General features: G+C 64.7%; 51 protein-coding genes, 2 tRNA genes and 1 other RNA gene (1 of these 54 running past the window's edge). 36 read left to right on the forward strand and 18 right to left on the reverse strand.

The window, feature by feature from the left end; all coding sequences use genetic code 11:
• Window positions 1-412: 412 nt before the first annotated feature.
• Entirely contained in the window at window positions 413-1,687 is a 1,275-nt protein-coding gene (eno, locus tag ACFXP9_RS06120) for a phosphopyruvate hydratase (protein WP_397207423.1), read from the reverse strand.
• A 90-nt stretch (window positions 1,688-1,777) separates the two neighbouring features.
• Window positions 1,778-3,190 carry a protein adenylyltransferase SelO gene (locus ACFXP9_RS06125; RefSeq protein ID WP_397207421.1) on the reverse strand — a complete coding sequence of 471 codons (1,413 nt, stop codon included), beginning with the start codon at window positions 3,188-3,190 and terminating at the stop codon, window positions 1,778-1,780.
• A gap of 128 nt (window positions 3,191-3,318) precedes the next feature.
• Between ACFXP9_RS06125 and obgE the strand changes: the two genes are divergently transcribed.
• The 7 genes from obgE (at window position 3,319) to ACFXP9_RS06160 (ending at window position 13,388) form a co-directional block, all read left to right on the forward strand.
• Entirely contained in the window at window positions 3,319-4,359 is a 1,041-nt protein-coding gene (obgE, locus tag ACFXP9_RS06130; protein WP_397207419.1) for a GTPase ObgE, read from the forward strand.
• Window positions 4,356-5,462 (forward strand): glutamate 5-kinase, encoded by a 1,107-nt coding sequence (gene proB / locus ACFXP9_RS06135; protein ID WP_397207418.1) that lies wholly within the window; start codon window positions 4,356-4,358, stop codon window positions 5,460-5,462. The genes obgE and proB overlap by 4 nt, the downstream gene beginning before the upstream one ends.
• A gap of 149 nt (window positions 5,463-5,611) precedes the next feature.
• Window positions 5,612-6,841 (forward strand): putative DNA modification/repair radical SAM protein, encoded by a 1,230-nt coding sequence (locus ACFXP9_RS06140; protein WP_397207417.1) that lies wholly within the window; start codon window positions 5,612-5,614, stop codon window positions 6,839-6,841.
• A complete protein-coding gene (locus ACFXP9_RS06145; protein ID WP_397207415.1) occupies window positions 6,841-8,307 on the forward strand; it encodes a UdgX family uracil-DNA binding protein in 1,467 nt (488 codons plus the stop codon). The genes ACFXP9_RS06140 and ACFXP9_RS06145 overlap by 1 nt, the downstream gene beginning before the upstream one ends.
• A 311-nt stretch (window positions 8,308-8,618) precedes the next feature.
• Window positions 8,619-10,793 carry an AAA family ATPase gene (locus ACFXP9_RS06150; RefSeq protein WP_397210064.1) on the forward strand — a complete coding sequence of 725 codons (2,175 nt, stop codon included), beginning with the start codon at window positions 8,619-8,621 and terminating at the stop codon, window positions 10,791-10,793.
• A gap of 308 nt (window positions 10,794-11,101) precedes the next feature.
• Entirely contained in the window at window positions 11,102-11,620 is a 519-nt protein-coding gene (locus ACFXP9_RS06155; protein WP_397210067.1) for a hypothetical protein, read from the forward strand.
• Window positions 11,610-13,388: a phage terminase large subunit family protein gene (locus ACFXP9_RS06160; protein WP_397210069.1), complete on the forward strand. Its 1,779-nt coding sequence runs from the start codon at window positions 11,610-11,612 to the stop codon at window positions 13,386-13,388. The genes ACFXP9_RS06155 and ACFXP9_RS06160 overlap by 11 nt, the downstream gene beginning before the upstream one ends.
• 2 nt (window positions 13,389-13,390) lie before the next feature.
• Here the strand turns inward: ACFXP9_RS06160 and ACFXP9_RS06165 are convergent, their stop codons facing one another.
• The 3 genes from ACFXP9_RS06165 to ACFXP9_RS06175 all read right to left on the reverse strand — a co-directional run bounded on the left by ACFXP9_RS06165 (window position 13,391) and on the right by ACFXP9_RS06175 (window position 14,298).
• Entirely contained in the window at window positions 13,391-13,696 is a 306-nt protein-coding gene (locus ACFXP9_RS06165) for a 4-fold beta flower protein (protein WP_397210071.1), read from the reverse strand.
• Window positions 13,697-13,820: 124 nt separating this feature from the next.
• Window positions 13,821-13,997: a hypothetical protein gene (locus tag ACFXP9_RS06170; protein ID WP_397210073.1), complete on the reverse strand. Its 177-nt coding sequence runs from the start codon at window positions 13,995-13,997 to the stop codon at window positions 13,821-13,823.
• A 124-nt stretch (window positions 13,998-14,121) separates the two neighbouring features.
• Window positions 14,122-14,298: a hypothetical protein gene (locus ACFXP9_RS06175; protein WP_397210076.1), complete on the reverse strand. Its 177-nt coding sequence runs from the start codon at window positions 14,296-14,298 to the stop codon at window positions 14,122-14,124.
• A gap of 294 nt (window positions 14,299-14,592) precedes the next feature.
• Here ACFXP9_RS06175 and ACFXP9_RS06180 point away from each other — a divergent pair, with 294 nt between their 5' ends.
• The 7 genes from ACFXP9_RS06180 to ACFXP9_RS06210 all read left to right on the forward strand — a co-directional run bounded on the left by ACFXP9_RS06180 (window position 14,593) and on the right by ACFXP9_RS06210 (window position 20,310).
• Complete coding sequence (locus ACFXP9_RS06180; protein WP_397210078.1) at window positions 14,593-15,219, forward strand: hypothetical protein; 627 nt, start codon at window positions 14,593-14,595, stop codon at window positions 15,217-15,219.
• A gap of 4 nt (window positions 15,220-15,223) precedes the next feature.
• On the forward strand, window positions 15,224-16,567 hold the full coding sequence (locus tag ACFXP9_RS06185; RefSeq protein ID WP_397210080.1) for a phage portal protein: 1,344 nt from the start codon (window positions 15,224-15,226) through the stop codon (window positions 16,565-16,567).
• A gap of 102 nt (window positions 16,568-16,669) precedes the next feature.
• Window positions 16,670-18,409, forward strand: a complete 1,740-nt coding sequence (locus ACFXP9_RS06190) for a prohead protease/major capsid protein fusion protein (protein ID WP_397210082.1) — start codon at window positions 16,670-16,672, stop codon at window positions 18,407-18,409.
• Window positions 18,409-18,630 carry a phage head-tail joining protein gene (locus ACFXP9_RS06195; protein ID WP_397210083.1) on the forward strand — a complete coding sequence of 74 codons (222 nt, stop codon included), beginning with the start codon at window positions 18,409-18,411 and terminating at the stop codon, window positions 18,628-18,630. The genes ACFXP9_RS06190 and ACFXP9_RS06195 overlap by 1 nt, the downstream gene beginning before the upstream one ends.
• A gap of 3 nt (window positions 18,631-18,633) precedes the next feature.
• Complete coding sequence (locus ACFXP9_RS06200) at window positions 18,634-18,969, forward strand: DUF2190 family protein (protein ID WP_397210085.1); 336 nt, start codon at window positions 18,634-18,636, stop codon at window positions 18,967-18,969.
• A gap of 7 nt (window positions 18,970-18,976) precedes the next feature.
• On the forward strand, window positions 18,977-19,243 hold the full coding sequence (locus ACFXP9_RS06205; RefSeq protein WP_397210087.1) for a helix-turn-helix transcriptional regulator: 267 nt from the start codon (window positions 18,977-18,979) through the stop codon (window positions 19,241-19,243).
• The gene (locus tag ACFXP9_RS06210; RefSeq protein ID WP_397210089.1) at window positions 19,240-20,310 is read left to right on the forward strand and encodes a tyrosine-type recombinase/integrase; all 1,071 of its coding nucleotides are present in this window, start codon (window positions 19,240-19,242) and stop codon (window positions 20,308-20,310) included. The genes ACFXP9_RS06205 and ACFXP9_RS06210 overlap by 4 nt, the downstream gene beginning before the upstream one ends.
• A gap of 47 nt (window positions 20,311-20,357) precedes the next feature.
• Here the strand turns inward: ACFXP9_RS06210 and ACFXP9_RS06215 are convergent.
• A tRNA-Ile gene (locus ACFXP9_RS06215) sits at window positions 20,358-20,433 on the reverse strand.
• Window positions 20,434-20,496: 63 nt separating this feature from the next.
• Complete coding sequence (locus ACFXP9_RS06220) at window positions 20,497-21,042, reverse strand: carboxymuconolactone decarboxylase family protein (protein ID WP_397207413.1); 546 nt, start codon at window positions 21,040-21,042, stop codon at window positions 20,497-20,499.
• A gap of 48 nt (window positions 21,043-21,090) precedes the next feature.
• Between ACFXP9_RS06220 and ACFXP9_RS06225 the strand changes: the two genes are divergently transcribed.
• The 5 genes from ACFXP9_RS06225 to ACFXP9_RS06245 all read left to right on the forward strand — a co-directional run bounded on the left by ACFXP9_RS06225 (window position 21,091) and on the right by ACFXP9_RS06245 (window position 27,108).
• The gene (locus ACFXP9_RS06225) at window positions 21,091-22,446 is read left to right on the forward strand and encodes an aspartate aminotransferase family protein (protein WP_397207411.1); all 1,356 of its coding nucleotides are present in this window, start codon (window positions 21,091-21,093) and stop codon (window positions 22,444-22,446) included.
• A 146-nt stretch (window positions 22,447-22,592) separates the two neighbouring features.
• Window positions 22,593-23,564 carry a TAXI family TRAP transporter solute-binding subunit gene (locus ACFXP9_RS06230; RefSeq protein WP_397207410.1) on the forward strand — a complete coding sequence of 324 codons (972 nt, stop codon included), beginning with the start codon at window positions 22,593-22,595 and terminating at the stop codon, window positions 23,562-23,564.
• Between the two features lie 146 nt (window positions 23,565-23,710).
• Window positions 23,711-26,545: a TRAP transporter permease gene (locus ACFXP9_RS06235; RefSeq protein WP_397207408.1), complete on the forward strand. Its 2,835-nt coding sequence runs from the start codon at window positions 23,711-23,713 to the stop codon at window positions 26,543-26,545.
• 11 nt (window positions 26,546-26,556) lie between these two features.
• Window positions 26,557-26,982: a universal stress protein gene (locus ACFXP9_RS06240; RefSeq protein WP_397207406.1), complete on the forward strand. Its 426-nt coding sequence runs from the start codon at window positions 26,557-26,559 to the stop codon at window positions 26,980-26,982.
• Between the two features lie 50 nt (window positions 26,983-27,032).
• Window positions 27,033-27,108, forward strand: a tRNA-Val gene (locus tag ACFXP9_RS06245).
• Between the two features lie 100 nt (window positions 27,109-27,208).
• Here the strand turns inward: ACFXP9_RS06245 and ACFXP9_RS06250 are convergent.
• The 3 genes from ACFXP9_RS06250 to ACFXP9_RS06260 all read right to left on the reverse strand — a co-directional run bounded on the left by ACFXP9_RS06250 (window position 27,209) and on the right by ACFXP9_RS06260 (window position 29,187).
• Window positions 27,209-27,571, reverse strand: coding sequence for an MliC family protein (locus tag ACFXP9_RS06250; protein WP_397210090.1), 363 nt, complete (start codon window positions 27,569-27,571; stop codon window positions 27,209-27,211).
• Window positions 27,572-27,652: 81 nt separating this feature from the next.
• Window positions 27,653-28,597 carry an adenosylcobinamide-phosphate synthase CbiB gene (cbiB, locus tag ACFXP9_RS06255; protein ID WP_397207403.1) on the reverse strand — a complete coding sequence of 315 codons (945 nt, stop codon included), beginning with the start codon at window positions 28,595-28,597 and terminating at the stop codon, window positions 27,653-27,655.
• Window positions 28,594-29,187 (reverse strand): histidine phosphatase family protein, encoded by a 594-nt coding sequence (locus tag ACFXP9_RS06260; RefSeq protein WP_397207401.1) that lies wholly within the window; start codon window positions 29,185-29,187, stop codon window positions 28,594-28,596. Before ACFXP9_RS06260 ends, cbiB begins: the two co-directional genes overlap by 4 nt.
• 115 nt (window positions 29,188-29,302) lie before the next feature.
• On the opposite strand from ACFXP9_RS06260, the gene ACFXP9_RS06265 reads away from it, so the two are divergent.
• Window positions 29,303-30,463, forward strand: coding sequence for an isovaleryl-CoA dehydrogenase (locus tag ACFXP9_RS06265; RefSeq protein WP_397207399.1), 1,161 nt, complete (start codon window positions 29,303-29,305; stop codon window positions 30,461-30,463).
• A 115-nt stretch (window positions 30,464-30,578) separates the two neighbouring features.
• Here the strand turns inward: ACFXP9_RS06265 and ACFXP9_RS06270 are convergent, their stop codons facing one another.
• On the reverse strand, window positions 30,579-31,193 hold the full coding sequence (locus ACFXP9_RS06270) for an OmpW/AlkL family protein (protein WP_397207397.1): 615 nt from the start codon (window positions 31,191-31,193) through the stop codon (window positions 30,579-30,581).
• A 148-nt stretch (window positions 31,194-31,341) separates the two neighbouring features.
• Here ACFXP9_RS06270 and ACFXP9_RS06275 point away from each other — a divergent pair, with 148 nt between their 5' ends.
• The 8 genes from ACFXP9_RS06275 (at window position 31,342) to recR (ending at window position 40,003) form a co-directional block, all read left to right on the forward strand.
• Window positions 31,342-32,946 (forward strand): carboxyl transferase domain-containing protein, encoded by a 1,605-nt coding sequence (locus ACFXP9_RS06275; RefSeq protein WP_397207395.1) that lies wholly within the window; start codon window positions 31,342-31,344, stop codon window positions 32,944-32,946.
• Window positions 32,947-32,961: 15 nt separating this feature from the next.
• Entirely contained in the window at window positions 32,962-33,513 is a 552-nt protein-coding gene (locus tag ACFXP9_RS06280) for an ASCH domain-containing protein (protein WP_397207393.1), read from the forward strand.
• Complete coding sequence (locus tag ACFXP9_RS06285) at window positions 33,495-35,420, forward strand: ATP-binding protein (protein ID WP_397207392.1); 1,926 nt, start codon at window positions 33,495-33,497, stop codon at window positions 35,418-35,420. The genes ACFXP9_RS06280 and ACFXP9_RS06285 overlap by 19 nt, the downstream gene beginning before the upstream one ends.
• 43 nt (window positions 35,421-35,463) lie before the next feature.
• Window positions 35,464-36,327 carry a hydroxymethylglutaryl-CoA lyase gene (locus ACFXP9_RS06290; RefSeq protein WP_397207390.1) on the forward strand — a complete coding sequence of 288 codons (864 nt, stop codon included), beginning with the start codon at window positions 35,464-35,466 and terminating at the stop codon, window positions 36,325-36,327.
• Window positions 36,320-37,102 (forward strand): crotonase/enoyl-CoA hydratase family protein, encoded by a 783-nt coding sequence (locus ACFXP9_RS06295; protein WP_397207388.1) that lies wholly within the window; start codon window positions 36,320-36,322, stop codon window positions 37,100-37,102. The genes ACFXP9_RS06290 and ACFXP9_RS06295 overlap by 8 nt, the downstream gene beginning before the upstream one ends.
• A 159-nt stretch (window positions 37,103-37,261) precedes the next feature.
• On the forward strand, window positions 37,262-39,043 hold the full coding sequence (locus tag ACFXP9_RS06300; RefSeq protein WP_397207386.1) for a DNA polymerase III subunit gamma/tau: 1,782 nt from the start codon (window positions 37,262-37,264) through the stop codon (window positions 39,041-39,043).
• Between the two features lie 12 nt (window positions 39,044-39,055).
• Entirely contained in the window at window positions 39,056-39,400 is a 345-nt protein-coding gene (locus tag ACFXP9_RS06305; RefSeq protein WP_397207384.1) for a YbaB/EbfC family nucleoid-associated protein, read from the forward strand.
• 3 nt (window positions 39,401-39,403) lie between these two features.
• Window positions 39,404-40,003, forward strand: a complete 600-nt coding sequence (recR, locus tag ACFXP9_RS06310; protein ID WP_397207382.1) for a recombination mediator RecR — start codon at window positions 39,404-39,406, stop codon at window positions 40,001-40,003.
• A gap of 8 nt (window positions 40,004-40,011) precedes the next feature.
• On the opposite strand, the gene ACFXP9_RS06315 is transcribed toward recR, so the two are convergent.
• From ACFXP9_RS06315 to ACFXP9_RS06325, 3 genes are all read right to left on the reverse strand, one after another.
• Window positions 40,012-40,821, reverse strand: a complete 810-nt coding sequence (locus ACFXP9_RS06315) for an SDR family oxidoreductase (RefSeq protein ID WP_397207380.1) — start codon at window positions 40,819-40,821, stop codon at window positions 40,012-40,014.
• 230 nt (window positions 40,822-41,051) lie between these two features.
• Window positions 41,052-41,504, reverse strand: a complete 453-nt coding sequence (locus tag ACFXP9_RS06320; RefSeq protein ID WP_397207378.1) for an Hsp20 family protein — start codon at window positions 41,502-41,504, stop codon at window positions 41,052-41,054.
• A gap of 442 nt (window positions 41,505-41,946) precedes the next feature.
• Window positions 41,947-42,189: a YdcH family protein gene (locus ACFXP9_RS06325; protein ID WP_397207377.1), complete on the reverse strand. Its 243-nt coding sequence runs from the start codon at window positions 42,187-42,189 to the stop codon at window positions 41,947-41,949.
• 158 nt (window positions 42,190-42,347) lie between these two features.
• Between ACFXP9_RS06325 and ACFXP9_RS06330 the strand changes: the two genes are divergently transcribed.
• A complete protein-coding gene (locus ACFXP9_RS06330; protein WP_397207375.1) occupies window positions 42,348-43,085 on the forward strand; it encodes a DUF599 domain-containing protein in 738 nt (245 codons plus the stop codon).
• A 133-nt stretch (window positions 43,086-43,218) separates the two neighbouring features.
• On the opposite strand, the gene ffs is transcribed toward ACFXP9_RS06330, so the two are convergent.
• Together ffs and ACFXP9_RS06340 are read right to left on the reverse strand one after the other, a co-directional pair.
• Window positions 43,219-43,315, reverse strand: an RNA gene (gene ffs / locus ACFXP9_RS06335) — signal recognition particle sRNA small type.
• A gap of 65 nt (window positions 43,316-43,380) precedes the next feature.
• Complete coding sequence (locus ACFXP9_RS06340) at window positions 43,381-45,342, reverse strand: 5'-nucleotidase C-terminal domain-containing protein (RefSeq protein ID WP_397207372.1); 1,962 nt, start codon at window positions 45,340-45,342, stop codon at window positions 43,381-43,383.
• Window positions 45,343-45,549: 207 nt separating this feature from the next.
• Between ACFXP9_RS06340 and ACFXP9_RS06345 the strand changes: the two genes are divergently transcribed.
• A complete protein-coding gene (locus ACFXP9_RS06345) occupies window positions 45,550-46,002 on the forward strand; it encodes a hypothetical protein (protein WP_397207369.1) in 453 nt (150 codons plus the stop codon).
• 154 nt (window positions 46,003-46,156) lie between these two features.
• On the opposite strand, the gene ACFXP9_RS06350 is transcribed toward ACFXP9_RS06345, so the two are convergent.
• Window positions 46,157-47,032 (reverse strand): prephenate dehydratase, encoded by an 876-nt coding sequence (locus ACFXP9_RS06350; RefSeq protein WP_397207367.1) that lies wholly within the window; start codon window positions 47,030-47,032, stop codon window positions 46,157-46,159.
• A 146-nt stretch (window positions 47,033-47,178) separates the two neighbouring features.
• Here ACFXP9_RS06350 and ACFXP9_RS06355 point away from each other — a divergent pair, with 146 nt between their 5' ends.
• From ACFXP9_RS06355 to ACFXP9_RS06380, 6 genes are all read left to right on the forward strand, one after another.
• On the forward strand, window positions 47,179-47,721 hold the full coding sequence (locus tag ACFXP9_RS06355) for a c-type cytochrome (RefSeq protein ID WP_397207365.1): 543 nt from the start codon (window positions 47,179-47,181) through the stop codon (window positions 47,719-47,721).
• Between the two features lie 206 nt (window positions 47,722-47,927).
• A complete protein-coding gene (locus ACFXP9_RS06360) occupies window positions 47,928-49,811 on the forward strand; it encodes an extracellular solute-binding protein (protein ID WP_397207362.1) in 1,884 nt (627 codons plus the stop codon).
• 36 nt (window positions 49,812-49,847) lie between these two features.
• Window positions 49,848-50,927, forward strand: coding sequence for a microcin C ABC transporter permease YejB (locus tag ACFXP9_RS06365; RefSeq protein WP_397207359.1), 1,080 nt, complete (start codon window positions 49,848-49,850; stop codon window positions 50,925-50,927).
• Window positions 50,927-52,030: an ABC transporter permease gene (locus ACFXP9_RS06370; RefSeq protein ID WP_397207357.1), complete on the forward strand. Its 1,104-nt coding sequence runs from the start codon at window positions 50,927-50,929 to the stop codon at window positions 52,028-52,030. The genes ACFXP9_RS06365 and ACFXP9_RS06370 overlap by 1 nt, the downstream gene beginning before the upstream one ends.
• Complete coding sequence (locus tag ACFXP9_RS06375; RefSeq protein ID WP_397207354.1) at window positions 52,027-53,661, forward strand: ABC transporter ATP-binding protein; 1,635 nt, start codon at window positions 52,027-52,029, stop codon at window positions 53,659-53,661. The genes ACFXP9_RS06370 and ACFXP9_RS06375 overlap by 4 nt, the downstream gene beginning before the upstream one ends.
• Window positions 53,658-54,896, forward strand: a complete 1,239-nt coding sequence (locus tag ACFXP9_RS06380) for a glycosyltransferase (protein WP_397207353.1) — start codon at window positions 53,658-53,660, stop codon at window positions 54,894-54,896. The genes ACFXP9_RS06375 and ACFXP9_RS06380 overlap by 4 nt, the downstream gene beginning before the upstream one ends.
• Window positions 54,897-55,064: 168 nt before the next feature.
• Here the strand turns inward: ACFXP9_RS06380 and ACFXP9_RS06385 are convergent, their stop codons facing one another.
• On the reverse strand, window positions 55,065-55,658 hold the final stretch of the coding sequence (locus ACFXP9_RS06385) for a sensor histidine kinase (RefSeq protein ID WP_397207351.1). It continues 717 nt past the right edge of the window; only the last 594 of its 1,311 coding nucleotides appear in the window; the start codon falls outside the window, past its right edge; its stop codon occupies window positions 55,065-55,067.

The raw sequence follows: 55,658 nt of genomic DNA on the forward strand, positions 1-55,658 counted from the left end.
TGCCGCCTTGCCGCCTTGCCGCCTTGCCGCCTTGCCGCCTTGCCGCCTTGCCGCCTTGCCGCCTTGCCGCCTTGCCGCCTTGCCGATGCAACGCCCACCTGTCAGCGGACGGAAAAAACTGCGCCATGTGCTGGTGATCGGACGGGGCACATACCGGCAGGGCAGAACAGCAACCGGCTGTTTTAGCGGCTCTGGCTTCAGACCATTCCAAAAAGGAACCGGCTGGCCTGAAAGGGGCTGCCCGACACAGCGGGCTGTGCCGGATGGCGGAACCGGGCGGTGGAATCGGGGCGCTGTGGCGGTGGCTTGCCCGGTTTGTGGTCTCGGCGGGCGCGCTTTGGAATGCGGGCGGCAACAGAAAACCGCGCGGCCATGGACCGCGCGGCGCGATTGTCAGTGATGGAAAGGCAGATCAGCGCAGAATGCTGCGACCGGCATATTCGGCGGTGGCCCCCAGCATTTCCTCGATACGGATCAGCTGGTTATATTTGGCCAGCCGGTCAGACCGCGCCAGCGAGCCGGTCTTGATCTGGCCGCAATTCGTGGCCACCGCCAGATCAGCGATGGTGGCGTCCTCGGTCTCGCCCGAGCGATGCGACATCACGCTAGTGTAACCCGCGCGGTCGGCCATGCGCACCGCGTCCAGCGTTTCCGACAGGGTGCCGATCTGGTTGACCTTGACCAGCAGGCTGTTGCCACAGCCGCGCGCGATGCCGTCGGCCAGACGGGCCGGGTTGGTCACGAACAGATCGTCGCCCACCAGCTGGACCTTGCCCCCCAGCTTTTCGGTCAACAACTTCCAGCCGTCCCAGTCATCCTCGGCGCAGCCATCCTCGATCGACAGGATGGGGTAATCGGCGCACAGCGCGGCCAGATAGTCCACATTCTCGGCCGGGGTCAGCGATTTGCCCTCGCCGGCCAGTTCATATTTGCCGCCCTTGAAATATTCGGTCGAGGCACAGTCCAACGCCAGCATGATGTCGTCGCCGGGCTTGTAGCCGGCCTTTTCGATCGAACGCAGCACGAAATCCAGCGCGTCACGGGTGCTGGACAGGTTGGGGGCAAAGCCGCCCTCGTCACCCACGCCGGTCGCCAGACCCGCCGCCGACAATTCCTTCTTCAGGGTGTGAAACACTTCGGCGCCCATGCGCACGGCATCGCGGATATTGTCCGCGCTGACCGGCATGATCATGAATTCCTGAATGTCGATGGGGTTATCGGCATGTTCGCCGCCATTGATGATATTCATCATCGGCACCGGCAACAGCCGCGCCCCGGTGCCCCCGACATAGCGATACAGCGGCTGGCCCGTGGCCTCGGCCGCGGCTTTGGCAACGGCCAGCGACACGCCCAGAATCGCGTTCGCCCCAAGGCGCCCCTTGTTTTCGGTCCCGTCCAGTTCGCACATCATCTGGTCGATGGCCAGTTGTTCGGTCGCGTCCTCACCGATCAGGTTCTCGGCCAGTTCGCCATTCACCGCCGCGACGGCCTCCAGCACGCCCTTGCCCAGATAGCGCGCCTTGTCGCCATCGCGCTTTTCCACGGCCTCATGCGCCCCGGTCGAGGCACCCGAGGGCACCGCCGCGCGGCCCATGGTGCCGTCTTCCAGCGTCACATCGACCTCGACGGTCGGGTTGCCGCGGCTGTCGAGGATCTCGCGGGCGAAAATGTCGATAATGGCGGTCATGTCGGCATCCTTTTTGCGATGGGGGCCAGTTTCGCGGCCTGCATACCCTGCCACGCGACGGGGGGAAACCCTGATGGCGCAAACGCCCGGTCAGGTGCCGCAAAAGGTGCGCCGGACCTCTTCTTCGGGGCGGGGCGGACGGGCCAGATCAGCCCAGTCATCGCGGTCGCGATGCGGTTCGGTGCAGGCGGCCAGCAGGCGCTGGAACGGGGCCATATCGCCGGCCAGCGCCGCGGTGATGGCCTGTTCAACCCGGTGGTTGCGCGGGATGCGGCGCGGATTGGCGCGTGCCATGACCGCCGCTGCGTCGGGCAGGTCACGGATGCGCGCCTGCCAGTCGGCCCGCCAGTGATCAAAGGCGGCCGTGTCGGTGAAATGGCTGCGGGCATTGTCCCCCAGGTCAGCAAATGTGGCGGTGAAATCGGCGCGGTTCTGCGCCATCAGCGTCAGCAGCCGCTCGATCAGGGCGCGGTCATCGTCGCGCGGCGCGGCGATCCCCAGCTTGGCGGCGAAATGGCGCAGCCACGCGGCCTGATACAGGTCGGGAAAGCCATGAACGATGGCGGTGGCACCCTCGATCGCGGGGTCCAGATCGGGCATCAGCGGGACCAGACAACTGGCCAGTTGCGCCAGATTCCAGACCGCGACCTGCGGCTGTTCGGCCCAGGCATAGCGCCCGTGCCGGTCGATCGAGGAAAACACCGTATCGGGGTGATAGCGGTCCATGAACGCACAGGGACCATAGTCGATGGTTTCCCCCGAAATCGTCATGTTGTCGGTATTCATCACCCCGTGAATGAACCCCAGCGCCATCCAGCGCGCGACGGTGTCGGCCTGCGCCGCGACCACCCCGGCCAGCAGGTCCAGCGGGGTTTCGGCCTGCGGATAATGGCGGGCGATGGCGTGATCGGTCAGCGCGCGCAGGGTGGCGCAGTCGTCGCGCACGGCAAAATACTGGAAGGTGCCGACGCGGATATGGCTGGCGGCAATGCGGGTCAGCACAGCGCCGGGGCGGGCGGTGTCACGCATCACCGGCTGGCCGGTTGCCACAGCGGCCAGCGCGCGCGTGGTCGGCACCCCCATCGCGGCCATGAATTCCGATACCAGATATTCGCGCAGGACCGGTCCCAGCCACGCCCGGCCATCGCCGCCGCGTGAAAACACCGTCGGGCCGGACCCTTTCAGCTGAATATCGAAACGCGCGCCATCGGGGGCGATGATTTCCCCGATCAGCATCGCGCGGCCATCGCCAAGCTGGGGCACAAAGCCGCCGAACTGGTGCCCGGCATAGGCCTGCGCCAGTGGCTCGGCCCCTGCGGGCAGGACATTGCCCGCCAGCATCGCCAGCCCGTCCTTGCTGGTCAGCCAGTCCGCATCCAGCCCCAGCCGCGCCGCCAGTGGCCCGTTCAGCGCCAGCAGCCGCGGCTGCGGCACCGGCTGGGGCGTCAGCCGCGCAAAGGCGTTTTGCGGCAGGCGGGCATAGGAATTGTCAAAGCGGATCATGCGAAACCTCGTGCTGATGCCCTTGATCTAGGTATCCCGGCGCCCCGCGCAAAGGGGCGGGGGCCGGCGTCGGCTTGCGCCCGCGCGGGCCGGGCTGTATCGCAGGACCAAAGGAAAAGAGGTTTACGATGAAGTTTCTCGATCTGGCCAAGGTCTATATCCGCTCGGGCGCGGGCGGTGCCGGTGCGGTCAGCTTCCGGCGCGAAAAATTCATCGAATATGGCGGTCCCGATGGCGGCGATGGCGGGCGCGGCGGCGATGTCGTGGCCGAGGCCGTGGACGGTCTGAACACGCTGATTGATTTTCGCTATCAGCAGCATTTCTTTGCCAAAACCGGCCAGCATGGCATGGGCAGCCAGCGCACCGGTGCCAGCGGTGACGATATTGTGCTGCGCGTGCCCGTCGGGACCGAGATTCTGGACGAAGATCAGGAAACCCTGATCGCGGATATGACCACGCCCGGACAGCGCGTGGTGCTGGCGCGCGGTGGCAATGGCGGCTTTGGGAATTTGCATTTCAAATCCTCGACCAACCGGGCACCGCGCAATGCCAATCCCGGTCAGCCGGGGGTGGAACGCACGATCTGGCTGCGGCTTAAGCTGATTGCCGATGCGGGTCTGGTGGGGCTGCCCAATGCGGGTAAATCGACGCTGTTGTCGACGGTGTCGAATGCGCGGCCCAAGATCGCGGATTACCCCTTTACCACGCTGCACCCCAATCTGGGGGTGGTCGGCGTCGATGGGCGCGAATTCGTCATGGCCGATATTCCCGGCCTGATCGAGGGCGCGTCCGAGGGCCGGGGCCTTGGCGACCAGTTTCTGGGCCATGTCGAGCGCTGCCACGTTCTGCTGCACCTGATCGACGGCACCGCGCTGGACCCGGTCGCGGATGCGCAGGTCATCCTGCACGAGCTGGAACAATATTCCCCCATTCTGGCCGCCAAGCCACGGGTGACGGCGCTGAACAAGATCGACGCGCTGGACGCGGAAATGCGCGCCGGGCTGAAAGACCAGATCGACGCCGCGCTTGGCACCGATGTGATGCTGATGTCCGGCGTCTCGGGCGAGGGGGTCGAGGCGGTGATGCGCGCCCTGATGGCGACCATCCTGTCGGCCCGCGCCGCCGACGCCCCGCCCCCCGAAGCCGGGGACGAGGGCTGGCAGCCATGACCGCGCCGCGTCTTGCAAAGGCGCGCCGCATCGTGGTCAAGGTCGGATCGGCGCTGCTGGTCGGGCCTGACGGCCTGCGACAGGACTGGCTGCGGGCGCTGATCGACGATGTGGCGACATGGCGTCAGGGCGGTGCCGATGTGGTGCTGGTCTCGTCCGGGTCCATCGCGCTGGGGCGGCAGATCCTTGAACTGCCCCACGGGCCGCTGACGCTGGAACAAAGTCAGGCGGCGGCGGCGGTGGGTCAGATCCGTCTTGCCCGCAGTTATGAAGAGGCGCTGGCCCCGCATGGCATCCGCGCGGGGCAGGTGCTGCTGACGCTTGAGGACAGCCAGAACCGCCGCCGCTATCTGAACGCGCGGGCGACGCTGCGCAGCCTGCTGGCCATGGGCGTAGTGCCGATTGTCAACGAAAACGACACCGTCGCCACGGACGAGATCCGCTTTGGCGACAATGACCGGCTGGCCGCACAGATCGCCGTGACGGTCGAGGCCGATCAGCTGGTGCTGCTGTCGGATGTCGACGGGTTGTATACCGCCAACCCCAAAACCGACCCCGCCGCGCGGCACCTGCCCATCGTCAGCGATATCACCCCCGAGATCGAGGGTATGGGCGGCGATCCCGTTTCCGGCCTGTCCAGGGGCGGGATGAAAACCAAGCTGCTGGCGGCGCGCACCGCCATGGCCGGGGGCTGTGCGATGGTGATTGCCGAAGGTTCGGTGCTGCGGCCGCTGTCGGCCATTCGCGACGGCGCGCGGGTGACGTGGTTCACCCCCAAGGCCGACCCGCAGACCGCGCGCAAGAACTGGATCACCGCGATGAAGCCGCAGGGCTGGCTGCATGTCGATGACGGCGCGGCGCGGGCTTTGGCGGCGGGTGGGTCGCTGTTGCCGGTGGGCGTGCGCCGGGTCGAGGGCGATTTCCACCGCGGCGATGCCGTGGCGGTGCTGGACGGGGCGGGCCACGCGGTGGCCTATGGTCTGGTGCGCTATGCGGCGGATGAAGCCGCGCGCATCGCCGGTCACCGCAGCGAGGATATTCCCGCCATCCTTGGCTATGCCGGGCGCGGGCCGATGGTGCATCGCGACGATATGGGGCTGTAACGGCCAGCGCGCACAGGGCCGGAGGATTGGGGCCAGAAAGATTGGGGCCGGAAAGGACTGGGGCGCAAGCCCGTGCCCCGACCTTCGACTGATCAAGATTAACCCGTGCGCCCTTGCCGGTTCACTGTATTTGTTCTATTTTTGTTCGCATGGCAAAGACCCTGCAACAGAAACTGGCGATTCTGGCGGATGCGGCGAAATACGACGCGTCCTGCGCCTCGTCCGGGACCACCCGGCGCGATGCCCGCGCGGGCGGTCTGGGCAGCGCCGGCGGCAGCGGCATCTGCCACGCCTATACCCCCGACGGGCGCTGCATCAGCCTGCTGAAGATCCTGATGACCAATTTCTGCATTTTCGATTGCGCCTATTGCGTCAACCGCGTCTCAAGCCGGGTCGAGCGGGCGCGCTTTACCCCGGAAGAGGTCGTGACCCTGACGCTGGAATTTTACCGGCGCAATTATATCGAGGGGCTGTTTTTGTCCTCGGGCATCATCCGCAGCCCCGATGACACCATGTCGGATATGGTGCGCATTGCGCGGATGCTGCGGCTGGATCACGGGTTTCGCGGCTATATCCACCTGAAAACCATCCCCGAGGCCGCGCCCGAACTGGTCGAACAGGCGGGGCTGTTCGCGGACCGGTTGTCGGTGAATATCGAATTGCCGCAAGATGCCAGCACCCGGCGGCTGGCACCGCAAAAACACCCCGAAACCATTCGCGCCGCCATGGCCGATGTAAAGCTGGCCCGCGCCGCCGCGCGCGACCGCAGCCATACCGGCAAACGCCCGCCGCGCTTTGCCCCGGCGGGGCAGTCGACGCAGATGATCGTGGGCGCCGATGCCGCCAGCGACCGCGACGTGCTGACCACCGCATCGCGGCTTTATGCCGGCTATGACCTGCGGCGGGTCTATTATTCGGCCTTCAGCCCGATCCCCGACAGCTCGGCCGCGCTGCCGTTGATCAAGCCGCCCTTGATGCGCGAACACCGGCTGTATCAGGCCGACTGGCTGATGCGGTTTTATGGTTTCGAGGCGGACGAGATCACCGCTGCCGCGCCTGCGGGCAACCTGGATCTGGCGATTGATCCCAAGCTGTCATGGGCGCTGGCCCATCGCGATCAGTTCCCGGTCGATGTGAACCGCGCCGGGCGCGAGATGCTGTTGCGTGTGCCGGGCTTTGGCACCCGCAGCGTTCAGCGCATTCTGGCGGCGCGGCGCTCGGGGCGGTTGCGCTATGCCGATCTGTTGCGGATCGGGGCGCAGATGGGCAAGGCGCGGCCCTTTGTCGTGCTGCCCGACTGGTCGCCCGGCGCGCTGACCGACAGCGCCGGTTTGCGGGCGCGCTTTGCCCCGGCGCCCGAACAACTGACGCTGTTCTGATGTATCGCGTCGATCTGCCGGCGCTGGGGTTTGACGCGGTCTGGCGGGCGGCGGCGCGGCGGCTGGCCAGCCACCGCATTGCGCCCGCCGATGTGGACTGGTCGCGGCGCGGCGATGCGACGCTGTTTGCCGCAGACCCGTTGCCCGATGCCGATGGCGGGCAGGCGGTGTCCGCGCCGCGCGACCTGACCCGGCTGTGCCTGTCGGTGCTGTGCCACAGCGATCCGCAGGCCCCGGCGCTGGCCTATCAGGCATTGCTGCGCCACCAGCACGACCGCCGCATCTGGTCGAACCCCGCCGATCCGCTGACCCGCCGCTTGCAGGCGCTGGCGAAATCGGTCGGGCGCGACATTCACAAAATGCACGCATTTGTCCGCTTTCGCGAGGTTGACGGCCATGGCGGGCGCCGCCGCTTTGGGGCGTGGTTTCAGCCCGACCACCATATACTTGAGGCCGCGACCCCGTTCTTTGCCCGCCGCTTTGCCGATATGGACTGGCTGATCGCGACGCCGCAGGGGGTGGCGCGGTTTGACGGCCAGTTGCGCTTTGGCCCGCCGGTTGCGCGCCCCGATCTGCCCGATGACGCGACCGAGGTCCTGTGGGGCACCTATTTCGCCCATATCTTCAACCCGGCGCGGATCAAGCTGGGGGCGATGCGGTCGGAAATGCCGGTGAAATATTGGAAAAACCTGCCCGAGACCCAGCTGATCCCGCAGATGCTGGCCGATGCCGGGGCGCGGGTGGCGGCGATGCGCGCCGCGGCACCCTCGGTCCCGCCCAAACGCGCGGCCCGTATTCTGGAACGCGCTGCGCCCGATCTGGTCGGCGGGGACAATGCCCTGCCGGCGGATCTGGCCCAGGCCGCCGCGCAGGCCCGCCACTGCACCCGCTGCGATCTGTGTCAGGCCGCGACCCAGACCGTCTGGGGCAGCGGCGATGCCTCGGCGCCGCTGATGATCGTGGGCGAACAGCCCGGCGATGCCGAGGATCTGGCCGGGCGCCCTTTTGTCGGCCCGGCAGGTCAACTGCTGCACGCCGCCCTGGCCGAGGTTTCGCCCGGTCCGGTCTGGCTGACCAATGCGGTCAAACATTTCAAATTCCGCCCGCGCGGCAAGCAGCGCCTGCACCAAAACCCCGATCGCGGCGAAATCCGGCATTGCCGCTGGTGGCTGGGGCTGGAACGGCGGTTCATTCAGCCGCAGGTGACGCTGGCGCTGGGGGCCAGCGCGGCCTATGCGCTGACCGGCGATGACGCGCCACTGACGGCGCGGCGCGGCAAGGTCGAAACCGCATGGGATGGCGGCGCGGTGGTGATCAGCTGGCACCCCAGCTATATCCTGCGGCTGCCGGATGCGGCAAAGGCCGCCGAGGCACGGGCGGCGCTGATCCGCGACCTGCGGCTGGCGGCGGAACTGGCCGTGGCGGATGGCGGGGGCGTGGTGGGCGCGACGGATCGCAAGGGCTGAGGCAGGCGGAACGGCCCATGCCAGCGTGGCGCGGGGTGCCCTGCGGTTTTGGCAAAAGCAGAAAGCGCCAGCCGCACCCGTCAGGTCAGATACCCGCCATCGCCCCGGACATGGCGCGATGATGCGGCAACAGCCAGCCTGTCGCAAAGGCCATCAAAACCGCATATCCCTATGTTCAAACGGGAATTTGGTAGGCCCGGAGGGAGTGAGGAAATCTAGCGATTTTCACCGCTTGCTCTGTCAAACCGCCCCGAAACGCCTCGCTGTTTTTTCAGGCTTTTTTTCCAGTCTGTCAAACCCCGAGGCACTATATGAAAGACTTTTCGACCGACCTCAGCGCATTGCTGGGGCAGACGCCACCGGAAACGGAAAACGCCGCTGCGGCTGGTCCCCGCAACGGCGCTGATTCTAGTTCGGCGGCTCTCGAAATCGCCTGCAATGAATATACTGAATCCAGCCTTGAAAATCAACCGCTTGATGCCACGAATTGCGCCCTGATCGGCGCTGGTGCATCGCTGCACTGGCTGGTCAAAGGTCAGAAGCGACCAGTGGCTGCGAACTGGTCGACCCTGCCAAATCAAACCGAATCCGATCTGCGGCGCAGCTACAGCCAAGGGCAGAATATCGGCATCCGGCTAGGCCAGCCGTCGCGCATGGATGGCCTCTATCTGCATCTGATCGACCTCGATATTCGCGACCCAGACAAGGCCGGTGAAGCCTGGTCAAAGCTTCTGGACCTCTGGCCCGATGCCCGGACCTTTCCTTCCGTTATCAGCGGAAGCGGCGGCGAGTCCCGGCACATCTATTTCCTGTCGCCTGATGCGATGCCAAAGCGCAAAATCGCCAAGTCGCAAGGTTTCACAATGGTCTTCGACCAGCGGTTGAACCGTGAAGTGAAGAAATACGATTGGGAAATTGACCTCATGGGCACTGGCTCGCAAGCCGCCCTGCCGCCCTCGATCCATCCCGATACCAAGCAGCCCTATCGCTGGGAACGCCCGCTTGAACTGGCATTGCCGTTCCTGATGCACATCGACCGGGAGTCGCTGGATCGGTTCGGTATCCGGCAGCACCAAGGCGGCGGCGAACCCTTTGAACCGTTGGACGAGGTGAACCCGGAACATCTGGCGCAGGCGTTGGCCAGTCTCAATGTCGATGATCGCGACGACTGGCTAAAGGCTGGCATGGCGCTGCATCACCAGTTTGGCGGATCGAAAGAGGGTTTCGGCAAATGGTGCGACTGGGCCAAGGCTTCCGCCAAGTTCAACGCGAAGGACTCGCGCATCGTCTGGCGCAGCTTCAAGTCTGACAAGCCCAACGCCAAAGGGCTGCGCAGCCTTTTCCGCGAAGCCGGAATCGACGGTTACGATTGGGGCGTATTTGTTTCCGATGATGACTTTGACGATCTGAACGACGATTCGCGCTCGCCTTTCGACGGGCCTAAGCCGAAACCATCGACGCTAACGTTCCTTACGCCGGATGAATGCGAGGCGTCATCCGCGCGGAAATACCTGATTAAAGGCTTGCTTGCGGAAAGGGACGTTGCCTGCATCTTCGGCGCGCCCGGTGCCGGTAAATCCCTCATTGCCCCGTTTCTGGGCTATATGGTGGCGCAGGGGCAGGAAGCCTTTAAGATGCGCACGAAAGCGGGCGGCGTGTTCTATGTCGCGTCCGAAGACTCGCACGGGATGCGCGGGCGCGTGAAGGCGCTGCGGAAGGCACACGGCGGTGCGGATGCGTTCAAGCTGGTGGAAGGCGTCTCGAATCTTCTGATCAAAGAGTCGCCCGATTTTCTGGCGCTGAAAGAGGCGGTGAAGGCAGAACGCCCCGCACTAATCTTCATTGATACGCTGGCAATGGCGTTCCCCGGCCTGGAAGAAAATAGCGCCGAGGCAATGGGCCGTGTGGTCACGGTGGCGCGGGCGCTGACCCGCTGGGGCGCAGCGGTTGTCCTGATCCACCACGACACGAAAGCCGAAACCGGCACCCCGCGCGGACACTCGATCCTGAACGGGGCGCTCGACGTGGCCTTGCATGTAAAGCGCGACGATGAACAGCGGATTATCCGCGGCAAGCTGACCAAGAACCGGAACGGCACCTGTGATCGGGATATTGCATTCAACATCGCCACCGATGACTTCGGCTTTGACGATGACGGCGACCCGCTGACCTATCCCCGCTGCAACCCGCTGGTTGGCATTCCGGCGAAGGTGAAGCGGCTTCCGCCACAGGCGGCGGCTGCGCTGAAAATTCTTGAAGACATGGCGCAGCCAGTCAGCCGGGATGACTGGAAACGGGCCTGCATGGCGTCTGACACGGTATGCGCGCACGACGATCCGGCGACCCGAAGGAAAGCGTTCAATCGGTCACTCGAAACGCTGGCACGGGATGGATTGGTTATGGGCCATGATGGTTTCTATTCCATCCGCGATGGCTTTGATGATGCCCCTTCACACGACGATGAAACGGGACGGACCGGCACATGACCGGGACATGTCTCATACGTCTCACCCGGCAAATAGGCACATCGGCGGGACGGACAGGGACACACCCCTTAAGGGTGTCCCGTGTCCCGGTGCCAATGCCCAACAATGGAACTCCAAGATGAAACACAATCAATCGGACGCGATCTGCTGGCAGATGGGTTGCAGCGCATCATCGGTCACAGCCGATCATCGACCACAGCCCATTTCCACGGTTCCCCCTCAAAAGGGCCATGGGGCGGGGGCACGGAACCCCGATTCGTCGGTCGCAAAATCGAAAATTTCCAATGTCAAACTGAATCTGGTGAAAAATGAAAAATAATACTGATCTGTCCGAACTGCTGATCGACCTCGATTTACCGGCACCGGATTCAGAGACCATTTCAGAGGCAGCCTTGGCCGATCTGCTGGGCATCACCGCGAACCGGGTCAGAGTCCTGACGCAAGAGGGCATATTCAAGCGTATTGCGCCTGTGACCTATCACCGCCGAACCGCTGTCCGGTCCTATTGCGAAAATCTGCGTGAACACGCTTCACGCGCTGGGCGTCCGACCTCGAACCCGGACAACGCAGCCCTGAAAGTCGAAACCCTGAAAATCGCCAAGCAAAAGGCGATCAAGCTGGAACTCGAAAACAAGGCCAAGAAAGCCGAATTGATTCCGGTTGCCGATGTAAAGCGCGCCTGGACGACTCTCGCAATCGACCTGCGCACCGCGATCATGGCGATTCCCGCGCGGCTGACAACGCAACTGGGCTTGGACCGGGAAGCCCAAGCGGCACTGGAATCTGAAATGCGGCTGGCGCTAGAGGAAATCGCAGATGGCAAGTAATCATGCGGCAATGTTGCGGCGCGAAACCTTCGCAGCCCTGAAACCGCCCGCAAGGCTCGATCTATCGGAATGGGTCCAGCAAAATGTGCGGCTGCCTGCCACGGTCGCGGCGCAATCGGGCCGGTTCCGCCTCTTCCCGTATCAGGTGGAAATCGCTCGCAGCATGGGCAATCCCGCCGTGGAACGTGTCAGCATTCTGAAATCCGCCCGCGTCGGGGCAACGCAACTCATGGTCGCAGCCATTGGGCACTATGCGCTGAACGATCCGGCTGCCCAAATGGTTGTCATGCCGTCCGAGTCCGATGCGCGAATGCTGATGACCTCGATCATCGAACCCACCTTCTCCGCAAGCCCGGCCCTGCGCAATGCTCTGACGGTCGACGCCAGCGGGCGCGACACGATGCTTTCGCGGCACTATCCGGGCGGTTCGCTGGCGCTGGTTTCGGGGGCTTCACCGAAGAACCTGCGCGCCCGCACGGCAAGGGTGCTGTGGGTCGACGAGGTGGACGGACTCTCGCTGTCTGCCGGTGACGAGGGTGACCCCGTGGCCTTGGCGATCCGCAGGACGATGACCTACAGCAACCGGCTGGTTGTCATGGCCTCGACCCCGGTTGATGAGGAAACCAGTCGCATCCTGCGCGCCTATAATGAGGGCGACCAGCGGGTGTATCAGGTGCCTTGTCCGCATTGCCACGAATTCAGCGAAGTGACCTGGAAGGACATACAATGGCCTGAGGGGCAGCCCGAGGCTGCATATTATGTCTGCCCGGAATGCGGCTGCATCACGCCCGAGTCCGAGAAGGCGAAGATGGTTGCGGCTGGCAAATGGGTTGCGACCCGGCCCGAGATCGTCGGGCATCACAGCTACCGGCTGAACTCGCTGATTTCGACCCTGCCGAATGCCGCGTGGGGGCGGTTGGCTCAGGAATTTGTTGCGGCGAAGCGTGACCCGTCTTTGCTCAAGACCTGGGTGAACACGGTTTTGGGGCAAGCATGGCGTGACGAGTCGGAAGGGCTGGACGAGTCCGACCTCATGGCGAAGCGGGAAGCGTTCTGCCTCGATAGGATACCGCCCGAGGTGCTGGCGATCACTGGCGGGGCCGATGTGCAGCGCGACCGGATCGAACTGGCAACGCTGGGCTGGACGGCAGAGGGTGCGGCGCTGGTGCTGAAACATGAACTGTTTTGGGGCGATCCGCTGCAAGGCGATGTGTGGATTGATCTGTTCGACGCTCTGCGGCGCAGCTTCCCACATCCGAAGGGTGGCACCCTGCGATATGACTCCGCGCTGATCGACTCGGGCGATGGGGTCACGGTCGACTCGGTCTATGACGCCTGCCACGGTCGCGCGGCGCAGCGCATCTTCCCGTCAAAGGGTGTCCCCGGCTTCCAGCAACCGATTGTCACCGCTGGGCAGGCGCGAAAGAAAACCGTGCGGCTGCAACTGATCGGCGTCGACGGCGTGAAACAGCGCATCATGCAGATGGTCGCAGGCGGCACGTTCCGATTTAGCGACAAACTGGATGCCAACTGGTTTGAACAATTCACGTCCGAACGGTTGCAAACCCGCTATAGCAAGGGCGTTCCGGTGAAGGAATGGCACCGGCTCAACGGGCGACGCGCGGAAGTCTGGGATTGCTGCGTCTATGCCGTCGCTGCGAAGGTGCTGGTGCCCTTGAACATCGAAAGAAGGGCTGCCGAACTCGCGAGTCAGGCAGCCCCAGAAAGGAAGTCGGCGGTTATCAAGAGTCGTTGGCTGGGCGGTTGAAGTCAGGCAAAATGTTCGAGCGCGTCGTCGTATCCGAGTTTCGGTATACGCCCTATGCGGTTCATTCTTGGCATCTGGGGTATGGGAGGAATCGGAGGAATACGAGGAATGCGCGGGATTGGTGGCACTGCCATTTGACTGCGCATGATGTAATTGCCTTCTACCAAACTTCCCAAGTATCGCCCTTGATCGTCCCATGCTTTGCCATCGCCCTCGATCCATCCGCGATAGCTGCCATTGCGGTCGAATAGATTTCCGTTCACGACGAACCCAACATATTTTCCGCCCCAAGTGTATAGATCGCTCATTTTACCCTCTTTGGTATGCTGCCCCCTGCTTGGCACAAGATAATGTGCGCTAGTGCTCCGTTCAAGATCATCAGAAGGAGAAAAGCGGCACGTTGCTGCGCCGCCTTTAATCCCAAGCAGTAGTTCATTTCGCAGCCCGTTCCGCAATCGAGTGCAGGAAGCCGATGGAAACACCGGTATCCTGTGCCGCCATGTCGCGGATCATGCGCACTAATTTGGGCTGATTGCCGGTTTCGAGACATTCGGCAACGGCGCTTGCTGCGATTTCGCGGCCATATTCGCATTGCTGTGTATAAGTCATTTGGCACTCCTTTTGGTTTCAGATGCACCGACCATACATCGGCATGAAAACGAGTCAATCTTTTGTTTTTATTGAATAAATTGTCACTTCTGGCGTGATAATCACGTCAGAAGTGATTTCACACCTAGGCGTAAAGATAGCTGAATACCTTTTCCACATTCTGAATAGAGAACTTGCGCAGATGGGTCAGTCGCATCCCGACAATATCGACGGCGGTTTCATACGGAATACCATTACCCCGCATCGCTTCCACAAGGAATTGGGTGGCGCGAAGTTCTTTTTTGGTCAGTTTTTTACTCATAGGAAGTTTCCTTTCTGTAGCTTCTACAAAAAAGGGCAACTGGGTGGAATCAAGCCCAGTTGCCCTAGAGCCGGGAAAGGACAAAACCCGGCATTTGCGCGCTGTGGAGAACGAATCCAGTCGCGCAAATCTCAGTCTGTTTGAACGGGGCGATCACCCGCCCGATTCGGCATCAACACTTCTTACCGCCGTCTTGATAGCACGTCGCGGGGCGGACAACAAGAGTTATTGACTCTAGTAATCGAATCGTGTCATAAGAGCCTGGACAGTTACAGCAGTCCAAGGAATCACTCCATGAGCGACAAAGACACCGCCAAGCCCCTTTTCGCGTATGCGCCCGTTGGGCCGCGTTTCGAGATCAAGGACATTTCTAACTGCATCGCAGAGGGCGGAATCCCTTATCCGACTGCCCATGCGCGGGTGAAAATCTACGCTAAGCCTGCGAAGGGTGACGGGTTGACGCTGATCCATGTGCGGGAAGCGGGCCGCGCAACACAGCCGAATATCTATGAGTTTTCCGACGCAGGCGCGGCGATTGTGCTGAGCGCGTTGCAGGATGCCGGAATCAGCGATCATCATATCATGCGGGAAGCCCATTGGGCGCTCTATGCTTGGTCGCAGCGGGCCGAAGAACGCGATTTGAAATACATCGCCCCCGGTCAAGCGCACAAACCCCGTCACCCGATTGACCGCGCGATTTACGGCGTCTCTCGGGGCGAAAGCTGGGCTTTCATGATGGAAATCTGGCGCGACAAGCAGACCGGCGACCGGGTTGCGATTTGCGATCTGATCCAGAACGGCGACCCGGTAATCGGGCGTCACGAAATCACCCCAACAATGCAGCACCAAGTTACCGTGCAGGTGAATCTGGATGCTTTGCTTGTGCCGGTCATTCGCCGGTTGTCGAAAGAACGGCAGTAACAGCATGGGTATTCTGGACCGTTTTCGCACCCGGAAGGCCGAACCCGCCCGCGTTCGCTCTTTCGACGGGGCAGCCGGGGGCCGTCGCGCCTCTGGCAGGGGCCAATTCGGGCGGATCAATCCAGAGGTTGCGGCGGCTGCACCGTCGCTGCGGTCGCGCGCTGCCTATCTGGCACATAACAATCCGTGGCTGAATCAGGCTTGCGCCAACTGGACCGGCGCGCTTGTCGGGGCCGGGATCGTGCCGACCTCAAAACACACCGACCCGGCACAGCGTAAGGCGATCAATGCTTATTTTGAAAATTGGGCTTCTGATTCAGATGCAGAAGGCCGCAGCGATTTTTGGGGCCAACAAGCGGTTCTTGCTGACGCGATGGTCAAGGCTGGTGAATCAGTTGCTCTGATCCTCGATACCGAAGACGGGCCGCGCCTGCGCATCATCCCCAGCGATCTTCTGGACGAATCCAAGACCGGCGAACTGTCGGATGATCGTTCCATCTTCTCGGGCGTGGAACTGGACGCGAACGGCAAGCGGCTGGCCTATTGGATCGTGCCCGAGAAGCCCGGCAACCTGTTCGCCCAATCGCAAAGCGTCCGGGTTGATGCCGGATCGGTGCTGCATGTCTTCAAGCCGCTGGCACCGGGACAGGTGCGGGGTGTGTCTTGGCTGGCACCTGTGATCCTGCCAGCGGGTGATTTCGATCAGTTGTGCGATGCGCTGCTTGTCGGGGCCAAGGTTGCCGCGATGCATACCGGCTTCATTACCGATTTGAACGGCACGGCTGATGCCTATGACGATCAAGGCGACGTGAGCCTTGAACCGGGCGCGCTGCGCAGGCTTGGCATGGGCCAAGACGTGAAATTCAACACGCCGGGCCAGTTGCAGCAGGTGGAAGCCTTCCTGAAACTGAATCTGCGGCAGTTGGCGGCTGGCCTTGGGCTGCCCGATCATCTGCTTTCGGGCGATCTGACCGGGGCGAACTATTCCAGTTTGCGGGCGGGGCTGCTGCCCTTCCGCACCCGCGTTGAACAGATTCAGTATGGTGTGCTGGTGCCGCAGTTTCTTGCCCCCGTCTGGCGCAAGGTGATCGCGCATGGCGTGTTGTCTGGCGATCTGGATGCACCGGATTTCGAGCGCAACCCGGCTGCCTATCTGACTGCCGACTGGTTGCCGCCGAAACATCTGCAAGTTGACCCGCTGAAAGACATCAACGCGACGATTGCCGAACTTGATGCCGGGCTGACATCGCGCCGCAAGGCGGTCGCAGAACGCGGTTGGAACCTCGATGACCTGGACGCGGAAATTGCCGCTGAAAAGCAAGCCGGGGGCAGCGATGAAAAAGCCTAAGCCGATCAAATGGCGCAAGGGCTGGTCCCGCGCCCTGTCCAATGAATCCGAAAAGCCTGTGACCCTGCCGCCAGCACCTTGGGAAATCGAAGAGGAAACCCAATGAACGCCATTCTGCACCGTGCCGCCGATTTTCAGCCCGAGTCCTTCAATGCTGATGGGCTGACGGTTGATGCCGTCATTTCCACCTTTGCAGACGTGACCCGCCGTGATGCGCGCGGGGCCTATGTTGAACGGCTGGACCCTGCCGGGTTGGACCTGTCGCGACTGATCGGGGCACCCGTCCTTGATGGGCACCGCAACGGCTCTGCCCGCGACGTTATCGGCACCGTGACCGGGCACCGGATGGAAGGGGGCCAGCTTGTCGCATCTATTCGACTCAGTGGCGCGGCTGATGCTCAGCCCGTGGTCGAACGCATCCGGGAAGGAACGCTGAAAGGTGTTTCCGTTGGCTACAAAGTTACCCGCTGGTCTGAGGGGACGGACCAGCAAACGAAAACCCGCGTCCGTTCGGCGGCGGCGTGGTCAATCTTTGAAGTAAGCGCCGTTCCCCTGCCTGCTGACCCAGGTTCAACCTTCCGAAATGAGGCCACTATGCCCCTTGATGAAAACGAAAAAGACCCGGTGCAGTATCGCGCCGAAGTGCGGACGATTGCGCGCGCGGCAAATCTGTCTGCTGATTGGGCTGATGCTCAAATTGACGCTGATGCTGATCTGACTGCCGTTCGCGCCGCTGCCTTCGATGAAATGCAGAAGCGCGGCACCGCTGTTCCTCGCATCCGCGTCACGGGCAGCAATGACGATCCGGCGCAGGTGCAGACCCGTGCCGCCGATGCGCTGGCCTTCCGCATGGCTGGTGGTGAATTGCCCGACGCCAGCCGCGAATATGTCAGCATGTCGCTGCGTGACCTCGCATCCGACTCCCTGACCCGTTCCGGCGTGTCGACCCGTGGCATGTCCAGCGATGAAATCTTCCATCGCAGCCTTGGCACCAGTGACTTCCCGTTGGTTGTGTCGAACGCCATGGGCAAGGTCGCGGCGCAAGCCTATCAGGCTGCCGAAAGCCCGCTCAAGGCTCTGGCCCGCCAACGCACCCTGCCGAACTTCAAAACGTCGACCTCGATCCGCATCGGGGAAATGGGGCGTCTTGAGGAAATGACCGAAGACGGCGAATTCACCCACACGAACCGCGCCGAAGCGGGCGAGACGATGGCGCTCAAGACCTTCGGTCGCGCGATCAACATCAGCCGCAAGCTGCTGATCGACGATGACCTTGGACTCCTTGGCGACATGACTGCCGCGATGGGCCAAGCCGCTGCACAGACTGAGGCTGAGGAACTGGTGGCGCTGCTGACCGGCAACCCGAACCTCAGCGACGGGCAGCCGGTGTTCCATGCCTCGCGCGGCAACACGGCGGCGGGGGCGCTGCCTGTCCTGTCGGAAGCTGCCCTGACCGCTGCCCGCAAGCATATGCGCACCGTGAAGGGGCTGGACGGTAAGACGATCATCAATGCCGTGCCGAAGTATCTGGTGGTTTCGCCCGATCTGGAAACGGACGCGGAAAAGCTGCTGGCGACGATCTACGCCGCGACCACGGATGACGTGCAGCCGATCAAGCTGACCCTTGTCGTGGAACCCCGCCTGACCGGCGATGCGTGGTATCTGCTGGCAGACCCGGCTTCCGTTCCCTCGATCCAGTATGCCTATCTGAGCGCGGCGCAGGGCGTCCAGATTCAGCGGCAAGAGGCGTGGGATACTCTCGGACTGAAATACCGGGCCTTCCTCGATTTCGGCTGCGGTTGGCTCGACTGGCGCGGCGCGTTCCGTTCCGAGGAATCGTGATGGCCGTGACCCTCGCCCAATTCCAAGAATGGCGTGACCGGCTGGCAGAGGCCAAATGGAACGGCATTCTCATGGTGCAGGACAGTAGCGGGGAATTGGTGAAATACCGCTCCCACACGGAACTTTCCGCTGCACTCGCCAGCCTGGACGCTGAAATCCGCAATCTGACGGGCGGTCATCGCCCGTCCACCGTTCAATTCCAAACCTCGAAAGGTCTCTGAAACATGGCCAAGAATTACGTTCAAAAGGGTGACACGATCACCATTGCCGCCCCTGTGGCGGTTGTCTCGGGCGGTATTGTCCAAGCCGGTTCCATCATCGGCGTGGCGCAAGGCAGCGCGGAAATCGGCGGCAAGGTCGACGTGGCCTGTGGCGGCGTCTGGGAACTGCCCAAGGTTGCCAGCGAAGCCTACGCGAGGCCGGGCGTCCCGGTCTATTACAACTCGGGCAACGGACTCGTCACCTCGACTGCCAGCGGCAACACCAAGCTGGGCGTGGCAATCGAGTCTGTTGCTGCCAGCACCGGCACCGTCAAGGTGCGCCTGAGCGGCGCGTTCTGAGGCGACCATGGTCACCCCGGCACCTCATAAGGTCTTGCCTCTTCCCACCGCGCGGCTGCTGTCGCGCGAGGAAGCGGCAGCCTATGCCGGGGTGTCCCCGACTACCTTCGACAAGTTGCGGCTTGAACGGATGATGCCCGGCCCGAAAAAGGTCTTTGGGCGCGTCTTGTGGGACGTGCGGGCGCTGGACGCTGCAATTGACTGCTTGCCGGGGGACGGCGTGTCGACGGAGAGTGTCGACACAGGTAACGAATGGAATGAGGTGCTGCGATGATGCGCAAGCCCCCGAAGTATTGCCAAGGCTTCCTCGATCGTCACGGGCGGTCGCGCTGGTATTTCCGCCGTCCCGGCTTTGACCGTGTTGCGCTACCCGGCCTGCCGTGGAGTCCAGAATTCATGGCGGCATATGAGGCTGCCACCAAGGGCGGGGTGCAGACGGAAGGGGCAGGGGCCGCGAAGACCTCACCCGGCACCGTTGCTGCGCTTGTCGTCAGCTACTATCGCTCAGCGGAATTCCTCAACCTCAAGCCGATCACGCAGCGGACCTATCGCAGCACTATTGAACCCTTTCGTGAACAGCACGGCGACAAGACAGTTGCGAAGCTGAAACGGGAACACGTCAAGGCGATCATAGCCAAGCTGGCAGATCGGCCCGCCGTTGCAAACAATTGGCTCAAGTCAATCAAGATTCTGATGCGCCATGCCGTTGAAACCGGGATGCGCCCGGATGACCCGACCGTGGGCATTCGCAAGTTGCGCACCGGATCATCGGGCTACCGCACCTGGACCGAGGCTGAAATCCAGAAGTATTACGATAAACACCCGACCGGAAGCCGCGCCCGGCTGGCGCTGGACCTCATGCTTTACACCGGGCAGCGCCGGGCTGACGTTGTGCGCATGGGCTGGCAGCATCTTCGGGATGGGGTGCTTACCCTTCGCCAGTCCAAGACCGGAACCGAGGTTGAAATCCCGCTGCACCCCGTTCTTCGGGCTTCACTGGACGCGCTGCCCAAGAAGAACATGACGTTCCTTCTGACCGAATACGGGAAGCCCTTTGCCGTGGCTGGGTTTGGGAACTGGTTTCGGGACCGGGTGACGGAAGCCGGGCTGCCCGATGGGCTTTCGGCACATGGCTTGCGGAAGGCGGCTTGCCGTCGCTTGGCCGAGGCCGGATGCACCGGGCCACAGATCATGGCTATCTCTGGCCACAAGAATCTCAAGGAAGTGCAGACCTACATTCAGGCTGCCGACCGTCTCGGACTCGCCCGTGAAGCCCTGAAAAGGCAGCTTGCAGCGGACGAAGAGAGAACAAAAATTGTCAAACCCGCTGGACAGGTTTGACAAAATGCCGCGTAAGCACCTGAAAACAAATGCGACTGGCGCGGGGATGGTAGGCCCGGAGGGACTCGAACCCCCAACCAAGGCGTTATGAGCGCCCTGCTCTGACCATTGAGCTACAGGCCCGTTGCCGCATTGGGTTAGGCAAATCGGCCTGCCGGGTCAAGCGGCAAGGGGCAGTGGGCGCGCTCAGGGTGCGGGGTGGTCGCGCAGATCGGCGGCGATGTCGTCATCCAGCGGGGTGTGACAGCTGTTCAGCATATATCCCAGCGTCGCATAAAACCCCACCGTCGCGATCAGGTCGAACATCCCGTCATCGCCGGTCAGGGCGCGCAGATCGGCCATGCTGCGGGCCGAAAGGCGGCGCTGGCCGATCAGGTCATCCACGGCGCGGGCCAGCACGGCGTCGTCGCCGCTGATCTGGTCCAGCGGGCCGCGCAGCGCGGCGATGCGGTCATCCGACAGGCCGGTTTTGCGCCCGCGCACCACATGCTGACCCCATTCATAGTCTGACCCCATATGCCAGCCGGTGCGCAGAATCACCACCTCGGACCGCTGTGGGCCAAGGGCGCTGTCGATGACCACATGCTGGCGCAGCGGTGTCCAGGCGCGCAACAGTCGGGGGTGATGGGCCATGACGCGATAGACATTCAGCCCGCCGGCAAAACCCTGCCGCAGGTCGTCAATGGCGGGCGGCCAGTCGGCGTCGGTCAGGGGTTGGAAATCATCTGTCATCGGCGCACCCTTGGATCTGTTGTGCAAACCTAACAGCCGAGTCGCCCCATGTCCCGTTCTTCCTCGCATGTTTTTGGCCGCAATTGTCACGCCGATCTGCCCACCGCCGTGGCGGGCGAGGGCTGTTACATCATCGACAAGACCGGGCGGCGCTGGCTGGATGGCTCGGGCGGGGCGGCGGTCAGTTGCCTTGGCCATGGCGATGCGCAGGTCACGGCGGCAATCAAGGCGCAGCTGGACCAGATCGCCTTTGCCCATACCGGCTTTTTCACCAGCGAACCGGCCGAAGCGCTGGCCGATCTGCTGATCGCCCATGCGCCTGCGGGGCTGGACCGGGTCTGGTTCGTCAGCGGCGGGTCCGAGGCCACGGAATCGGCCATCAAGCTGGCGCGGCAATACTGGCTGGAACGCGGCCAGCCACAGCGGCGGCACCTGATCGCGCGGCGGCAAAGCTATCACGGGAATACACTGGGGGCGCTGGCGGCGGGGGGCAATGAATGGCGCCGGGCGCAATTCGCGCCGCTGCTGGCCGATGTCAGCCATATCGCGCCCTGTTACGCCTATCGCGACAGCCAGCCCGGCGAAACGCCCGAGGCCTATGGCCGCCGCGCCGCCAGCGCCCTGCGCGACGAAATCGAACGGCTTGGTCCCGACAGTGTGATGGGCTTTATCGCGGAACCGGTGGTGGGGGCGACCGCCGGTGCTGTGCCGCCAGCGCCGGGGTATTTTCACGAAATCAAAAAGATATGCGATGAATATGATATTCTGTTGATTCTGGATGAGGTCATGTGCGGCATGGGCCGCACCGGCACGTTGTTTGCCTGTGAACAGGATGGCATTGCCCCGGATATCGTTTGTATCGCCAAGGGCTTGGGGGCGGGATATCAACCGATTGGTGCGATGCTGGCCAGCGCGCGCATTTATGACGCCATAGCGGGCGGGTCGGGGTTTTTCCAGCATGGCCATACCTATCTGGGGCATCCGGTGGCGGCTGCGGCGGGCCTGGCGGTGGTTTCGGCCATTCTGGACCGCGGATTGCTGGCGCGGGTGCGGCAGCAGGGCGCGGTGCTGGCGCAGGGGCTGGCCGAGCGTTTCGGCGACCGGCCTTATGTGGGTGATCTGCGCGGGCGCGGGCTGTTTCGCGGCATCGAATTCGTGGCTGACCGCGACAGCAAAACCCCGTTTGACCCGGCGCAAAAGGTTGCCGCGCGGCTGAAAGCGGCGGCCTTTGCGCATGGGCTGATCTGTTACCCCATGTCTGGCACGATTGATGGCCGGCAGGGCGATCACCTGTTGCTGGCGCCCCCCTTTATCATCAGCGATGCGCAGATCGGGGAATTGCTGGACAAGCTGGAACTGGCTTTCGACGATGTGTTTGCCGGGTCCGATTCGCCACTGACCTGATATGATTTCTGGGATTTTTCTGCAATAGTCTGTTTTAAAAGACCAAAAAAAGATAGGTCATTGCGCGTTGCCAATTCCGCGCAAGGCGTTACCGTAAGTGCCAGAACCCGGCCCCCAAAGGCCGGACCCAACAAGGAGAGAGACGCATGTCCAAGTTTTCCCCCCTGGTCATGGGCGCCGTTCTGGCGCTGGCGGCCGGTCAGGCCAGCGCCGCCGAAGAGAAATTCATCACCATCGGCACCGGCGGTCAGACCGGCGTGTATTACGTCGTGGGTCAGTCGGTCTGCCGTCTGGTCAACCGCGAAACCGCCGAAACCGGGATCAAATGCACCGCGCCGTCCACCGGCGGGTCGATTGCCAATATCAACGCCATCAAGGCCGGTGACATGACCATGGGCGTGGCCCAGTCCGACTGGCAGTATCACGCTTTCCACGGCGATGTGCCGGAATTTGAAGGCGACAAGAAATTCGACAAGCAGCGCGCCATCTTCTCGATCCATGGCGAGCCGTTCACCATCGTCGCGCGCAAGGATTCCAAGGTCGCGAATTTCGCTGACCTGAAAGGCAAGCGCGTCAATGTCGGCAACCCCGGTTCGGGCACCCGTGGCACGATGGAGGTTGTGCTGAAGGCGCTTGGCATGTCCATGGGCGATTTCTCGCTGGCGTCGGAACTTAAGCCCGCCGAACAGGCCGCGGCACTTGGCGATAACAAGGTCGACGCGATCACCTATACCGCCGGCCATCCCAATGGCTCGATCCAGGAGGCGACCTCGACCGTGGATGCCAATCTGGTCACCGTCACCGGTCCCGAGATCGACAAGCTGATCGCGGACAACCCCTATTACGCCAAGGCCACCATTCCGGGCGGCATGTATAAGGGCACGGACGAGGATATCGAAACCTTCGGCGTCAAGGCCACGCTGGTGACCTCGGCTGATGTGCCTGACGATCAGATCTATGCCGTGGTCAAGGCGGTGTTCGACAATTTCGACCGCTTCAAGACCCTGCACCCGGCCTTTGCCAACCTGACCCCCGAGGACATGGTGACGCAGGGCCTGTCCGCGCCCTTGCATCCCGGCGCCGAGAAATATTACCGCGAAAAAGGCTGGATCAAGTGATCTGGCCGGGGCAGGGGCGCCATGGTGCCGCTGCCCGCCACGCGTGACCAATGGGGTCGCGGCCTTGCGGGCTGCGGCCTTTTTCGTCAAAATCGGCACAAAGAACACTGGCCAGCCAAATGGCCATCTCAGGGAAAGGGCCACAGATGAGTGATCCAAACACGGATGATCGCAAGGGCGGGCCGCATCACGACGACCCCCGCGCGCATCATCCCCACCAGTTTCAGGCCGCCGCCGTCGAGGAAGCCGCCGCAGGCCATGGCGGCCTGTCCGCGGATGAGCTGGACGAGCTGGTCGCCTCGTCCGATACCGGCGCGCGCACGCCTTCGGGCTGGGTCGGGCGCAGCATCCTGATCGTGGCGCTGTGCTGGTCGCTGTTTCAGCTGTGGATCGCCTCGCCCATCCCGTTCATGGTCGGCTGGGGGGTGCTGAACGACACCGAAACCCGCGCCATCCATCTGGGGTTTGCGCTTTTTCTGGCCTATATGGCCTATCCCGCCGAACGCAGCCCGGTGCAGCTGGCGCTGGCCATCGGGGTTCCGGCGCTGATGGTGGTGCTGTTCATGGGCGGCGCCAAAGAGGGCATCGACACCTGGTGGATTCCCCTGGCAGGTCTGGCGGTGATCGTGGCCATTCTGCTTGGCAGCCCCAAGGACTGGGTGCCGCCATGGGAATGGGCGCTGGCCGTGGTGGCGGCGCTGTCGTCGCTGTATATCTTTGCTTATTATCGCGAAATCGGTCAGCGCGTTGGCGCCCCGATCATGCAGGATTACGTCGTTTCGGTCATCGGCCTGCTGCTGTTGCTGGAGGCCGCGCGCCGCAGCCTTGGCCCGGCGCTGATGGTCGTGGCCTCGGTGTTTCTGGTCTATACCTTCCTTGGGCCTTACATGCCCGAGATCATCGCCCACAAAGGCAACAACCTGTCCGAGGTGGTAAACCACCAGTGGATCACCACCGAGGGCGTGTTCGGCATCGCGCTTGGGGTGTCGACCAGCTTTGTGTTCCTGTTCGTGCTGTTCGGCGCGCTGCTGGATAAGGCGGGTGCGGGCAATTACTTTATTCAGGTGGCGTTCAGCCTGATGGGCCATATGCGCGGCGGGCCGGCCAAGGCGGCGGTGGTGTCCAGCGCGATGACCGGGCTGATCTCTGGCTCGTCCATCGCCAATGTGGTGACCACCGGCACCTTTACCATTCCGCTGATGAAAAAGGTGGGCTTCAGCTCCGAGAAAGCCGGCGCGGTCGAGGTCGCCAGTTCGGTCAATGGCCAGATCATGCCGCCGGTGATGGGGGCTGCTGCCTTCCTGATGGTGGAATATGTCGGCATTCCCTATTTCGACGTGGTCAAACACGCCTTTGTGCCGGCCACCATCAGCTATATCGCGCTGGTCTATATCGTCCATCTTGAGGCGATGAAGGCCGGGATGCAGGGTCTGCCGCGCGCCTATCAACCGGGGCCGTGGACGCGCCGGATCATGGGCTTTTTGTTCGGCGTGGTCGGCATCGGCCTGTTGGGCTATCTGATGCAGGCGACGATGGGCTGGATCCGCCCGGCCTTTGGCGCCAATGCCGGTTATGTGGTGTTTGGCCTGCTGACGGCGGCTTATGTCGCGCTGCTGTGGGTCGCCTCGCGCGAGGCACCGCTGAAAATGGATGACCCGAACGAACCGGTGACCCGGCTGCCGCTGCCGGGGCCGACCATCCGGGCGGGGCTGTATTACCTGCTGCCGGTGATCGTGCTGGTCTGGGCCTTGATGGTCGACCGCCTGTCGCCGGGCCTGTCGGCCTTCTGGGCCACGGCTTACATGATCTTTATCCTGCTGACGCAGCGCCCGCTGATGGCGGCAATGCGCGGCACCGGCGATTACGCGCATGAATTCCGCGGCGGCTTTGGCGACCTGATCGACGGGCTGATCACCGGGGCGCGCAATATGATCGGCATCGGCATTGCCACCGCCACCGCCGGTATCATCGTGGGCGCCGTCAGCCAGACCGGCGTCGGCTCCGCGCTGGCCGATGTGGTCGAGGTCTTGTCGGGCGGCAACCTGATGGTGATGCTGCTGCTGACCGCGATCCTGTCGCTGATCCTTGGGATGGGGCTGCCGACCACGGCGAATTATATCGTCGTCTCGGCGCTGCTGGCACCGGTCATCGTGACCCTGGGGGAACAGAACGGGCTGATCGTGCCGTTGATCGCGGTGCATCTGTTCGTGTTCTATTTCGGCATCATGGCCGATGTGACGCCGCCGGTGGGGCTGGCCTCGTTCGCGGCGGCGGCGGTGTCGGGGGGCGACCCGATCAAGACCGGGGTTGTGGCCTTTTTCTACAGCCTGCGCACGGCGGCGCTGCCGTTTCTGTTCATCTTCAACACCGATCTGTTGCTGATTGATGTCGATGTGATTCACGGCGTGTTCATCTTTGTCACCGCGACCATGGCGATGCTGCTGTTTGCGGCGGCAACGCAGGGCTGGTTCCTGACCCGCAACAAGATCTGGGAAACGGCGCTGCTGCTGCTGGTGGCCTTTACCGTGTTCCGTCCGGGCTTCTGGATGGACATGATCTATGCGCCCTATGATCAGGTGCCCCCGGCACAGATCGAACAGGCGCTTGGCGATGCCGAACCCGGCGAGATGATGCGCCTGCGCATTTCCGGGCTGAACGCGGTGGGTGATCCGGTGGAAAAATCGGTCCAGATCGAGGTTCCCGAAGGCGCCAGCGGTGCCGAACGGATGGCCGCGCTTGGCCTGTCGGTGGCGCAGGATGGCGATGACACCATCGTCGATGACGCGGCCTTTGACAGCCCGGCGCAAAAGGCGGGGCTGGACTGGGATCAAAAGATCCTGGCCGTCAAGATGCCCGCGCCCGGCCCGTCGAAATACCTGATGTATATCCCTGCCGCGCTGTTGCTGGCGCTGGTGATCTGGTTGCAGCGCAGCCGGATCGCCGCCACCGGCCGGCGCGACCCTGACGCCCTGACGGCATGAAAGGACAAGACATGCTGAACGACATTCTGCTGCCCATTGACCTGCAACACGAGGTCAGCTGGAAAGATGCCCTGCCCATGGCGCTGAAATTGCTGGCGCCGGGGGGGCGGCTGCACCTTCTGGGCATCGTCCACGATGTCGGCAATGCCTGGGTGGCCAGCTATCTGCCCAAGGGATACGAGAAAAAGGCGCTCGAGGCGATGAAGGCCGATCTGGGCAGTTTCGTCGCGCGCGAGGTCGGCGGCGATGTCACAGTCAAGACCCATGTCGGCCACGGCCATGTCGCGGAAACCATCCTGAAAATGGCCAGGAAAACCGGCGCGCAGATGATCGTCATGGCCTCGCAGCGGCCTGACCAGCTGCGCACTTTCCGCGTCGGCTCTCAGGCGGACCGGGTGGTGCATCATTCCCCGATCAGCGTGCTGGTGGTGCGCTGAAAAGGGCTTGAACCCGGCGCGGCGGATGGCTATGTCCCGCCGCGTGGCGCGGGCGGTTAGCTCAGCTGGTAGAGCGTCTCGTTTACACCGAGAATGTCGGGGGTTCGAGTCCCTCACCGCCCACCACCACAGCATCGCGCTGATGGCTTTGGACCCCGCCGCAAGGCGGGGTCTGGCGTTTCAGCCCCCAGCCTGCGGGGTATCGCGATCTCTTTTGTGCGCGCTCTCAGTTTGCGGTGACGCAATTGGCCAGCAGCACCCGGTCAGCCCCGGCATACAGGGTCGCCGTCCGGCCCTTCGTATCCAGCAACCGGCTGTCGCGCGGGTCAGAGGCCCTGAACCGCGCCCCCGAGGCCGAGGCCACGCGCAGCATCGGCACCACCTCGTCCGGTTTCAGAACCGTCGCCGTCTCGCCATCGCCCGCGAAGCTGACCTCCAGCCGCTGGTTCTGATCACAGCGATAGACCAGATGCGTTTCGCGGCGCGGGTCGCTGGCACTGGCCGGGTCATCGGGGGTGCAGGCGGTCAGGACAAGGACCGGCAGGGCAAGGACCGGCAGGACAAGACGGGCAAGGGCGGGCAGATGCATCGGCAGCTCCTGTTGGGGTCAGACGCGGCAGTTTAGGCGGCTTTGCGCGGCAAGGGAACGGGGGTGCCGGATGCCGGGCGCTCACAAGGTTGCCATCAGTGCCAGCGCCGCCGCCGCCAGCCAGCAGGCGCGGCGGAACAGTGCCAGCCCGCGCGACAGATCGGCGGCGCCGGGGTCGGGCGCGTTGCCGTTGACCCAGGGTTCGGCGCTGACCGCGTCGCCATAGCTGCGCGGGCCGGACAGGCGCACATCCAGCGCGGCGGCCATCGCGGCCTCGGGCCAGCCGGCATTGGGGGAACGGTGCTGTCCGGCCTGCCGCCATGCCAGCGCCAGCGCCGCCGCCGCCCGCCACCCCGAGGCCAGCGCAAACAGCCCCGCCGACAGCCGCGCCGGCACCAGATTGACCAGATCGTCCAGCCGCGCCGCGGCTTTTCCAAAGCGTTCGTAACGCGCAGTGCGGTGGCCGATCATCGAATCCATCGTGTTGATCGCCTTATAGGCCGCCAGCCCCGGCAGCCCCGCCACCGCGCACCAGAACAGCGGCGCGAAAATGCCGTCGCTGGCGTTTTCGGCCAGACTTTCCAGCGCCGCGCGGGCAATCGCCGGGGCGTCGGCGTTGCGTGTGTCGCGGCCCACGATCATCGACACAGCATGGCGCGCGGCGGGCAGGTCTGCGCCGGCCAGCGGGCGGGCCACGGCGGCGACATGGTCATGCATCGACCGCGCCGCCACCAGCGGCCAGCCCAACAGCCCGGCCAGCACCGCCCCCGGCCAGCCCGGCGGCAACAGCGCCCCCAGCGCCAGCACCGGCACCAGCACCGCCGCCAGAACCAGCACCACCAGCACCACCCCGCGCAGAATGCGCGCGCGGCCCCGGTTCAGGCGCCGGTCCAGCGCCGCGATCAGCGCCCCGACCCAGACCACCGGATGCGACAGCCGCGCATACAGCACCGGTGGCCAGCCGATCAGCGCGTCCAGCGCCAGCGCCACAAGCGCGGTCAGGGCAAGATGCGACAAGTCGGTCATGGCAGCCGGTTGACCGCCTCGACCGACCAGATGCCGTGATCGCGGCGCAGGATGGTCAGCGACAGCGGCGCCACCGCAAAACCCAGCGCCGCATCGCCCGCGACCCATGCCAGCGCCGCGCGAACGGTGCCGGCATGGGCGGTGACGATGACCTCGCCGCTGGCGCGGGCCAGTTGCGGCTGAACCCGCGCCGCCATGTCGTGAAAACTTTCGCCGCCGGGGGGGCGATGGGCGGCCAGTTCGGGCAGGGGCAGGCGACCGATATCGGGCAGATCCTGAAACGGGATGCCTTCCCATGCGCCGAAATCCTGTTCCCACAAAAGCGGCTGCAATCGCGGGGCCAGCCCCAATGCGCGCGCCGTGGTCAGGCAGCGCCGTGCCGGGCTGGTCCAGCAGGGCGCCGCCAGCGGCAGTGCCGCGCGCAGCCGGGTCAGCGCCGCGCCATCCGACAGATCGGCCGCCACGTCGCGCCGCCCGGCCAGCCGCCCGCCGTGAATTTGCGGCGCATGGCGGATCAGCCACAGCCGGGCATCGGCGGGCAGGGGGTCGGGGGGCGGTGTGGCGGGCGTGCGGGCGGCGTCTGGTGTCATCGCCGCGATCTTGGGCGCGGCGGGGGCGATGTCAACGCATAAAACCCTTGACCTGTGGCGCGGCGGGTTCCATACAAATGAACAAGCGTTCGATTAAACGGGAGGGAGGCCCGCGATGTTCACGCAGGGGATGGAATTTGACCTTGGCGAAGACGTTAATGCGCTGCGCGATATGGTGCATCGTTGGGCGCAGGACCGGCTGAAGCCGCTTGCCGCCAGGACCGACAGCGACAATGCGTTTCCCAACGAGCTGTGGCCCGAATTGGGCGAACTTGGCCTGCTGGGGATCACCGTGGCCGAGGAATATGGCGGGTCCGGCATGGGCTATCTGGCGCATACCATCGCGGTCGAGGAAATCGCCCGCGCCAGCGCCAGCATCAGCCTGTCTTACGGCGCGCATTCCAACCTGTGCGTCAACCAGATCAAGCTGAACGCGACTGAGGAACAGAAGCGCAAATACCTGCCCAAGCTGTGCAGCGGCGAACATATCGGCGCGCTGGCCATGTCCGAGGAAGGCGCCGGGTCCGACGTGGTGGGCATGAAGCTGCGGGCGGAAAAGAAGGATGGCTATTACCTTCTGAATGGCAATAAATACTGGATCACCAACGGGCCGGATGCCGACACGCTGGTGGTCTATGCCAAGACCGACCCCGAGGCCGGGTCAAAGGGCATCACCGCCTTTATCATCGAAAAGGGCTTCAAGGGTTTCAGCCAGGGGCCGCATTTCGACAAGGTCGGGATGCGCGGGTCAAATACCGGCGAACTGATCTTTGAAAACTGCGAAGTGCCCGCCGAAAACGTCCTTGGCGCCGAGGGCAAGGGCGTGCGGGTGCTGATGTCGGGGCTGGATTACGAACGTCTGGTGCTGTCGGGCATCGGCACCGGCATCATGGCCGCCTGTCTGGACGAGGTGGTGCCCTATCTGCGCGACCGCAGGCAGTTCGGTCAGCCGATCGGGAATTTCCAGCTGATGCAGGCCAAGCTGGCCGATATGTATGTCGCGCTGAACACCGCGCGGGCCTATGTCTATGAGGTCGCGCGGACCTGTGACGCGGGCAAGGTGACGCGACAGGATGCGGCGGGCGCGGTGCTGTATGCCAGCGAACAGGCCATGGTGCAGGCGCATCAGGCGGTTCAGGCGCTTGGCGGGGCCGGGTTCCTGAATGACAGCGTGGTCAGCCGCCTGTTCCGGGACGCCAAGCTGATGGAAATCGGGGCGGGAACCTCGGAAATCCGGCGGATGCTGATTGGCCGCGAACTGATGGCCAAGGCTTAAGGCCATGCGCGCGGGGGTGCTGATGCCTGCCATCCGTCCGGCCCGCCCTGAAAAAGGGCGCACCCCCAAGGGGATGCGCCCGGCTGTGACTGTCCCTGTCCTGCGGCTTGTGCCGTCAGAATTTCATCACATAGGATGCGCCGACGACCAACGGGTCGATATTGACCTCGCCGATTTTCTGGCCGTTCAGCTTGACGTCGCTGTCGATGTCGATCCAGCGCAGATCAGCGCGGATGGCCGAGCGCTCGTTGATCCAGTAATCGGCACCGATATGGGCGGCCAGACCCCAGCTGTCATCCAGCTCAAGCCGGCTGCCAGCCAGCGCGCCGGTGGTCTTTTCGCTGAAGAAGCCGGTAAAGTTCACACCGACGCCGACAAAGGGCGCGAAACCGTTGCCGGCATCAAAGTGGTATTGCAGCGACAGCACCGGCGGCAGGTGCTTGACGGTGCCGACCTTGCCCAGACCGGCCAGCTTGACGTCATGCTTGAACGGCGTGGCGGCCAGCAATTCGACGCCCAGATTGTCGCGGATGAAATATTCCACCGTGATGGTCGGGCGAATATTGTCACCGACATCGACCTTCAGGCCATTGGCGGACAGCGTGCCATTGTCGCTTTTGGGCTGAACGCTGCCAAAACCAAGGCCGACGGTCCAGTCACCCGCCGATTGCGCCATGACCGGCGAGGTCAGGGCAAGGGCGGTGGCCGCGGCGATGCAAAGCGTTTTCATGGGAGGACTCCTTTCACGAATGATGAAACTTTCGTGACGGGAATCGCCCCCCGCAAACATGATCCAGATCAAATTGCAGCCTGCATCCGCCACCTGCGGCATTTTTGCCGCAGCCACCGGGCGGCAGCCTGTGGGGAAAGGTGAACAGATGAAGCTGAAATCCTCGGTCATCACCGGCGCGGATGCTTTCGCGGCCAATCGCCGTGCGCATCTGGAGATGCTGGAAACCGTGCGCGCCGCCGCACAGGCCGCCACCGCTGGCGGGGGGGCGCGGGCGCTGGACCGGCATGTCGCACGCGGCAAGATGCCGCCGCGCGAACGGGTGGCCAACCTGCTGGACCCCGGCAGTCCGTTTCTGGAAATCGGCGCCACCGCCGCGCATGACATGTATGACGGTGCCGCCCCCGGCGCAGGCGTGATCACCGGGATTGGCCGGGTGCATGGGCAGGACGTGATGGTCGTGGCCAATGATGCCACCGTCAAGGGCGGCACCTATTACCCGATGACGGTGAAAAAGCATCTGCGCGCACAGGAAATCGCGGAACAGTGCCATCTGCCCTGCATCTATCTGGTCGATTCCGGCGGCGCCAACCTGCCCAATCAGGACGAGGTCTTTCCCGACCGCGACCATTTCGGGCGCATCTTTTTCAATCAGGCGCAGATGAGCGCGAAGGGCATTCCCCAGATCGCCGTGGTGATGGGGTCCTGCACGGCAGGCGGCGCCTATGTGCCCGCCATGTCGGATGTGACGATCATCGTGCGCGAGCAGGGGACGATCTTTCTGGCCGGTCCGCCGCTGGTCAGGGCGGCAACGGGAGAGGTCGTCAGCGCCGAGGATCTTGGCGGCGGCGATGTCCATACCCGGTTGTCGGGCGTGGCCGATTACCTGGCCGAGGATGACGCCCACGCGCTGGCGCTGGCGCGTCGCGCGGTCAGCCACCTGAACCGGCGGGTGCCGCAAACCGTGGTCTGGCAATCGCCCGAGGCCCCGGCCTGTGACCCCGACGAAATTCTGGGCGTGGTGCCCGCCGATCTGCGCACCCCCTATGACATCCGCGAGGTCATCGCGCGGGTCGTCGATGGCAGTCGCTTTGACGAATTCAAGCCGCGCTTTGGCGAAACGCTGGTCACCGGCTTTGCCCATATCGAGGGCTGCCCGGTGGGCATTGTCGCCAATAACGGCGTGCTGTTTTCGGAAGCGGCCATCAAGGGGGCGCATTTCATCGAATTGTGCAGCCAGCGCAACATCCCGCTGGTTTTCCTGCAAAACATCACCGGCTTCATGGTCGGCCGCAAATATGAAAACGAGGGCATCGCCCGCCACGGCGCCAAGATGGTGACCGCGGTGGCCACGACCAATGTGCCCAAGATCACCATGCTGGTCGGCGGCTCCTTCGGCGCGGGCAATTACGGCATGGCCGGGCGGGCCTATTCACCGCGCTTTTTGTGGACATGGCCCAATTCGCGCATCAGCGTCATGGGCGGCGAACAGGCCGCCGGGGTTCTGGCCACCGTCCGCCGCGACGGGATCGAGCGTCAGGGCGGCAGCTGGTCCCCCGAGGAAGAGGCCGAGTTCAAGCGCCCCACGATCGAGATGTTCGAACGCCAGTCCCACCCGCTTTACGCCAGCGCGCGGCTGTGGGACGATGGCATCGTCGACCCGCGCAAGACGCGCGACGTGCTGGCCCTGTCGCTGCGCGCCAGCCTGAACGCGCCAATCGCGCCGACCCGCTTTGGCGTGTTCCGCATGTAAAGGTGGGACCGCAGGATGCCCGTAACCTTGCCCCCCGCGCCGGACCGCCCGCCCTTGCCATCCGGCAGTGATGGGCTGGCCGTGCTGATGGCGCGCTGGCCCGGCGCGCGGACCACGCGCTTTGGCGACAGTCCGGCGCTGTCGGACCGTTTGCTGGGGCTGATCCGGTCGGGCCGCAAGACCGCGACCTGCGGCGCGCTGGCGCATTATCGTCAGGAGGGCGAGCCGGTGCCGCAAACCGGCGATGTGCTGATCGCGCTGGATCACCGCGATCAGCCCGCGCTGGCCTATCGGCTGACCGATGTCAGCATTTGCGCCTTTCGCGATGTGCCAAAGGATTTCGCGCTGGCCGAGGGAGAGGGCGGTTTCGCGGACTGGCGGCAGGGGCATATCGACTATTTCCAGCGCAATGGCGGGTTCTCGGACGACATGGCGCTGGTGTGCGAACGTTTCCGCCTGATCTGGGTGGCCGGGCCGCATGGGTATTTGGACAACGAAGAAGACAGCATCCGCGCCGCCAGGCCGGAACCGATCAACAGGGGGGAGCCATGTTTTCAAAAATCCTGATCGCCAATCGCGGCGAGATCGCCTGCCGGGTGATGGATACGGCCCGCAAGCTGGGGGTGGTGACGGTCGCGGTCTATTCCGATGCCGACCGCAATTCCCGCCATGTCGCCATGGCCGACGAGGCGGTCCATATCGGCGGCCCGGCCCCGCGTGACAGCTATCTGCGCGGCGACGCCATTATTCAGGCGGCGCTGGACAGCGGCGCGCAGGCCATTCACCCCGGCTATGGCTTTTTGTCGGAAAACCCCGACTTCGTGGATGCGGTGGACCGCGCCGGGCTGGTATTCATTGGCCCGTCGGCCGATGCGATCCGCAAGATGGGGCTGAAGGATGCCGCCAAGGCGCTGATGGAGCAGGCCGGGGTGCCGGTTGTGCCGGGCTATCACGGTGACAATCAGGACCCGGCGTATCTGGCCGTGCAGGCCGGTCAGATCGGCTATCCGGTGCTGATCAAGGCGGTGGCGGGCGGCGGCGGCAAGGGGATGCGGCTGGTCGAACGCGCCGCCGATTTCGACGCCGCGCTGGCATCGGCACAGGGCGAGGCCGCGACCGCCTTTGGCAACCCCGCCGTGCTGATCGAAAAATATATCCAGCAGCCCCGCCATATCGAGGTGCAGGTTTTCGGTGACGGCCAAAGCGCGGTGCATCTGTTCGAACGCGACTGTTCCTTGCAGCGCCGCCACCAGAAGGTGATCGAGGAAGCCCCGGCACCCGGCATGACCGCGCAGATGCGCAGCGCCATGGGCGAGGCCGCCGTGCGCGCCGCCGAGGCCATCGGATACAGCGGCGCCGGCACCATCGAATTCATCGTCGATGGGCGCGACGGGCTGCGCCCGGACGGGTTCTGGTTCATGGAAATGAACACCCGGCTTCAGGTTGAACACCCGGTCACCGAACTGGTCACCGGGGTGGATCTGGTCGAATGGCAGCTGCGTGTTGCCTCGGGCGAGCCGCTGCCCGCCCGCCAGCAGGACCTGACCCTGAAAGGCCACGCCTTCGAGGCCCGCCTTTACGCCGAGGACGTGCCCGCGGGCTTTCTGCCCGCCACCGGCACGCTGGCGCATCTGGCCTTTCCCGACACCGCCCGGACCGAGACCGGGGTGCGCAAGGGCGACACGATCAGCCCGTGGTATGACCCGATGATCGCCAAGGTCGTGACCCATGGTCCCACCCGCGCCATTGCGCTGCGGGCGCTGGAAACGGCGCTGATCGACACCGAAGTCGCAGGCACCACCACCAATGTCGATTTCCTGATCGCGCTGACCCGGCATCCGGGGTTTCGTCAGGGTCAGGTCGATACCGGGCTGATCGGGCGCGATCTGGACGCGCTGGTGGCGGCTGCCGAACCCGACCCGCGCGCGCGTGCGCTGGCCGTGGTGGGGCTTGCCGGGCTGGACGACCCGGCCCGGCCCGGCGGCATGACCCTGTGGGAGCCCCTGCGCCGCACCGTGGCGTGGGATGGCGGCGACGCGGTGATCGAGGTCACCGGCCCCCGCACCGCCCGTGTTACCATTGACGGCCAGACCCACGACATCGCGCGCGAAGGCGATCGCTGGTGGGTCGATGGCGGCCCGCGCCGTTCCCGCGTGGTGCGTCATGCCGCCGGGGTCAGCGTCTTTGGCGGGCGCTCGCTGACCCTGACCCCGGTCGATCCGCTGGACCGGGAAAGCGACGATGCCGGCACGGCCCTGACGCTGTCGCCAATGCCGGGGCTGGTCAAGGCGGTCTTTGTCAGCGCCGGCGATACCGTGGCGGCGGGCGACCGTCTGGCGGTGCTTGAGGCGATGAAAATGGAACACACCCTGACCGCCGCCCGCGATGGCACCGTGGCCGAGGTGCTGGCCCGCGACGGCGATCAGGTCGAGGCCGGCGCCGCCCTGATCCGCCTTGAGGATGACGACGAATGACGTTTCTTCGTTGCCCAAATACCCCGAACACGGAGGACCGGCCATGAGCCATGTCGAGATTTTCGAAATGGGCCCGCGCGACGGGCTGCAAAACGAAGCGCGGCTGATCCCGGCGGCGGACAAGATCGCGCTGGTCGATCTGTTGTCAGGTGCCGGGTTTCGCCGGATCGAGGTGACCAGCTTTGTCAGCCCGAAATGGGTGCCGCAAATGGCCGATGCCGCGCAGGTGCTGGGGGGCATCGCGCGGGTGCCGGGGGTCAGCTATGCGGCGCTGACGCCCAATCTGAAGGGCTATGAAGGGGCCCGTGCCGCCCGCGTTGACGAGGTGGCGATCTTTGCCAGTGCCTCGGAAGGGTTCAGCCGCGCCAATCTGAATGCCAGTATCGACGACAGCATCGACCGCTTCATCCCGATCATGGAGGCGGCGGGCGCCGATGGTATCCCGGTGCGCGGTTATGTCAGCGTGGTGACCGACTGCCCCTTTGACGGGCCGACCGCGCCCCGGCAGGTGGCCCGTGTCGCGGCGCGCCTCTTCGCGATGGGATGTTATGAAATCAGCCTTGGCGACACCATCGGGCAGGCCACCCCGGACAAGATCGACGCCATGCTGGCCGCCGTTCTGGACGATGTTCCCGCCGCGCAACTGGCCGGGCATTACCATGACACGGCGGGGCGGGCGCTGGACAATATCGACGCCAGTCTGGCGCGGGGATTGCGGGTCTTTGATGCCGCGGTGGGGGGCTTGGGCGGCTGCCCCTATGCGCCGGGGGCGGCGGGGAATGTCGCGACGGAAAAGGTCGCGGCGCATCTGGCCGCGCGCGGTTTCCAGACCGGGCTGGATATGGAGGTAATTGCGCGCGCGGCGGACATGGCCCGCGCCATGCGAGGGGGGAAGGCAGATGTTTGAAACCATCCGCATCAAGGCAGATGACCGTGGTGTCGCCACGCTGTGGCTGGCGCGCGCTGACAAGCATAACGCGCTGTCGGCGCAGATGCTGGCCGAACTGACAAAGGCCGCAGGCCAGCTTGGCCGCGACCCGGCGGTGCGGGTGGTGGTGCTGGCCGCCGAAGGGTCCAGCTTTTGCGCGGGGGGCGATCTGGGTTGGATGCGCCAGCAAATGGATGCCGATGCCGCAACCCGGCGCGCGGGCGCGCGGCAACTGGCGCAGATGCTGAACGCGCTGAACCTGCTGCCCAAGCCGCTGATCGGGCGGGTGCAGGGCAATGCTTTTGGTGGCGGCATCGGCATGATGTCGGTCTGCGATGTGGCCATCGGGGCTGACAGCGCCCGGTTCGGGCTGACCGAAACCCGGCTGGGGCTGATCCCGGCCACCATCGGTCCCTATGTTCTGGCCCGCATGGGCGAGGACAAGGCGCGGCGGGTGTTCATGTCGGCCCGCCTGTTCGACGCCGAAGAGGCGCACGCGCTGAACCTGCTGGCCCGCGTTGTCGCGCCCGCCGATCTGGACGCGGCCATCGCGGCCGAGGTCGCGCCCTATCTGCAATGCGCCCCCGGCGCGGTGGCGGCGGCCAAGCGTCTGGCGCGCGATCTGGGGCCGCGCATCGACGATCAGGTGATCGGGATGACCATCGACCGGCTGGTCGACATGTGGGAGGGCGATGAAGCCCCCGAAGGCATCGCGGCGTTTTTCGACAAGCGCAAACCGCGCTGGCAGGGGTGACTCGCGGGCAGGGCGCGGGGGGCGCGGCGGCGGGAAGGGGCGCTGCCCCTCGGGCCTGCGGCCCTCACCCCGAGGTATTTGGGACAGAAGCGAGGCGGTTGCGGTTGCCCCTGCGTGGGGGCGTGATTAGATTGGCGCGGTGCCATCGCAGGAAAGCCCATGACCGAGACCCAGCCCGACTATCAGGTTCTGGCGCGCAAATACCGCCCCGAGACATTCGCCGATCTGGTCGGGCAGGATGCGATGGTGCGGACGCTGAAGAATGCCTTTGCCGCCGACCGCATCGCGCAGGCCTTTATCATGACCGGCATTCGCGGCACCGGCAAAACCACCACCGCGCGGATCATTGCCAAGGGGATGAACTGTATCGGGCCGGACGGGCAGGGCGGTCCCACCACCGAACCCTGCGGCATGTGCGAGCATTGCCGCGCGATCAGCGAAGGCCGGCATGTCGATGTGCTGGAAATGGATGCCGCCAGCCGCACCGGTGTGGGCGACATCCGCGAGATCATCGAATCGGTGCATTACCGGGCGGCCTCGGCCCGATACAAGATCTACATCATCGACGAGGTTCACATGCTGTCGACCAGCGCCTTCAACGCGCTGCTGAAAACGCTTGAGGAACCACCCCCCCATGTGAAGTTCATTTTCGCCACCACGGAAATCCGCAAGGTGCCGGTCACGGTTCTGTCGCGCTGTCAGCGCTTTGACCTGCGCCGGATCGAACCAGAGGTAATGATTGCCCTGCTGCGCCGCATTGCCGGGGCGGAAGGCGCCGACATCACCGATGACGCGCTGGCGCTGATCACCCGCGCGGCGGAAGGGTCGGCGCGCGATGCCACCAGCCTGCTGGATCAGGCGATCAGCCATGGCGCGGGCGAAACCGGGGCCGATCAGGTGCGCGCCATGCTGGGGCTGGCCGACCGGGGCCGGGTTCTGGACCTGTTCGAGATGATCCTGCGCGGCGATGCGGCGGCGGCGCTGGCGGAATTGCAGGCCCAATATGCCGATGGTGCCGACCCGCTGGCGGTGCTGCGCGATCTGGCCGAGATCACGCATTGGATTTCCATCGTCAAGATCACCCCCGAGGCCAGCGACGACCCCACCGTCAGCCCTGACGAGCGCACGCGCGGCAGCGACATTGCCGCCCGTCTGCCGATGCGGGCGCTGACGCGGCTGTGGCAGATGCTGCTGAAAACGCTTGAGGAGGTCTCGGCCGCGCCTAATGCGATGATGGCCGCCGAGATGGCGATCATCCGGCTGACCCATGTCGCGGATCTGCCCGACCCCGAGGCGCTGATCCGCAAGGTTCAGGCCTCGGTTCAGGCGGGCGAGATGACGCGCGGCAATGCGCCTGCCGGCAGTGGCGGTGTCAGTGCCGCGCGCGGCGGGCAGGTGGTGGCGGTTGCCCCGGCACCGGCCCCGGCGCAAGCGATGCAGCGGGTGGCGGGCGGTGCCGCGGTCGGTGACGGGCAGGGCGCGCAGGCGCTGGCGCTGGCCTATCCCGATTTTGACGCGGTGGTGGCGCTGATCCGGCGGATGCGCGACATGAAGCTGCTGGTCGAGGTCGAGCGTCACGTCCGGCTGGCCGCCTATCGCCCCGGCCGGATTGAATTTCAGCCCACCGATGACGCCCCCCGCGACCTTGCCCCGCGTCTGGCCGAACGGCTGCGCGGCTGGACCCAGACCCGCTGGGGGGTCAGCGTGGTGTCCTCGGGCGGGGGGCAGACGCTGGCCGAGGTAAACCGCGCGCAGCAAGAGGCCGAGCGTCAGGACGCCCTGCGTCACCCGCTGGTGCAGGCGGTGCTGGCGCAGTTCCCGCAGGGCCGCATCACCGCCATTTTGCACCCGCCGCCGCCACCCGACGAACCCGAGGCGGCATCCGAGACCCTTGGCCCGGTTGACGCGGTCGAGGAATGGGACCCTTTCGAAGACGAATAAGGACAGTTCACGATGATCAAAGGTTTGGGCGGTCTTGGCGATATGGCCAGGATGATGAAAGCCGCGAAGGACATGCAGTCCAGGATGGAGGCAATGCAGGCCGATCTGGACAATCTGACCGTGACCGGCGAATCCGGGGCCGGTCTGGTCAGGGCTACCGCCACCGCCAAGGGCGAGCTGACGGGGCTGGAGATCGACCCCTCGATCTTTTCCGCCGAGGATAAAGAGGTGGTCGAGGACCTGATTCTGGCCGCGATCAAGGAGGCCCAAAAGCGGGCGCAGGATGCGGCGCAGGAACAGATGCGCAAGGTCACCGCCGATCTGGGGCTGCCCGCCGACATGAAGATGCCGTTTTAAGCAATGGCGCTGGCCAATGACCGCATCGAGGCGCTGGTCGCGCTGATGGCGCGGCTGCCGGGGCTTGGGCCGCGCTCGGCCCGGCGCATCGTGCTGCAACTGGTGCGGCGACGGGCGGCGCTGATGACGCCGCTGGCCGATCTGATGGCCGAAGTTGCGGAAAACAGCCGCGAATGCAGCCGCTGCGGCAATATCTCGGGCGATGAGATCTGCCCGATCTGTGCTGATCCGGCCCGCGCCAATGGCGAGCTGTGCGTGGTCGAGGATGTCGCGGATCTGTGGGCGATGGAACGCGGTCACGCCTTCAAGGGCCGCTATCACGTTCTGGGTGGCACGCTGTCGGCGCTGGATGCGGTGACGCCCGACGATCTGGGCATTCCGCGCCTGCTGACCCGCGTGGCCGAGGAACGCGTGTCCGAGGTGATTCTGGCGCTGAATGCCACGGTCGATGGCCAGACCACCGCGCATTACATTGCCGATGCGCTGGCGGGCAGCGGGGTCGAGGTGTCGGGCCTTGCGCAGGGCGTGCCCATCGGCGGGGAACTGGATTACCTTGACGACGGCACCATCAGCGCCGCCCTGCGGGCAAGGCGGCGGCTGTAGGAGGGGCTTTAACCGCCGGGCGTCGCGGCGGACCCGGCCAGAATGCCGCCATCAACCGACATCTCGGCGCCGGTGATATAGGTGGCCTCGTCCGATGCCAGCAGCACGGCCAGTGCCGCGACCTCTGCGGGTTGCCCGAAACGGCGCAGCGGCGTGTCCGCCACCATCGCGGCGGCCCGTTTGTCGCGGTCCGGGCCATTCCCCAGCATCGGGTCCCACATCGGCGTCATGATCGCGGCAGGGTGGATCGAATTGCAGCGGATTTTCAGCCCCTGTGCCGCGCAATACAGCGCAACCGATTTGGTATGGTTGCGGATCGCGGATTTTGACGCGGCATAAGCCGCAGCCATCGGGATGCCGACCAGTCCGGACCGTGACGAGATATTGATGATCGACCCGCTGACGTGACCGGCCTGCTGGTTATGGGCCTGTGCCCTCATCGCCCGGATCGCATAGCGACAGCCCATGAACGTGCCATCGCTGTTGACGGCATGAACGGCCCGCCAATCGGCAAGGCGCATGTTTTCCGGGTCATGGGCCGGGGGTGTCGTGCCCTCAAGCCCGGTGATGCCGGCATTGTTCACCACGATATCCAGCGCGGGGTATTGACCGGCGATCCGGTCCCAGTCCTGTTCTGACGAAACATCAAGCGGGGCAAATTCGGCACCGATCCGGTCTGCGGTGACGCGTCCCGTATCCGCGTCGATATCGGTCAGGATGATGCGGGCGCCCTCGGCCCGGAAGGCGCGGGCGATGGCCGCGCCAATGCCGCGTGCGCCGCCTGTGATCAGTGCGGTCTTGTTTTGCAATCTGGTCATGAAGAACCCGATGGAAATGGCCAATGGACGACCGGCACGCGGTGCCAGTCAGCATGTTCTGCCCCAGGGCAGAGCCGTTTCAGCGGTGATGCTGGTCCATTGGTTTATTCCTTCTGCGGTGACGTCAGTATCGGTGCGCCGCCACCAATTCGCAAGGCGTCAAATGCGCCTGCACAAGGGGTGCGGCGGCGGAAAAAAGGCGCGGCCTTGCGGTCGCGCCTTGTCCGGGGTCAGCTGTCCAGCTTTTCGACCCGGCGGGGGGTGGCCGAAATCTCGATCCGGCGGGGTTTCAGCGCCTCGGGCACCTCGCGGACAAGGTCGATATGCAGCATCCCGTCGATATGGCTGGCACCGGTGACGCGGATATGTTCGGCCAGCGTAAAGCGGCGCTCGAAGGCGCGGGTGGCGATGCCACGGTGCAGATAGCTGTGCTGCTTGTCCTCGTCGGGTTTGCGTCCGGCGACGATCACCGCCCCCTCGCGCAGTTCGACCGACAGATCATCGGCACCGAACCCGGCCACAGCAACCGAGATGCGATAGGCATCATCGCCGGTTTTTTCGATATTATAGGGCGGATAGGTCGAGGCCCCCAGATCGGCGGAAAGCGCGCGGTCCATCATGTCAGCCATGCGGTCGAAGCCGACAGAGGCACGGTAAAGCGGGGTCAGGTCAAGGTTACGCATGTCACATCCTTTGCAAGCGATGATCAGGTCAATGCCCCCCGAAGGCCGGGCGGGCGTCGCCGGAACCCGTCTGGCGCCCCGGCATGTCAAAAGGTGGGAAGCGCCGCCAAAGCTGTCAAGCCCCGCCCGGCCCCGCGTGGCGCGCGCACGCCCGACCTGCGCAGCGCATGAACGCCCGCGCGATCCACAGCGCGCAAAACCTGACCCGCGTGCCGCTGTGAAACCCAAGCCGCGTGCCGCCATGCGCCCGACATTCGTCAGACATGTAAAACACGATCTTCCTGCGGCGTGTAAAACACGACCTTCCTGCGGCGTTTAGAAAACGACCGCTATCCCGCCACAAAAGCCCCGCCGCAAAGTTGTGACACCCGCCCCGCGTCAGGCGCATGAAAAAAGGCCGCCCCGGTGGGACGGCCGTGTCATGTGTCGCGATGGTGGCGGATCAGGCCTTGGCTTCGGTGATCATGCGCGCGATCTGGTCTTTCAGATGGCTGCGTTTCTTGCGCAGATCGGTTTCGGCCAGACCGTCCATCGGGGTCACGTTGGCGGCGGCGTTTTCGACCTGATCGTTGATCTCGTCATATTCGACCAGCAGCTTGGCGAAATGGGCGTTGTCAACCTTCAGGGCGTGGATCACCTCGCCATCGGCGGGGAACTCTTCGTGGATCGCGTGGGGTGTCGCCATTGTGGCACCTCGTTATTTGCATATGTTCGGGGATGATCTAGCGTCCCGGCCCGCAACAGGCAATGGGCTGTGCCGCCGAAAGGCTGGAATGCCGGGGCGGATTGCGCTAACACCACGGGACGCGACATCCCTGCCACAGCAAGCGGAGCCTGCCTGCCATGACCAGCTTTCTGGCCCCTTTCGACAGCCCGCTTGGCGTGGCCGATTACACCGGACTTGCGGTGCTGCTGGCGGGCTGGCTGGGTCTGGGCTGGCTGACCGAACATCCGCCGGCGCGGCGGCCCTCGGTCTCGGTGCTGATGATGCGCTATCGGCGGGCATGGATGGCCCAGTTCCTGACGCGCGAGCCACGGATCTTTGACGCCAATATCCTGACCACCCTGCGCGAGGGCACGGCCTTTTTCGCCAGCGCCTGCATGATCGCCATTGGCGGCGGGCTGGCGCTGATCGGCAATACCGACCAGTTGCGCGGGCTGGCGCGCGAATTCGACATCGGCCACGCCCCGGCCTTTATCTGGGAACTGAAGCTGCTGGTGGTGATGTTTTTCGTGGTCAACGCGTTTTTGAAATTCGTCTGGTCGCACCGGCTTTTCGGCTATTGCGCGATCATGATGGCGGCGGTGCCAAACCGCCATGACGCGCCGGACGCGCTGTCGCGGGCCATGCAGGCGGCCGAGATCAACATCACCGCCGCGCGCAGCTTCAATGCCGGGCTGCGGTCGGTTTATTTCGCTATCGGATCGCTGGCCTGGCTGGCGGGGGGATGGGCGCTGATGGCGGCGGCGGGGCTGGTCACGGCAATCACATGGCGGCGGGAATTTGCCTCGAACTCGCGCCGGATCATTCTGGAAAACCTGCCGCCGCTGTCGCCGCAGGACAGGCCGGATGCGGGTTAAGGGCGCGGCCAGCGGTCGTCAGGGCAGCATTTGCCACAGCCAGCGCCCGCCACGCAAGCCGGGCATCGGCCCCGCAGACTGGCCCCGCGATGCAGGCAGCGTCGTTCAGCGGAATCAGCGGAAATGGAAAACGGGTGAGAGGCTGGACTGCGACCCAAACGGGACTCGTTGCGGCTGCTTCCTTCCGGACCTGACCGGGTTGGCGAGGCGTCTGCCCGCGCCAACCTCTCGACCGTTCAGATAGGGGGTCGGGGGGGGAATTGCAACCCCCGCCATGGCGGGCAGGCGGGCGGCGTCAGCCCGGTGGCAGATGCAGGCGGAAACGCTGAAAGCCCTCGGCGGTCAGGCCAAGCGGCTGTGGTTTCAGCGCGGCCAAACCCGGGCCGGTGCGGGCCGCGGGGGCGGTGTCGAACAGGGCGCTGGCCCCGCCGGTTCCGGCTGACAGGGTAAAGAAGGGCTGCAATGACGGTGCCACCCGGCGCTGCCGGCGCAGATACAGATGCAGGATGTCGCGCACCCGCCGCCCCGGCAGGCCAAGGTCAGGCAGGGCCAGCGCCAGATCGCCATAAGGCCCCGCCGCCGACACCCGATAGCTGTTGGTCACCAGAATGAAGCAATCCGTATCGCGCAGCCTGTGTCCGGCATGGGTCAGGTCGCGGATGCGGCCCGGTCCGGGGGCCTCGGGTCCGGGCTGGCTGATGTCCAGGGGCGGTGCGGACAGGTCGATACGCCAGCTCAGCCCGTCGATCAGGTCGACATTATAGCCCGGCACCTCGGGGCGCAGCAGCGCGGATTCGGGGGTGCCGGGGCGGCAGGTGGCAAAAACCTGCGCCGCCCGTTCCAGCCACAGCCGCAGGTCGGACCCGCGCGCCAGCAGCGCCGCGATGGTGTTGGGGAACTGATACAGGTCCGACACATGACGCCGGGTCAGGCGGCCCGCCGGAACATGGGTGAAATGCCCCGGCCCGCCGCGCCCGCCCGCGCGGAACGGCGAGACCGCGCACAGCACCGGCAGCGCGGGCAGGGCGCGGCCATGATCGCCCCGGCGCAGATACCAGCGCAGCGCCTGCGCCGTCAGCCGCAACCCGGCATCCTGCCCCAGCAGGGCGAAATGGCTGTTCAGCCCGGTATCTGATCGCCCGACGCGCCGTGACAGGTGGCGCAGCGCCTGCCGGTGGCCACGCCATGCCGGTGCGCAGGCGCTGGCGATCACCGGGGTGGCCAGTGGCGGGGCGGCGGGCGCCGGGTCCTGGGGTATGCGGTTTGGCGATGCGGGTGCCGGGTCCTGGGGTGCGCGGTCGCGGTCGGCGGGCGCCACGGGCTGGCTGGTCCCCGCCGGGTCGGGGCGCAACAGCCGGGCGGCGGCGCGTTCGACCTGCCAGCCGCTTGCGCCGCGCAGCAGTCCAAGGTCGATCACCCCCAGATGCGACCCCCAAAAGCCCGGCATCACCGCCGGTTTCCCGGCCAGAAGGCCCCGCACCGGGTCAATGCCGGGACCGGCAGGTGTGTCGGGACCGGGAAAGGCCAGATGGGTGTGACCGGCGACCACCGCGTCCACGCCCTTGATCGCCGCGACCAGATGCGCCACGTTTTCCGGCCCCGATGCCGCAGCGCCTTCACCGATGCCGCCATGAACCAGCGCCACGATCACATCCGCGCCCTGTGCCTGCAAACCGGCCACCGCGGCGCTGGCGGCGGTCATCACACCGGTGGTGTGCAATACGCCCTGAAGCCCGGATTCCCACAACGGGGTTTGCGGCGGCAGGGTGCCGATGATGCCGATTTTCAGCGCGTGATGGCGGCCATCATCGGCCAGCACCCGGCGCTGTAACAGCAGATGCGGCTGCCACGGGCTGCCCCCGTCCAGCCGGGCATTGCTGACCACCACCGGCCACTCGGCCTGCGCCAGCAGCCGCCGCAGGAAGGCCGGACCAAAGCTGAAATCATGGTTTCCCAGCGTCGCCGCGTCATAGCCAAGGCGGTTCATCATCACCACCGCCGGATGCGGCTGCGGGCAGGTGCGGCGCGGACCCGTGGCCTCGTAATCGGCCAGCGGGTTGCCCTGAAAGACATCGCCATTGTCGAATAACAGACAGTTGGGTGCCCCCGCGCGGGCCTGCGCGATCAGCGGCACCAGCCCGGCCAGACCGATTGCCGGATCGGCGCGATTCGCATAATAATCATACCCCAGAAGGTGCATATGCAGGTCGCTGGTCGCCAGCAGCCGCAGATCCGCCCGCAGCGGCTGTGACGCCATATCTGCCTGCCCGCCTGTGCCCCTGCTGTTCATGCTGCCCCGGCTGCTTTTATGTCTGCCTTATGTCCCGGAAAATTGCAGTTACGGGACGGAAATGCAACCTTGGATTGTTTTTTGTAACTGTCATATCTGCACAACTTGATATGCGCACGTCAGTTTCGTAAGCGACCGCCAACAGGACCGCGCGAAACATGCCGGGGGGACGCGATGAAATTTTCGACACGCCATGACACCGACCTGCCTCCGGACCGGCTGTTCGATATGGTCAGCGACTTTCCGCGTCTGGAAAAGCTGTTGATGCGGCGCGGGGCCAGCGTGCGGCGCATCGACCCCTCGGCCGAGCTGGGCGTGGGCAGGGCGTGGGATGTCGGCTTTGACTGGCGTGGCCGTCGCCGCGACCTGCGGCTGGACCTGACCCGGTTCGACCGCCCCGAAACCGTCGCCCTCAGCGGTCAGGGCGAAAGCTTTTCGCTGCGATTCACCATGACAGTGATCGCGCTGACCCGGCAGAAATCGCGCCTGATGGCCGAGCTGGAGCTGCGCCCCCAGAATATGCGCGCGCGGCTGATCCTGCAAACCGCCAAGCTGGGGAAAACGCAGCTGGACCAGCGGTTTCACAAACAGGTCGTGCGCCTGATCGAGGATCTGGCCGCCGCCTGACCCTGCGGCCGCTGACACCACAGCCCCTGACCGCGCCGCCGGTTCATCCGTTTTCTGCCATCCCTGCCCGGTGGTCCCACGCCGAATGATCTGACCACCCCGCGCCGTCAGCAGGGGCGGCCAGGCCCCTGTCCGCCAATCTGTGCAGCCTGCCTCAGCCCGGTTGCGGCGCCTGAACCGCGCGGCGCAGCGGATCGGCCGGATAGACCCCCAGAATATCCAGCCGCGAGGTGAAATAGGCCAGTTCTTCCAGCGCGCGGGCCAGCGCGGGGTCGTCGGGATGGCCCTCGACATCGGCATAGAACTGGGTGGCGTGAAACACCCCGCCAACCATATAGCTTTCCAGCTTGGTCATGTTGACGCCATTGGTCGCAAAGCCGCCCATCGCCTTATACAGCGCGGCGGGAATATTGCGGACGCGGAACACCAGCGTGGTCATCATCGGCCCGTCGGGGGCATCGGGCCGGGTGCGGCGGATGCGGTTCGGCGTCGGGCGCATGATCAGAAAGCGGGTGGTGTTGTTCTGATGATCCTCGATCTGGCTGGCCAGTTCGGTCAGGCCATAGATCTCGCCGGCAAGGGGGCTGGCCAGTGCCGCCAGCGCCGGCTGGTTGCGGGCCGAGACCTCTTTGGCAGAGCCTGCGGTATCGCCGCCGGTGACCATTCCGATATTGTGGCGGCGCAGAAAATTGCGGCATTGCCCCAGCAGGACGGTATGGCTCATGGCGTCGCGAATATCGGTGATGCTGGCGCCGGGCACCGCCAGCAGGCTGATATGGACGCGCACGAAAGCCTCGTCGATGATATGCAGGCCGCTGTCGGGCAGCAGGTGGTGAATATCGGCCACCCGGCCATAGGTCGAATTCTCGACCGGCAGCATGGCCAGATCGGCATCGCCGTTGCGCACCGCCTCGATCACGTCCTCGAAGGTGCGGCAGGGCAGGGCCTCCATCGACGGGCGGGCGCTGCGGCAGGCTTCGTGGCTGTAGGCGCCGGGTTCGCCCTGAAAGGCAATGCGGTTGGTGCTCATCTGCGGTCCTTATGTCTGCGGCGCCCGTCCATGTGGCGCGATTTGCGCGAAAAGGCCGTGCAATGGCAGAACTATACCTTGAAACGTCAAAGCGAAAGCGGATAGATACGGGCGAAACCAAGGCTGGAAGATCGGGAACTTCTGATATGTTCAAGACGATGACCATTACCAAGGCAGCGGGCGCAGTGATCGGTTCGGCGCTGTTTTTGCTGCTGGTGCTGTGGGGCGGTTCGGCGCTGTTCAACATTGCCCCCGCAAGCCACGGCGCTGAGGGCGAGGAACGCGCGCAGGCCTATACCATCCCGGTCGAGGGCGGCGATGATGCCGGCGAGGCCGCTGCCGAGGAAGAGGCCCCCGATTTCGCTGAATTGCTGGCCGCTGCCGATGCCGGCAAGGGCGAAAAAGTGTTTGGCAAATGCAAGGCCTGCCACAAGCTGGACGGCAAGGACGCCACCGGCCCGCATCTGAACGGCGTTGTCGGCCGTGCCGTGGCATCAGCCGATGGCTTTGCCTATTCCGACAGCATGAAGGCCCATGCCGGCGAAGCCCCGGACTGGACGCCCGAGGCGCTGGAAACCTTCCTGGCCGATCCCAAGGGCGTGGTGCCGGGCACCAAGATGTCCTTTGCCGGTCTGAAAAAGATCGAAGATCGCGCCAATCTGGTGGCCTATCTGCAAACGGTGAACTGACCGGTCTGCCCTGCGGGGCGGCTGTTGTGATCGCGGGGGCGCGGGGCCATCGGCCGCCGCGCCCTTTTTCATGACCCGCCAAATCACCGCAATCACACGGTTTTCTGACCGGCATCGCGGGAATGTCAGGCATCAGTGCTTGATCCCGCCGCGCCTTGCGGCCTAGCCTGCCCGACAGCGAAACCCTTTCCCGCCCGAGGTTGCCGATGCCCCCATCCCGACGCGCTGTCCTGTCCCTTGCCCTGACCGCCCTGCTGGTCGCCCCGGCCAGTCTGGCGCAACAGGCACAGGGGCAGGCCCCGGCCAGGGACCGTCAGCAGATCATCAGCGCGCATGGGATCGGGATTTTCGAAAGCCCCGCCCTGCCTGCCGATTTCACCCATCTGCCCTATGTCAACCCGGATGCGCCCAAGGGGGGCGAAATCTCGGAATGGGCGCCGGGCGGGTTTGACAGCTATAACCCCTATACCATCAAGGGCCGGGCGGCAGCGCTGTCCAGCCTGCCGCTGGAAAGCCTGCTGACCGGCACCGCAGACGAGGCCGGGGCAGCCTATTGCCTGCTGTGCGACCGGCTGGAATACCCCGAAAGCCGGGACTGGGTGGTGTTTCACCTGCGCCCCGAGGCACGGTTTTCCGACGGCACGCCGGTGACCGCCCATGACGTGCTGTTTTCCTATGAGACGCTGCGCGACAAGGGCTTGGTCAGCTTTCGCACCGTGATCAAACAGCAGGTCGCCAAGGCCGAGGTGCTGGATGCACAGCGCATCAAATTCTATTTCACCCCCGATTATCCGCGCCGCGATGTCATTCAGGGTGTGGGGGGGCTGCCGGTGTTTTCACGCAAGGATTTCGCCGCCCATAAACGCGATTTGTCGCAAAGCTCAGGCGTGCCGCTGCTGGGGTCGGGACCGTATATGTTCGACCGCGCCGATATCGGTCGGTCCATCACCTGGCGGCGCAACCCCGATTACTGGGGGCGCGATCTGCCGATCAATCGCGGGCGGCATAATTTCGACACCATCCGCATTGAATATTTCGGTGATTACGAAACCGCGTTCGAGGCCTTCAAGGCCGGGGAATACACCTTCCGGACCGAGGCATCTTCGCTGATCTGGGCCACGCGCTATAACTTTCCGGCCTTTAACCGGGGCGACGTGATCAAGGCCGAACTGGCCAATGGTGATGTGGCCAGCGGGCAGGGCTGGGTGTTCAACCTGCGCCGCCCGGCGTTTCAGGACATCCGGGTGCGGCAGGCCATCGCCATGATGTTCAATTTCGAATGGGCGAATGAGGCGCTGTTTTACGGGCTTTACAAGCGTGTCAACGGGTTCTGGGACAACAGCGCGCTGGCCGCGACGGGCCTGCCATCGCAGGCCGAAAAGGCCCTGCTGGCCCCGGTGGCCAGGCACTTCCCGCAAGGGCTGCTGACCGATCCGGTTGTGGATGCGCCCAAATCCGGCGCCCGCCAGCTGGACCGCGCCAATCTGCGCGCCGCCGCCGCCCTGCTGGATCAGGCAGGCTGGAAGGTTGGCAAGGACGGAATGCGCCGCAATGCCAAAGGCCAGATGCTGAAGGTCGATTTCCTGAATGATTCCGATACGTTCGACCGGGTTATTAACCCGTTCGTTCAAAACCTGCGGGCCTTGGGGGTCAGCGCGCGCAATGTCCGTGTCGATGACAGCGAATATGAGGCGCGCCGCAGCAGCCATGATTTCGACCTGATCAGCACCCATCTGGGTCAGGGGCTGATACCGGGCGCCGGGTTGCAGCAATATTTCGGTTCTGCCGCGACGGGGGATGCGTTTAACGCCATGGGGCTGGCCAATCCCGGTATCGACAAGCTGATCGCCGCGGTCGAGGCCGCTGACCAGCCCGATCAGATGACCACGGCGGTTCACGCGCTGGACCGGGCGCTGCGCAGCCTGCGCTTCTGGGTGCCGCAATGGTACCGGCCTGACCACATTCTGGCCTATTGGGATATGTATGACCACCCCGCGACCCTGCCGCCCTATGCCGTGGGCGAGCTTGATTTCTGGTGGTATAACGCCGAAAAGGCCGGGAAACTGAAAAAAGCCGGGGCGCTGCGATAGGCGCGCCACTGGCCGGATGGGCAAGAAGGGGCAGGCATGGGGGCCTATATTCTGCGGCGGCTGGCGCTGATCATCCCGACCCTGATCGGGATCATGCTGGTCAATTTTACCCTGACCCAATTCGTGCCCGGCGGCCCGATCGAACAGATCGTGGCGCGGGTGCAGGGCGAGGGCGACGTGTTTCGCAACATTGCCGGTGGCGGCGATGCCGGTGCCGGGGCGGGGGGCGATCGCGGCTATGCCGGGGCGCAGGGGCTGCCGCCCGAATTCATTGCGGAACTGGAAAAGGAATTCGGCTTTGACAAGCCCCCGGTCGAACGCTTTCTGACCATGCTGTGGAATTACCTGCGCTTTGATTTCGGGCAAAGCTGGTTCCGCTCGATCTCGGTCGTGGATCTGGTGATCGAGAAGATGCCCGTCTCGGTCACGCTGGGGCTGTGGTCGACACTGCTGGCCTATCTGATCTCGATCCCGCTTGGCATTCGCAAAGCGGTGCGCAACGGCACCGCGTTTGACACCTGGACCAGCGGCGCGATCATCGTCGGCTATGCCATTCCGGCCTTTTTGTTCGCGGTGCTGCTGATGGTGCTGTTCGCGGGCGGGTCCTATTGGAAGATTTTCCCGCTGCGCGGCCTGACCAGCGATAATTTCGCGGATCTGTCGCTGTGGGGCAAGATCACGGATTATGCCTGGCACATCACCCTGCCGGTTCTGGCCAGCACCATTTCCAGCTTTGCCACCCTGACCCTGCTGACCAAGAACAGCTTTCTGGACGAGATCAACAAGCAATATGTCATGACCGCCCGTGCCAAGGGCCTGACTGAACGCCGGGTGCTGTATGGCCATGTGTTCCGCAACGCCATGCTGATTGTGATCGCGGGGTTTCCGGCGATGTTTCTTGGCGTGTTCTTCGGCGCCAGCATCCTGATCGAGACGATCTTTTCGCTGGATGGCCTTGGCCGCCTGGGGTTCGAGGCCGCGGTGCAGCGCGACTATCCGGTGATTTTCGGCACGCTTTACGTCTTTGGCCTGATGGGCCTGCTGGTGGGGCTGTTGTCTGACCTGACCTATGTGCTGGTCGATCCGCGCATCGACTTTGAATCGAGGGCCGGCTGATGGCGCTTTCCCCGTTAAACCAGCGCCGCTGGCGCAATTTCCGCGCCAACCGCCGCGCCTTCTGGTCGCTGATCGTGTTTTCGGTGCTGTTCGTGCTGTCGCTGTTTGCCGAGCTGATCGCAAATGACAAGCCGATCATCGTCAGCTATCGCGGGGAATGGTTCTTCCCGACCTATCAGTTTTATCCCGAAACCACCTTTGGCGGCGATCTGGGGACCGAGGCGATCTACCGCGACCCGGCGGTGCAATGCCTGATCGAAACCGGCGGGCGCGAGGATTGCTGGGACGACCCCGAGGGGGTGATGACAGCCGCAGACAGCGGCCAGATCGCCATTCCCAAGGATGAACGCGGCTGGACGCTGTGGCCGCTGATCCCCTATCACTTTACCACCATCAACAATGTCGGCGCCGCCCCCAGCGCGCCGGATGCGCAGCACTGGTTGGGGACCGATGACACCGCGCGCGATGTGCTGGCACGGGTGATCTATGGCTTCCGGCTGTCGATCCTGTTCACGCTGGTGGTCACCACCGTGGCCAGCATTATCGGCATCGCGGCGGGGGCTGTTCAGGGCTATTTCGGCGGCTGGGTCGATCTGACGGTGCAGCGGATCATGGAAATCTGGGGGTCGACGCCCTCGCTTTACGTCATCATCATCCTGTTCGCGATTCTGGGGCGCAGCTTCTGGCTGCTGGTTTTTGTGACCATCCTGTTTGGCTGGCCGGCGCTGGTCGGCGTGGTGCGGGCGGAATTTCTGCGCGCGCGCAATTTCGAATATGTCCGCGCCGCGCGGGCGCTGGGGGTCAGCGACCGGGTGATCATGTTCCGCCACATCCTGCCCAATGCGATGGTGGCGACGCTGACCATGCTGCCTTTCGTGGTGACGGGCACGATCTCGGGCCTCGCGGCGCTGGATTATCTGGGTTACGGCCTGCCAGCCTCGGCGCCGTCGCTGGGGGAACTGGCGCTGAAGGCCAAGCAGAACCTGCAAGCGCCCTGGCTGGCCTTTACCGCCTTTTTCACCTTTGCCACCATGCTGTCGCTGCTGGTCTTCGTCTTCGAGGGCGTGCGCGATGCCTTCGACCCCAGAAAGACTTTTAAATGAGCGTGCTGACGGTTGAAAACCTGCGGGTCGGTTTCATGTCCGAAGGCCGGGTGATCCCCGCCGTCAAGGGCATCAGCTTTGCCATCGGCAAGGGCGAAACCGTGGCGCTGGTGGGGGAATCGGGGTCGGGCAAGTCGGTTTCGGCGCTGTCCACGGTTCAGTTGTTGGGCGATGCCGCGCGGGTCGAGGGTTCGGTCCGCTATCAGGGTCGCGAAATGGTCGGTGCCCCGGCCCACACCCTGCGCGAGATTCGCGGCAATGACATCAGCTTCATCTTTCAGGAACCGATGACATCGCTGAACCCGCTGCACACGCTGGAACGCCAGATCGGGGAAAGCCTGGCGCTGCATCAGGGCCTGCGCGGGGCGGCGGCGCGCGCCCGCATTATCGGCCTGCTGACCCGCGTCGGCATCCGCGACCCCGAAACCCGGCTGGCCGATTACCCGCACCAATTATCGGGGGGGCAGCGCCAGCGGGTGATGATCGCGATGGCGCTGGCCAATAATCCGGAATTGCTGATCGCGGATGAACCGACCACCGCGCTGGACGTAACCATTCAGGCCCAGATCATGGATCTGCTGGCCGAACTGAAGGCCGAAACCGGCTTGTCGATGCTGTTTATCAGCCACGATCTGGGTCTGGTGCGCCGCATTGCCGACCGTGTCTGCGTCATGAAAGACGGCGAGATCGTCGAACAAGGCCCGGTCGAGGCGATCTTTGCCAACCCCCGGCACCCCTATACCCGGATGCTGCTGGCGGCCGAGCCTTCGGGAACCGCCGACCCGGTCCCCGATGAGGCCGCCGAAATCGTCGCCACGCGCGATCTGAAAGTGTGGTTTCCCATCCGTCGCGGGCTGTTGCGCCGCGTGACCGGCCATATCAAGGCGGTCAATGGCGCCAGCCTGTCGGTGCGCGCGGGTGAAACGCTGGGGATTGTCGGGGAATCGGGCAGCGGCAAGACCACGCTGGCGCTGGCGATCATGCGGCTGATCGCCTCGGACGGGCCGATCATCTATCTGGGGCAGGATATTTCCGGCTGGCCTGCCCGGCGTCTGCGGCGCTTGCGGCGCGATATGCAGATCGTGTTTCAGGACCCGTTCGGCAGCCTGTCGCCCCGCATGACCGTGGGCCAGATCATTGCCGAAGGGCTGGGTGTGCATGGCGTCGAAAAGGGCATGGACCGCCGCCAGATGGTGGCGGATATCATGGCCGAGGTCGGTCTGGACCCGGCCAGCATGGACCGTTACCCGCATGAATTTTCCGGCGGCCAGCGCCAGCGCATCGCCATTGCCCGCGCCATGATCCTGCGGCCCAAAGTGGTGGTGCTGGACGAACCGACCAGCGCGCTGGACATGACCGTGCAGGTCCAGATCGTCGATCTGTTGCGCGGGCTTCAGCGCCGGCACGGGCTGGCGTTTTTGTTCATCAGCCACGATCTGCGGGTGGTGCGCGCGATGTCGCATCAGATCATGGTGATGCGCGCGGGCGAGGTGGTCGAACAGGGCCGCGCCGCCGATGTCTTTGCCGCCCCGGCCACCGATTACACCCGCCGCCTGATGGATGCAGCTTTTGGCACCGGCGCCGATCAGGCGGCGCCGGTGGCGGCCGCCAGTCAGGCTGTGCCGCTGTGAAGATCCTGTTTGTGCACCAGAATTTCCCCGGCCAGTTTCCGCATCTGGCCCCGGCGCTGGCGGCGCGCGGGCATCAGGTGCTGGCGCTGACCGACGAACGCAACCAGCGCCCCAGCCCGGTGCCGGTGGTGCGCTATAAACATCCCGACCCGTTGCCGGCTGATCTGCCGGTGCTGGCGCGCAGCTATGCCGAACATTCCGGGCGGGGCTGGCTGGCGGCGCGGGGCTGCCGGGCGCTGCGCGACCGCCACGGCTTTACCCCCGATGTCATTCTGGGCCACAGTGGCTGGGGCGAAACCCTGTTCCTGCGCGAGATCTGGCCCAAAGCGCGGCTGCTGATCTATGCCGAACTGATGTATCAGACCCGTGGGCTGGATGTCGGCTTTGACCCGGAATTTGGCCCCGCCAGCGATGACAGCCGCATCGCCACCGTGGCGCGCGGCGCGCATCTGGTTCAGGCGATCATGCAGGCCGATGCCGCGATTTCACCGACCCGGTATCAGGCCGGCACCTTCCCGCCCGAGATGCGCGACAAGATCACCGTGATCCATGACGGCATCGACACCGACCGGTTGCGGCCCGACCCGGCGGTGCGCTTTACCCTGCCCAATGGCCGGGTGCTGCGGCCCGGCGATCCGGTGATCACCTATGTGTCACGCTCGCTCGAGCCGTATCGCGGCTTTCACATCTTCATGCGCGCGCTGCCGCGGGTGCTGGCCGAACGCCCGGATGCGCAGATCGTTCTGGTCGGCAATACTGACCGCACCAGTTATGGCAGCGGGCCGAAGGGGCATGACAACTGGCGCGACGCGATGCTGGCCGAACTGGGACCGGGGATCGACCTGTCGCGGGTGCATTTTCTGGGGCGGGTGGCCTATGACGCCTATGCCGACCTGCTGCGGGTGGGGCGGGCGCATTGTTACCTGACCTATCCTTTCGTGCTGTCCTGGTCCCTGACCGAGGCGATGGCGGCGGGCTGTAACATCCTTGCCTCGGACACGCCCCCGGTGCGCGAGCTGATCCGCGATGGCCAGAATGGCCGCCTGCTGCCGTTTTTCGATGTCGAGGGCTGGTCACAGGCGATGCTGGCGGCGCTGCGCGGTGACGGGGCCGAGGACGCCCGCCGCGCCGCCGCGCGCCAGACCATTGTGCAGGATTACGACCTGCGCCGGGTCTGCCTGCCCCGCCAGATCGACTGGGTCGAGGGGTTCGCACCCGACGCGCAGACAGCCTGATTCGGGGCCGTCCGTGGGGGGCGATGCCTGCGGGGTGGTGCAGATCACAAAACGCGCCGCAGGACCGGCACAGGCAACCTGAACGCGCGGGGCGGGTTGCTGACCGGGGGCGGGCGTGGCGTCCTGTGACGCGGGGTGGGCGTGGCCTGTCTGCCGGGGGGCGTGGCCTCAGGCGGCGGGCAGGCGCAGGGTTGCGGCCAGACCGCCCTGCGGCCCGCGCGCAAGGTCCAGATGACCGCCATGCAGCGCCGCCAGATCGGCCACGATGGCCAGCCCCAGCCCCCAGCCCGAGGCACCGCTTTCATCCAGCCGCGCCCCCCGCGTCAGCGCCTGCGCGTAATCGGTTTCGGCCATGCCCGGCCCGTCATCGCTGACCTCAAGCAGCAACTGGTCACCCTGATGCCAGGCGCTGATCACCACCCGGCTGGCCGCCCATTTCACCGCGTTTTCGGTCAGGTTCCCCAGCATTTCCTCAAGATCCTGACGCTCGCCCGCGAAGGCCAGATCGGGCGGCAGGTTCAGGCTGATGTGCAGGCCGCGATCCTGAATGGGGCGGTTCAGAACCAACAGGATGTCATCGGCAACATCGCGCAGGGCGACGCGATGGCCCAACAGGCGCGGGCTGGCGGCGCTGCGGGCGCGGCGCAGATGCCAGCCGATCTGGCGATCCATCCGCGCGATCAGCGCCTGTCCGGGGTGATCGGGCGGCAGATGACCGGCCAGCGCCGCCAGCGGCGTTTTCAGCGAATGCGCCAGATTGCC

Source organism: Paracoccus jiaweipingae, from assembly GCF_044335505.1.
Taxonomy (GTDB): Bacteria; Pseudomonadota; Alphaproteobacteria; order Rhodobacterales; family Rhodobacteraceae; genus Paracoccus.

Bases quoted from the DNA above. Each gene is read 5' to 3' on its own strand.
- eno (WP_397207423.1), bottom strand. From the start codon at position 1,687: ATGACCGCCATTATCGACATTTTCGCCCGCGAGATCCTCGACAGCCGC.
- ACFXP9_RS06125 (WP_397207421.1), bottom strand. From the start codon at position 3,190: ATGATCCGCTTTGACAATTCCTATGCCCGCCTGCCGCAAAACGCCTTT.
- obgE (WP_397207419.1), top strand. From the start codon at position 3,319: ATGAAGTTTCTCGATCTGGCCAAGGTCTATATCCGCTCGGGCGCGGGC.
- proB (WP_397207418.1), top strand. From the start codon at position 4,356: ATGACCGCGCCGCGTCTTGCAAAGGCGCGCCGCATCGTGGTCAAGGTC.
- ACFXP9_RS06140 (WP_397207417.1), top strand. From the start codon at position 5,612: ATGGCAAAGACCCTGCAACAGAAACTGGCGATTCTGGCGGATGCGGCG.
- ACFXP9_RS06145 (WP_397207415.1), top strand. From the start codon at position 6,841: ATGTATCGCGTCGATCTGCCGGCGCTGGGGTTTGACGCGGTCTGGCGG.
- ACFXP9_RS06150 (WP_397210064.1), top strand. From the start codon at position 8,619: ATGAAAGACTTTTCGACCGACCTCAGCGCATTGCTGGGGCAGACGCCA.
- ACFXP9_RS06155 (WP_397210067.1), top strand. From the start codon at position 11,102: ATGAAAAATAATACTGATCTGTCCGAACTGCTGATCGACCTCGATTTA.
- ACFXP9_RS06160 (WP_397210069.1), top strand. From the start codon at position 11,610: ATGGCAAGTAATCATGCGGCAATGTTGCGGCGCGAAACCTTCGCAGCC.
- ACFXP9_RS06165 (WP_397210071.1), bottom strand. From the start codon at position 13,696: ATGAGCGATCTATACACTTGGGGCGGAAAATATGTTGGGTTCGTCGTG.
- ACFXP9_RS06170 (WP_397210073.1), bottom strand. From the start codon at position 13,997: ATGACTTATACACAGCAATGCGAATATGGCCGCGAAATCGCAGCAAGC.
- ACFXP9_RS06175 (WP_397210076.1), bottom strand. From the start codon at position 14,298: ATGAGTAAAAAACTGACCAAAAAAGAACTTCGCGCCACCCAATTCCTT.
- ACFXP9_RS06180 (WP_397210078.1), top strand. From the start codon at position 14,593: ATGAGCGACAAAGACACCGCCAAGCCCCTTTTCGCGTATGCGCCCGTT.
- ACFXP9_RS06185 (WP_397210080.1), top strand. From the start codon at position 15,224: ATGGGTATTCTGGACCGTTTTCGCACCCGGAAGGCCGAACCCGCCCGC.
- ACFXP9_RS06190 (WP_397210082.1), top strand. From the start codon at position 16,670: ATGAACGCCATTCTGCACCGTGCCGCCGATTTTCAGCCCGAGTCCTTC.
- ACFXP9_RS06195 (WP_397210083.1), top strand. From the start codon at position 18,409: ATGGCCGTGACCCTCGCCCAATTCCAAGAATGGCGTGACCGGCTGGCA.
- ACFXP9_RS06200 (WP_397210085.1), top strand. From the start codon at position 18,634: ATGGCCAAGAATTACGTTCAAAAGGGTGACACGATCACCATTGCCGCC.
- ACFXP9_RS06205 (WP_397210087.1), top strand. From the start codon at position 18,977: ATGGTCACCCCGGCACCTCATAAGGTCTTGCCTCTTCCCACCGCGCGG.
- ACFXP9_RS06210 (WP_397210089.1), top strand. From the start codon at position 19,240: ATGATGCGCAAGCCCCCGAAGTATTGCCAAGGCTTCCTCGATCGTCAC.
- ACFXP9_RS06220 (WP_397207413.1), bottom strand. From the start codon at position 21,042: ATGACAGATGATTTCCAACCCCTGACCGACGCCGACTGGCCGCCCGCC.
- ACFXP9_RS06225 (WP_397207411.1), top strand. From the start codon at position 21,091: ATGTCCCGTTCTTCCTCGCATGTTTTTGGCCGCAATTGTCACGCCGAT.
- ACFXP9_RS06230 (WP_397207410.1), top strand. From the start codon at position 22,593: ATGTCCAAGTTTTCCCCCCTGGTCATGGGCGCCGTTCTGGCGCTGGCG.
- ACFXP9_RS06235 (WP_397207408.1), top strand. From the start codon at position 23,711: ATGAGTGATCCAAACACGGATGATCGCAAGGGCGGGCCGCATCACGAC.
- ACFXP9_RS06240 (WP_397207406.1), top strand. From the start codon at position 26,557: ATGCTGAACGACATTCTGCTGCCCATTGACCTGCAACACGAGGTCAGC.
- ACFXP9_RS06250 (WP_397210090.1), bottom strand. From the start codon at position 27,571: ATGCATCTGCCCGCCCTTGCCCGTCTTGTCCTGCCGGTCCTTGCCCTG.
- cbiB (WP_397207403.1), bottom strand. From the start codon at position 28,597: ATGACCGACTTGTCGCATCTTGCCCTGACCGCGCTTGTGGCGCTGGCG.
- ACFXP9_RS06260 (WP_397207401.1), bottom strand. From the start codon at position 29,187: ATGACACCAGACGCCGCCCGCACGCCCGCCACACCGCCCCCCGACCCC.
- ACFXP9_RS06265 (WP_397207399.1), top strand. From the start codon at position 29,303: ATGTTCACGCAGGGGATGGAATTTGACCTTGGCGAAGACGTTAATGCG.
- ACFXP9_RS06270 (WP_397207397.1), bottom strand. From the start codon at position 31,193: ATGAAAACGCTTTGCATCGCCGCGGCCACCGCCCTTGCCCTGACCTCG.
- ACFXP9_RS06275 (WP_397207395.1), top strand. From the start codon at position 31,342: ATGAAGCTGAAATCCTCGGTCATCACCGGCGCGGATGCTTTCGCGGCC.
- ACFXP9_RS06280 (WP_397207393.1), top strand. From the start codon at position 32,962: ATGCCCGTAACCTTGCCCCCCGCGCCGGACCGCCCGCCCTTGCCATCC.
- ACFXP9_RS06285 (WP_397207392.1), top strand. From the start codon at position 33,495: ATGTTTTCAAAAATCCTGATCGCCAATCGCGGCGAGATCGCCTGCCGG.
- ACFXP9_RS06290 (WP_397207390.1), top strand. From the start codon at position 35,464: ATGAGCCATGTCGAGATTTTCGAAATGGGCCCGCGCGACGGGCTGCAA.
- ACFXP9_RS06295 (WP_397207388.1), top strand. From the start codon at position 36,320: ATGTTTGAAACCATCCGCATCAAGGCAGATGACCGTGGTGTCGCCACG.
- ACFXP9_RS06300 (WP_397207386.1), top strand. From the start codon at position 37,262: ATGACCGAGACCCAGCCCGACTATCAGGTTCTGGCGCGCAAATACCGC.
- ACFXP9_RS06305 (WP_397207384.1), top strand. From the start codon at position 39,056: ATGATCAAAGGTTTGGGCGGTCTTGGCGATATGGCCAGGATGATGAAA.
- recR (WP_397207382.1), top strand. From the start codon at position 39,404: ATGGCGCTGGCCAATGACCGCATCGAGGCGCTGGTCGCGCTGATGGCG.
- ACFXP9_RS06315 (WP_397207380.1), bottom strand. From the start codon at position 40,821: ATGACCAGATTGCAAAACAAGACCGCACTGATCACAGGCGGCGCACGC.
- ACFXP9_RS06320 (WP_397207378.1), bottom strand. From the start codon at position 41,504: ATGCGTAACCTTGACCTGACCCCGCTTTACCGTGCCTCTGTCGGCTTC.
- ACFXP9_RS06325 (WP_397207377.1), bottom strand. From the start codon at position 42,189: ATGGCGACACCCCACGCGATCCACGAAGAGTTCCCCGCCGATGGCGAG.
- ACFXP9_RS06330 (WP_397207375.1), top strand. From the start codon at position 42,348: ATGACCAGCTTTCTGGCCCCTTTCGACAGCCCGCTTGGCGTGGCCGAT.
- ACFXP9_RS06340 (WP_397207372.1), bottom strand. From the start codon at position 45,342: ATGGCGTCACAGCCGCTGCGGGCGGATCTGCGGCTGCTGGCGACCAGC.
- ACFXP9_RS06345 (WP_397207369.1), top strand. From the start codon at position 45,550: ATGAAATTTTCGACACGCCATGACACCGACCTGCCTCCGGACCGGCTG.
- ACFXP9_RS06350 (WP_397207367.1), bottom strand. From the start codon at position 47,032: ATGAGCACCAACCGCATTGCCTTTCAGGGCGAACCCGGCGCCTACAGC.
- ACFXP9_RS06355 (WP_397207365.1), top strand. From the start codon at position 47,179: ATGTTCAAGACGATGACCATTACCAAGGCAGCGGGCGCAGTGATCGGT.
- ACFXP9_RS06360 (WP_397207362.1), top strand. From the start codon at position 47,928: ATGCCCCCATCCCGACGCGCTGTCCTGTCCCTTGCCCTGACCGCCCTG.
- ACFXP9_RS06365 (WP_397207359.1), top strand. From the start codon at position 49,848: ATGGGGGCCTATATTCTGCGGCGGCTGGCGCTGATCATCCCGACCCTG.
- ACFXP9_RS06370 (WP_397207357.1), top strand. From the start codon at position 50,927: ATGGCGCTTTCCCCGTTAAACCAGCGCCGCTGGCGCAATTTCCGCGCC.
- ACFXP9_RS06375 (WP_397207354.1), top strand. From the start codon at position 52,027: ATGAGCGTGCTGACGGTTGAAAACCTGCGGGTCGGTTTCATGTCCGAA.